The organism is Geobacillus sp. FSL K6-0789, from assembly GCF_038593135.1.
GTDB lineage: Bacteria > Bacillota > Bacilli > Bacillales > Anoxybacillaceae > Geobacillus > Geobacillus stearothermophilus.
Genome location: NZ_CP151966.1, coordinates 916,292 through 973,962 on the forward strand (window position 1 = coordinate 916,292; position 57,671 = coordinate 973,962).

49 protein-coding genes and 10 pseudogenes (2 of these 59 running past the window's edge) are annotated in these 57,671 nt (G+C 51.7%); 40 read left to right on the forward strand and 19 right to left on the reverse strand.

What is annotated here, in order from left to right:
• Positions 1–199 (forward strand): IS630-like element ISBs2 family transposase gene (locus tag NSQ51_RS04840; RefSeq protein ID WP_015374552.1); it begins 846 nt to the left of the window's first position. Within the gene, positions 1–199 belong to an annotated coding region that runs on past the window's edge; the region does not span the whole gene.
• A gap of 9 nt (positions 200–208) precedes the next feature.
• Here the strand turns inward: NSQ51_RS04840 and NSQ51_RS04845 are convergent.
• Complete coding sequence (locus NSQ51_RS04845; protein WP_049625454.1) at positions 209–856, reverse strand: alpha/beta hydrolase; 648 nt, start codon at positions 854–856, stop codon at positions 209–211.
• 162 nt (positions 857–1,018) lie between these two features.
• Here NSQ51_RS04845 and NSQ51_RS04850 point away from each other — a divergent pair, with 162 nt between their 5' ends.
• From NSQ51_RS04850 to ptsP, 4 genes are all read left to right on the forward strand, one after another.
• A complete protein-coding gene (locus NSQ51_RS04850; RefSeq protein WP_121650169.1) occupies positions 1,019–1,876 on the forward strand; it encodes a transcription antiterminator in 858 nt (285 codons plus the stop codon).
• A gap of 232 nt (positions 1,877–2,108) precedes the next feature.
• Positions 2,109–4,133, forward strand: a complete 2,025-nt coding sequence (gene ptsG, locus NSQ51_RS04855) for a glucose-specific PTS transporter subunit IIBC (protein ID WP_033017363.1) — start codon at positions 2,109–2,111, stop codon at positions 4,131–4,133.
• Positions 4,134–4,246: 113 nt separating this feature from the next.
• A complete protein-coding gene (locus NSQ51_RS04860) occupies positions 4,247–4,513 on the forward strand; it encodes a phosphocarrier protein HPr (RefSeq protein WP_033017364.1) in 267 nt (88 codons plus the stop codon).
• Positions 4,513–6,249 (forward strand): phosphoenolpyruvate--protein phosphotransferase, encoded by a 1,737-nt coding sequence (ptsP, locus tag NSQ51_RS04865; RefSeq protein WP_033017366.1) that lies wholly within the window; start codon positions 4,513–4,515, stop codon positions 6,247–6,249. The genes NSQ51_RS04860 and ptsP overlap by 1 nt, the downstream gene beginning before the upstream one ends.
• A gap of 48 nt (positions 6,250–6,297) precedes the next feature.
• On the opposite strand, the pseudogene yyaC reads toward ptsP, so the two are convergent.
• Together yyaC and NSQ51_RS04875 are read right to left on the reverse strand one after the other, a co-directional pair.
• Positions 6,298–6,824 (reverse strand): annotated as a pseudogene (gene yyaC, locus NSQ51_RS04870) (spore protease YyaC).
• Positions 6,825–6,904: 80 nt separating this feature from the next.
• Positions 6,905–7,096: a hypothetical protein gene (locus NSQ51_RS04875; protein WP_033017367.1), complete on the reverse strand. Its 192-nt coding sequence runs from the start codon at positions 7,094–7,096 to the stop codon at positions 6,905–6,907.
• Positions 7,097–7,383: 287 nt separating this feature from the next.
• Between NSQ51_RS04875 and NSQ51_RS04880 the strand changes: the two genes are divergently transcribed.
• Positions 7,384–7,617 carry a hypothetical protein gene (locus NSQ51_RS04880; protein WP_121650170.1) on the forward strand — a complete coding sequence of 78 codons (234 nt, stop codon included), beginning with the start codon at positions 7,384–7,386 and terminating at the stop codon, positions 7,615–7,617.
• A gap of 550 nt (positions 7,618–8,167) precedes the next feature.
• On the opposite strand, the gene NSQ51_RS04885 is transcribed toward NSQ51_RS04880, so the two are convergent.
• The 7 genes and pseudogenes from NSQ51_RS04885 to NSQ51_RS04915 all read right to left on the reverse strand — a co-directional run.
• On the reverse strand, positions 8,168–8,953 hold the full coding sequence (locus NSQ51_RS04885; RefSeq protein WP_033017461.1) for a formate/nitrite transporter family protein: 786 nt from the start codon (positions 8,951–8,953) through the stop codon (positions 8,168–8,170).
• A gap of 123 nt (positions 8,954–9,076) precedes the next feature.
• Positions 9,077–10,264, reverse strand: a complete 1,188-nt coding sequence (locus NSQ51_RS04890) for an IS701 family transposase (protein ID WP_033015014.1) — start codon at positions 10,262–10,264, stop codon at positions 9,077–9,079.
• Between the two features lie 570 nt (positions 10,265–10,834).
• A pseudogene (locus NSQ51_RS04895) lies at positions 10,835–11,335 on the reverse strand (transposase); the annotation flags it as partial.
• Positions 11,336–11,544: 209 nt separating this feature from the next.
• Positions 11,545–12,345, reverse strand: a complete 801-nt coding sequence (locus NSQ51_RS04900; RefSeq protein ID WP_064213564.1) for an AAA family ATPase — start codon at positions 12,343–12,345, stop codon at positions 11,545–11,547.
• Positions 12,338–13,591, reverse strand: a complete 1,254-nt coding sequence (locus NSQ51_RS04905) for an IS481 family transposase (RefSeq protein ID WP_342462740.1) — start codon at positions 13,589–13,591, stop codon at positions 12,338–12,340. Before NSQ51_RS04905 ends, NSQ51_RS04900 begins: the two co-directional genes overlap by 8 nt.
• 152 nt (positions 13,592–13,743) lie before the next feature.
• Entirely contained in the window at positions 13,744–14,289 is a 546-nt protein-coding gene (locus tag NSQ51_RS04910; RefSeq protein WP_033011705.1) for a DUF6431 domain-containing protein, read from the reverse strand.
• Between the two features lie 153 nt (positions 14,290–14,442).
• Positions 14,443–15,393: pseudogene (locus tag NSQ51_RS04915) on the reverse strand (IS66-like element ISGst1 family transposase); the annotation flags it as partial.
• Positions 15,394–15,747: 354 nt separating this feature from the next.
• On the opposite strand from NSQ51_RS04915, the pseudogene NSQ51_RS04920 reads away from it, so the two are divergent.
• From NSQ51_RS04920 to NSQ51_RS04930, 3 pseudogenes are all read left to right on the forward strand, one after another.
• Positions 15,748–16,580 (forward strand): annotated as a pseudogene (locus NSQ51_RS04920) (IS110 family transposase); the annotation flags it as partial.
• A gap of 106 nt (positions 16,581–16,686) precedes the next feature.
• Positions 16,687–17,852: pseudogene (locus tag NSQ51_RS04925) on the forward strand (IS256 family transposase).
• A gap of 166 nt (positions 17,853–18,018) precedes the next feature.
• Positions 18,019–18,892, forward strand: a pseudogene (locus NSQ51_RS04930) (IS982 family transposase).
• Between the two features lie 115 nt (positions 18,893–19,007).
• On the opposite strand, the gene NSQ51_RS04935 reads toward NSQ51_RS04930, so the two are convergent.
• Positions 19,008–19,208: a YbxH family protein gene (locus NSQ51_RS04935; protein WP_049625284.1), complete on the reverse strand. Its 201-nt coding sequence runs from the start codon at positions 19,206–19,208 to the stop codon at positions 19,008–19,010.
• A gap of 151 nt (positions 19,209–19,359) precedes the next feature.
• On the opposite strand from NSQ51_RS04935, the gene NSQ51_RS04940 reads away from it, so the two are divergent.
• The 11 genes and pseudogenes from NSQ51_RS04940 to NSQ51_RS04990 all read left to right on the forward strand — a co-directional run bounded on the left by NSQ51_RS04940 (position 19,360) and on the right by NSQ51_RS04990 (position 32,414).
• Positions 19,360–21,336, forward strand: a complete 1,977-nt coding sequence (locus NSQ51_RS04940) for a methyl-accepting chemotaxis protein (RefSeq protein WP_049625283.1) — start codon at positions 19,360–19,362, stop codon at positions 21,334–21,336.
• 594 nt (positions 21,337–21,930) lie between these two features.
• Positions 21,931–24,783 carry a 2-oxoglutarate dehydrogenase E1 component gene (locus tag NSQ51_RS04945; protein WP_121649924.1) on the forward strand — a complete coding sequence of 951 codons (2,853 nt, stop codon included), beginning with the start codon at positions 21,931–21,933 and terminating at the stop codon, positions 24,781–24,783.
• A gap of 31 nt (positions 24,784–24,814) precedes the next feature.
• Positions 24,815–26,083 (forward strand): 2-oxoglutarate dehydrogenase complex dihydrolipoyllysine-residue succinyltransferase, encoded by a 1,269-nt coding sequence (gene odhB, locus NSQ51_RS04950; RefSeq protein WP_049625286.1) that lies wholly within the window; start codon positions 24,815–24,817, stop codon positions 26,081–26,083.
• Positions 26,084–26,340: 257 nt separating this feature from the next.
• Positions 26,341–26,562 carry a hypothetical protein gene (locus tag NSQ51_RS04955; protein ID WP_121649923.1) on the forward strand — a complete coding sequence of 74 codons (222 nt, stop codon included), beginning with the start codon at positions 26,341–26,343 and terminating at the stop codon, positions 26,560–26,562.
• A 103-nt stretch (positions 26,563–26,665) separates the two neighbouring features.
• Positions 26,666–27,451, forward strand: coding sequence for an SDR family oxidoreductase (locus NSQ51_RS04960; RefSeq protein ID WP_015374318.1), 786 nt, complete (start codon positions 26,666–26,668; stop codon positions 27,449–27,451).
• 77 nt (positions 27,452–27,528) lie between these two features.
• Positions 27,529–28,416: pseudogene (locus tag NSQ51_RS04965) on the forward strand (NAD(P)-dependent oxidoreductase); the annotation flags it as partial.
• Between the two features lie 175 nt (positions 28,417–28,591).
• Positions 28,592–29,776, forward strand: a pseudogene (locus NSQ51_RS04970) (acyl-CoA dehydrogenase); the annotation flags it as partial.
• Positions 29,774–30,088 (forward strand): annotated as a pseudogene (locus tag NSQ51_RS04975) (long-chain fatty acid--CoA ligase); the annotation flags it as partial. The pseudogenes NSQ51_RS04970 and NSQ51_RS04975, both read left to right, overlap by 3 nt.
• Positions 30,089–30,180: 92 nt before the next feature.
• Positions 30,181–30,765, forward strand: a complete 585-nt coding sequence (locus tag NSQ51_RS04980; protein WP_033016252.1) for a TetR/AcrR family transcriptional regulator — start codon at positions 30,181–30,183, stop codon at positions 30,763–30,765.
• A 98-nt stretch (positions 30,766–30,863) separates the two neighbouring features.
• Positions 30,864–31,922, forward strand: a complete 1,059-nt coding sequence (locus NSQ51_RS04985; RefSeq protein ID WP_049624537.1) for a phosphotransferase family protein — start codon at positions 30,864–30,866, stop codon at positions 31,920–31,922.
• 9 nt (positions 31,923–31,931) lie between these two features.
• On the forward strand, positions 31,932–32,414 hold the full coding sequence (locus NSQ51_RS04990; protein WP_080985687.1) for a 2-phosphosulfolactate phosphatase: 483 nt from the start codon (positions 31,932–31,934) through the stop codon (positions 32,412–32,414).
• A 236-nt stretch (positions 32,415–32,650) separates the two neighbouring features.
• On the opposite strand, the gene NSQ51_RS04995 is transcribed toward NSQ51_RS04990, so the two are convergent.
• Positions 32,651–33,808: an aminotransferase A gene (locus NSQ51_RS04995; RefSeq protein ID WP_049624554.1), complete on the reverse strand. Its 1,158-nt coding sequence runs from the start codon at positions 33,806–33,808 to the stop codon at positions 32,651–32,653.
• Positions 33,809–33,961: 153 nt separating this feature from the next.
• Positions 33,962–34,189: an IDEAL domain-containing protein gene (locus NSQ51_RS05000; protein ID WP_033016247.1), complete on the reverse strand. Its 228-nt coding sequence runs from the start codon at positions 34,187–34,189 to the stop codon at positions 33,962–33,964.
• A 190-nt stretch (positions 34,190–34,379) separates the two neighbouring features.
• Between NSQ51_RS05000 and corA the strand changes: the two genes are divergently transcribed.
• The 6 genes from corA (at position 34,380) to NSQ51_RS05030 (ending at position 40,539) form a co-directional block, all read left to right on the forward strand.
• Positions 34,380–35,378 carry a magnesium/cobalt transporter CorA gene (gene corA, locus NSQ51_RS05005; protein WP_033016246.1) on the forward strand — a complete coding sequence of 333 codons (999 nt, stop codon included), beginning with the start codon at positions 34,380–34,382 and terminating at the stop codon, positions 35,376–35,378.
• Between the two features lie 75 nt (positions 35,379–35,453).
• Positions 35,454–36,104 carry a glycoside hydrolase domain-containing protein gene (locus tag NSQ51_RS05010; RefSeq protein WP_049624538.1) on the forward strand — a complete coding sequence of 217 codons (651 nt, stop codon included), beginning with the start codon at positions 35,454–35,456 and terminating at the stop codon, positions 36,102–36,104.
• 171 nt (positions 36,105–36,275) lie between these two features.
• Complete coding sequence (locus tag NSQ51_RS05015; RefSeq protein ID WP_339240690.1) at positions 36,276–36,359, forward strand: hypothetical protein; 84 nt, start codon at positions 36,276–36,278, stop codon at positions 36,357–36,359.
• Between the two features lie 123 nt (positions 36,360–36,482).
• Positions 36,483–38,111, forward strand: coding sequence for a diguanylate cyclase (locus tag NSQ51_RS05020; protein WP_049624539.1), 1,629 nt, complete (start codon positions 36,483–36,485; stop codon positions 38,109–38,111).
• A gap of 119 nt (positions 38,112–38,230) precedes the next feature.
• A complete protein-coding gene (locus tag NSQ51_RS05025; protein WP_233434048.1) occupies positions 38,231–39,133 on the forward strand; it encodes a HEAT repeat domain-containing protein in 903 nt (300 codons plus the stop codon).
• Positions 39,130–40,539, forward strand: a complete 1,410-nt coding sequence (locus tag NSQ51_RS05030) for a glycosyltransferase (RefSeq protein ID WP_121649922.1) — start codon at positions 39,130–39,132, stop codon at positions 40,537–40,539. The genes NSQ51_RS05025 and NSQ51_RS05030 overlap by 4 nt, the downstream gene beginning before the upstream one ends.
• Before the next feature lie 304 nt (positions 40,540–40,843).
• Here NSQ51_RS05030 and NSQ51_RS05035 read toward each other — a convergent pair whose 3' ends face one another.
• Complete coding sequence (locus NSQ51_RS05035; protein WP_121649921.1) at positions 40,844–41,278, reverse strand: YkyB family protein; 435 nt, start codon at positions 41,276–41,278, stop codon at positions 40,844–40,846.
• Between the two features lie 68 nt (positions 41,279–41,346).
• Positions 41,347–42,216 carry a metallophosphoesterase gene (locus NSQ51_RS05040; protein WP_033016235.1) on the reverse strand — a complete coding sequence of 290 codons (870 nt, stop codon included), beginning with the start codon at positions 42,214–42,216 and terminating at the stop codon, positions 41,347–41,349.
• A gap of 149 nt (positions 42,217–42,365) precedes the next feature.
• Between NSQ51_RS05040 and fadH the strand changes: the two are divergent.
• The 9 genes and pseudogenes from fadH to NSQ51_RS05085 all read left to right on the forward strand — a co-directional run bounded on the left by fadH (position 42,366) and on the right by NSQ51_RS05085 (position 48,826).
• Positions 42,366–43,132 (forward strand): annotated as a pseudogene (fadH, locus tag NSQ51_RS05045) (2,4-dienoyl-CoA reductase).
• A gap of 215 nt (positions 43,133–43,347) precedes the next feature.
• Positions 43,348–44,565: an EAL-associated domain-containing protein gene (locus NSQ51_RS05050; RefSeq protein WP_049624555.1), complete on the forward strand. Its 1,218-nt coding sequence runs from the start codon at positions 43,348–43,350 to the stop codon at positions 44,563–44,565.
• Between the two features lie 48 nt (positions 44,566–44,613).
• The gene (locus tag NSQ51_RS05055) at positions 44,614–44,847 is read left to right on the forward strand and encodes a hypothetical protein (protein ID WP_033016232.1); all 234 of its coding nucleotides are present in this window, start codon (positions 44,614–44,616) and stop codon (positions 44,845–44,847) included.
• A 116-nt stretch (positions 44,848–44,963) separates the two neighbouring features.
• Positions 44,964–45,161: an antirepressor AbbA gene (abbA, locus tag NSQ51_RS05060; RefSeq protein WP_033016231.1), complete on the forward strand. Its 198-nt coding sequence runs from the start codon at positions 44,964–44,966 to the stop codon at positions 45,159–45,161.
• Between the two features lie 103 nt (positions 45,162–45,264).
• Positions 45,265–45,723: a cyclic-di-AMP-binding protein CbpB gene (gene cbpB / locus NSQ51_RS05065; protein WP_049624543.1), complete on the forward strand. Its 459-nt coding sequence runs from the start codon at positions 45,265–45,267 to the stop codon at positions 45,721–45,723.
• A gap of 72 nt (positions 45,724–45,795) precedes the next feature.
• Positions 45,796–46,506 carry a 2,3,4,5-tetrahydropyridine-2,6-dicarboxylate N-acetyltransferase gene (gene dapD, locus NSQ51_RS05070; RefSeq protein ID WP_033016226.1) on the forward strand — a complete coding sequence of 237 codons (711 nt, stop codon included), beginning with the start codon at positions 45,796–45,798 and terminating at the stop codon, positions 46,504–46,506.
• A 57-nt stretch (positions 46,507–46,563) separates the two neighbouring features.
• Positions 46,564–47,697: an N-acetyldiaminopimelate deacetylase gene (locus NSQ51_RS05075; RefSeq protein ID WP_033016225.1), complete on the forward strand. Its 1,134-nt coding sequence runs from the start codon at positions 46,564–46,566 to the stop codon at positions 47,695–47,697.
• 54 nt (positions 47,698–47,751) lie between these two features.
• Positions 47,752–47,994 carry a YkuS family protein gene (locus tag NSQ51_RS05080; RefSeq protein WP_033016221.1) on the forward strand — a complete coding sequence of 81 codons (243 nt, stop codon included), beginning with the start codon at positions 47,752–47,754 and terminating at the stop codon, positions 47,992–47,994.
• 169 nt (positions 47,995–48,163) lie between these two features.
• Positions 48,164–48,826, forward strand: a complete 663-nt coding sequence (locus tag NSQ51_RS05085; protein WP_011230552.1) for a TrkA family potassium uptake protein — start codon at positions 48,164–48,166, stop codon at positions 48,824–48,826.
• A gap of 71 nt (positions 48,827–48,897) precedes the next feature.
• Here NSQ51_RS05085 and rnjA read toward each other — a convergent pair whose 3' ends face one another.
• The 3 genes from rnjA to NSQ51_RS05100 form a co-directional block, all read right to left on the reverse strand.
• Positions 48,898–50,565 carry a ribonuclease J1 gene (rnjA, locus tag NSQ51_RS05090; protein ID WP_033016220.1) on the reverse strand — a complete coding sequence of 556 codons (1,668 nt, stop codon included), beginning with the start codon at positions 50,563–50,565 and terminating at the stop codon, positions 48,898–48,900.
• Positions 50,562–50,777, reverse strand: coding sequence for a DNA-dependent RNA polymerase subunit epsilon (locus NSQ51_RS05095; protein ID WP_033008480.1), 216 nt, complete (start codon positions 50,775–50,777; stop codon positions 50,562–50,564). The genes rnjA and NSQ51_RS05095 overlap by 4 nt, the downstream gene beginning before the upstream one ends.
• A gap of 147 nt (positions 50,778–50,924) precedes the next feature.
• Positions 50,925–51,059 carry a hypothetical protein gene (locus NSQ51_RS05100; RefSeq protein ID WP_255350129.1) on the reverse strand — a complete coding sequence of 45 codons (135 nt, stop codon included), beginning with the start codon at positions 51,057–51,059 and terminating at the stop codon, positions 50,925–50,927.
• A gap of 183 nt (positions 51,060–51,242) precedes the next feature.
• Here NSQ51_RS05100 and NSQ51_RS05105 point away from each other — a divergent pair, with 183 nt between their 5' ends.
• Positions 51,243–52,019, forward strand: coding sequence for a Cof-type HAD-IIB family hydrolase (locus tag NSQ51_RS05105; RefSeq protein WP_033016218.1), 777 nt, complete (start codon positions 51,243–51,245; stop codon positions 52,017–52,019).
• 56 nt (positions 52,020–52,075) lie between these two features.
• Here NSQ51_RS05105 and def read toward each other — a convergent pair whose 3' ends face one another.
• Positions 52,076–52,630, reverse strand: coding sequence for a peptide deformylase (def, locus tag NSQ51_RS05110; protein ID WP_033016217.1), 555 nt, complete (start codon positions 52,628–52,630; stop codon positions 52,076–52,078).
• A 529-nt stretch (positions 52,631–53,159) separates the two neighbouring features.
• On the opposite strand from def, the gene pdhA reads away from it, so the two are divergent.
• The 4 genes from pdhA to lpdA all read left to right on the forward strand — a co-directional run.
• Entirely contained in the window at positions 53,160–54,269 is a 1,110-nt protein-coding gene (gene pdhA / locus NSQ51_RS05115; protein ID WP_033016215.1) for a pyruvate dehydrogenase (acetyl-transferring) E1 component subunit alpha, read from the forward strand.
• Between the two features lie 3 nt (positions 54,270–54,272).
• On the forward strand, positions 54,273–55,250 hold the full coding sequence (pdhB, locus tag NSQ51_RS05120) for a pyruvate dehydrogenase complex E1 component subunit beta (protein WP_033016213.1): 978 nt from the start codon (positions 54,273–54,275) through the stop codon (positions 55,248–55,250).
• A gap of 73 nt (positions 55,251–55,323) precedes the next feature.
• Positions 55,324–56,610 (forward strand): dihydrolipoamide acetyltransferase family protein, encoded by a 1,287-nt coding sequence (locus tag NSQ51_RS05125; protein ID WP_033016211.1) that lies wholly within the window; start codon positions 55,324–55,326, stop codon positions 56,608–56,610.
• Between the two features lie 4 nt (positions 56,611–56,614).
• On the forward strand, positions 56,615–57,671 hold the 5' portion of the coding sequence (gene lpdA / locus NSQ51_RS05130) for a dihydrolipoyl dehydrogenase (RefSeq protein ID WP_049624544.1). The gene runs 356 nt beyond the window's last position; 1,057 of the gene's 1,413 nt are visible here — the first part of the coding sequence; it begins with the start codon at positions 56,615–56,617; its stop codon lies beyond the right edge, outside the window.

Here is a 57,671-nt window from a genome sequence, read left to right on the forward strand (position 1 = left end):
GTTAGAGCTCGTCTTTTTGCCACCATACAGTCCGCAATTGAACTTGATTGAAGGGCTATGGAAATGGCTGAAATCAGACGTGATTTACAACGTGTTCTATTCGAGTGTGCAAGAAATTAGAAAGAATGTCCAAGCCTTTATTCAGCGAATCAACCAGAAACCAGAACAAACGATCGATCGTTTGTGTGTTCAGTTGTAAATCTTTAATTCAACTTATATAGAAATGAATGTAACGGTCGCGCGCTCCGTAAATGAGCGACACCGGCAGGCGCAGGGAGGAGAGCTGCTCCGTGCAGCGGTAGACGAGCCCAGCCCGATACGCGGCCTCTAAATCCCGCTTGTTGGCCATCTGGGCGTATCGCCTCAACAGCCGCCGCTCGCGCTGGTTTGTTCCGTGCCCGAGGGCGAGTGCCAAGGAGAGCAGTGGGATGGCTCTGAGTTTGGCGGCGGAAATGCCAAGCCAAAACTCACCCCACAGCAGCGGGGTACACACTTCAGGAAATCCGCCAATCAAAATAAGTTGCTTTACATGCTGTGGATAGCGAAGGGCGAAATCAAGTGCGACCGACCCGCCGCTGGAGTCGCCGCAAATGATCGCGCGCCCGATGCCGAGGGAGCGAAGCAACACCGAGACGTCATCGGCGAGCAGCGGCACCGTAATCGGTCCATCCGACGGACTGCTTCGCCCGTTGCCGCGCATGTCGTATAAAATGAGGCGAAAATCGCGGGCGAGCGGCTTTTGGCGGCAAAAAACGACATGCCCCATCCCAGGGGGATGGATGAACAATAGCGGTGTTCCGTTCCCTTTTTCTTCATAATAGAGACGGACGCGGCTGTTGATGGAAATGTATGGCATGCGAATCCCCCTTCACGGCATCGCCCTCTATAGTATGGAAAGAAGAACAGCCTCCCATCCAAAAAACCTCCATCTTTTTTTCATTGAGAAGGACGGCTTTCCGATTTATAATTAGTCACGTGGATGAACGGCGGACAGGCGGAACGGAAAGGAGGGGGCCCGATGGAGCAGTCGTTCCGTGTGGAAAAGGCGCTCAATAACAACGTTTTAATCGCTTTCCACTCCCAGTATGGTGAAGTCGTCCTGCTTGGCAAGGGGATCGGCTTCGGCAAAAAAAAGGGGGATGAAATTGCGGAAAGTGCCGTGGAAAAATGTTTCGTCCTCAAAAACGAACGCGAACAAGAGCAATACAAAAAGCTGCTTCCGGAATTGAGCGAAGAATTCATCGCCCTCATGAGCGAGGTGGTTCAACATATTCAGCAACGCGTGGGCGCACCGCTCGACGAGCACATCCATGTGGCGCTGACGGACCATATCGCCTTTACATTAAAGCGGCTTGAGCAAGGATTGGACGTCAAAAACCCGTTTTTGGCTGAGACGAAAAGCTTGTATCCGTTGGAATATGAAATTGCCCATGAAGTGGCCCGCACGATTGAACAAAAGCTCGGAGTATCCCTGCCTGAAGGGGAGACAGGCTTTATTGCTCTTCATATTCATAGCGCGATTTCGAAACAAAGCGTGTCGGAAGCGAATCGATATTCCCAGCTCATTGCTGACCTTGTCAAGATCGTCGAGCAACAGCTTGGCGTTGACATCGACCGCGAGAGCGTTCATTATTTGCGTTTCGTCCGCCATTTGCGCTATGCGATTGAGCGGATGAAAAAAGGTGAAAAAGTCGAAGAACCAAAAAAATTGTCGAAAATCTTGAAAGAAGCGTATCCATTGTGCTATAATCTAGCATGGAAGTTGGTTAAGGTCATGCAGCAAACGCTTCATCTGCCGGCAGACGATGCCGAGGCGGTCTATTTGACGTTGCATTTGCAACGGCTGGCGGAGAAAAAGAACAATACAACCGCATAGGTTGTCTCGCTTTACGTGTTACTGACTCGATCAGGCATGAGTAAAGAGGGCAAATAAGGCGGCAACAGTTGCGAATGTATGTGCGCTGTTGTAAGCGTTCTTTTTGCCTTTCTTTAGTCATGCCTTTTTTATTGCGCCGATGCCCCTCGGAAGCGTCCGCCCCATTTTCGATACATGAATCGGCTGTTTGCTGCAAAACTTAAGATAAAGAAATCTAAAGGAGGTTATGAAGATGAAGCGAGCGTTTGGCACGCTGCAAAAAGTCGGGAAAGCGCTCATGTTGCCGGTGGCGATTTTGCCGGCGGCCGGGATTTTGCTGGCGTTTGGCAATGCGTTGAAAAACCCGGCGCTCACGGATAAAATTCCCGCATTAAAAGCCGATTGGATCGTGCTCGTCTCCAACGTGATGGAGCAAGCGGGCGGCATCGTCTTCTCCAACTTGTCGCTCTTGTTTGCGGTCGGCGTAGCGATCGGCCTTGCCGGCGGGGACGGAGTCGCAGGCTTGGCGGCGATCATCGGCTACTTGATTATGAACGTGACGATGAGCGTCATCTTAGGTGTAACGGCCGATATGGTCCGCGCTGACCCGTCGTATGCCAACATTCTCGGCATCCCGACGCTGCAAACCGGCGTTTTTGGCGGGATTATCGTCGGGATTTTGGCCGCGTACATGTACAACAAATACTTCAATATCGAACTGCCTCAATATCTCGGCTTTTTTGCCGGCAAGCGGTTCGTGCCGATCGTGACGGCGGCGTCTGCGGTCGTGCTCGGCATTATCATGACATTCATCTGGCCGCCGATTCAGCACGGGCTCAATGCGTTTTCGCACAATATGATCGAGGCGAACAAAACGTTGGCCGCCTTTATTTTCGGCGTCATCGAACGGGCGTTGATTCCGTTTGGCTTGCATCACATTTTCTATGCACCGTTTTGGTTTGAATTTGGCGAATACGTCAATAAAGCCGGGCAAGTGGTCCGTGGCGACCAAAAAATCTTTTTCGAGCAGCTGAAAGACGGCGTGGAACTGACGGCCGGCACGTTCATGACCGGGAAGTTTCCGTTTATGATGTTCGGCCTTCCGGCAGCGGCGCTTGCGATTTACCATGAAGCGCGGCCGGAAAACAAAAAAGTTGTGGCCGGCATCATGGGGTCGGCCGCGTTGACATCGTTTTTGACCGGGATTACCGAACCGATCGAATTTTCGTTCTTGTTTGTCGCCCCGGCGCTGTTTGCCATTCACTGCGTCTTTGCCGGCTTGTCGTTTATGATCATGCACTTGTTGAACGTCAAAATCGGGATGACGTTCTCCGGCGGGGTCATTGACTTCTTGCTGTTTGGCGTTCTGCCACACCGGACGGCATGGTGGCTTGTCATTCCGGTCGGCTTGGTGTTGGCCGTGATTTATTATTTCGGATTCCGCTTTGCGATCCGCAAATGGGATTTGGCGACGCCAGGCCGGGAAAAAACGGTCGAGGAAGCACCGAAAGCCGAGGCGGCCGCTGATGGCGACCTACCGTATAAAGTGCTCGCTGCTCTTGGCGGAAAGGAAAACATCGAACATTTGGACGCCTGCATTACACGTTTGCGCGTGTCGGTCCATGACATTAGCCAAGTCGATAAAGACCGCCTGAAGGCGCTTGGCGCTGCCGGGGTGCTGGAAGTCGGCAACAACGTGCAAGCGATTTTCGGTCCGAAATCGGATATGTTAAAAGGGCAAATTCAAGACATCATGCAAGGAAAAGCGCCGGCCCGTGCGGCGGAAGAAGAAAAGCCGAAAACAGCGGCTTCGGAAGCCGCGGAGTCTGAAACGATCGCTTCGCCGATGTCCGGAGAAATCGTTCCGCTCGCTGAAGTGCCGGATCAAGTGTTTTCGCAAAAAATGATGGGCGATGGGTTCGCAGTCATGCCGACGGACGGCACGGTCGTCTCTCCGGTTGATGGGAAGATCATCAACGTCTTTCCGACGAAGCACGCCATTGGCATTCAGTCGGCCGGCGGGCATGAAATGTTGATCCACGTCGGCATCGATACGGTGAAGCTGAACGGCCAAGGGTTTGAAGCGCTTGTGAAGGAAGGCGACGAAGTGAAAAAAGGACAGCCGATTTTACGCGTCGACCTTGATTATGTCAAACAGAACGCCCCATCGATCGTCACACCGGTGATTTTCACGAATCTCCAAGCCGGCGAAACGGTTCACGTCAACAAGCAAGGCTCAGTTGCTCGAGGAGAAGACGCTGTTGTGACGATCCGCTAAGCTGCTTATTCGCCGCGGGGCGGGGACAAGCATTTTCCGTTGCCATCCCGCCCCTGCATTTGATATGATGGCAAAGGAAAAATTAAAAATTGAAAAAAAGGGGAATGATGAACATGGCAGAAAAAACGTTTAAAGTCGTTTCGGATTCCGGCATCCACGCTCGTCCGGCGACGATTTTGGTGCAAACGGCGAGCAAATTCAACAGCGAAATCCAGCTTGAGTACAACGGCAAAACAGTGAACTTAAAATCGATCATGGGCGTCATGTCGTTAGGCATTCCGAAAGGGGCAACGATCAAAATCACGGCAGAAGGGGACGATGCGGCGGAAGCAATGGCGGCGTTAACGGATACGTTGGCGAAAGAAGGTCTTGCAGAATAATGGGAAACGCAATCCGCGAAAAAACGATCCATGGGATTGCTGCATCGAGCGGTATTGCCATCGCGAAGGCATACCGCTTAGAAACCCCTGATTTGGCAGCCGAAAAACGGGCTGTTGCCGATGTTGAAGCGGAAGTAGCGCGGTTTGAGGCGGCGGTGGCGAAAGCGAAAGAAGAGCTGGAAGCCATCAAGCAGCATGCCTTGGAAAAGCTTGGCGAAGATAAAGCTGCCATTTTTGCCGCTCACTTGCTTGTGCTTGACGACCCAGAATTGTTGAACCCGATTAAAGAAAAAATCCAAACGGAGCGCGTCAATGCCGAGTACGCTCTCGATGAAACCGCCTCGTTTTTCATCTCGATGTTCGAGGCGATGGACAATGAATATATGAAAGAACGGGCCGCCGACATCCGCGATGTGACAAAGCGCGTCCTCGCCCATCTGCTTGGCGTCACAATCTCGAACCCGAGCCTCATTTCTGAGGAAGTCGTTATTATCGCGGAAGACTTGACGCCATCCGATACGGCGCAGCTGAACCGCCAATATGTGAAAGGATTTGCCACCGACATCGGCGGGCGGACGTCGCATTCAGCAATTATGGCCCGTTCGCTCGAAATCCCTGCCGTCGTCGGCACGAAGACGGTGACGGCGGAAGTAAAAAACGGCGACATCGTCATTGTCGATGGGCTCGACGGCCAAGTAATCATCAATCCATCGCCGGAGTTGCTCGCCCAATATGAACAAAAACGGGCCCGCTACGAGGCGCAAAAGGCAGAATGGGCGAAACTCGTTCACGAGGCGACCGTGACGGCTGACGGCATTCATGTCGAGCTGGCTGCCAACATCGGCACGCCAGACGATGTGAAAGGAGCGTTGGCGAACGGAGCGGAAGGAATCGGATTGTATCGCACAGAATTTCTATACATGGGACGCTCGGAACTGCCGACGGAAGACGAACAGTTTGTGGCTTACAAAACGGTGCTGGAACAAATGAATGGCAAGCCGGTCGTTGTGCGGACGCTTGACATTGGCGGCGACAAAGAGCTGCCGTATTTGCAGCTGCCGAAAGAAATGAATCCGTTCTTAGGGTTCCGGGCGATCCGCCTTTGCCTTGAGATGCAAGACATGTTTCGGACGCAACTGCGCGCCTTGTTGCGGGCGAGTGTGTACGGCAATTTGAAAATCATGTTCCCGATGATTGCGACGCTCGATGAATTCCGCCAAGCGAAAGCCATTTTGCTTGAAGAAAAAGAGGCGCTCCTCCGCCAAGGGGTTGCCGTTGCGGATGGAATTGAAGTCGGCATGATGGTGGAAATCCCGGCAGCTGCCGTCATGGCGGACCAGTTTGCGAAAGAAGTCGATTTCTTCAGCATTGGAACGAACGACCTGATCCAATATACGATGGCGGCCGATCGGATGAATGAGCGGGTTGCGTATTTGTACCAGCCGTACAACCCGGCGATTTTGCGGCTCATCAGCCACGTGATCGATGCCGCCCATCGCGAAGGAAAATGGGTCGGGATGTGCGGGGAAATGGCCGGCGACCCGATCGCGATTCCGATTTTGCTTGCCCTTGGCCTTGATGAGTTCAGCATGAGCGCCACCTCGATTTTGCCGGCGCGCGCTCAGTTGAAACAATTGGCGAAAGAAGAGGCGGCTCGCATCAAAGAGACGGTGTTGTCGCTCGGCACGGCTGAGGAAGTCGTGTCGTTTGTCAAACGAACATTTTCACTTGCCTGAATGAAAGCGTGGCGACGTTTACGTTCGCCGCGCTTTTTTCGTTTTGCGTTATGCCACCAGCGGCGTCGACGATTCATAGCCATACCGCTGCCGGACCGTAAGCGAAAGGCCGATAGCGATGTGCAAATTCGTATACGGAAGCGCGCTTACATCGGCCGTGTCCTCCATCATGACTCCCATGACGCTGATGTCTCCGACCGGTGGCAGTGATTTGCCGAGCGCCGTGCCAGGGGAAAGGGCGCCAGGGCGGATGGCGATCGTATGGACAAACGGCTGCGGGCCGACGATGCTGTCGATTACCACCACATACGCTCCGCGCTCGTGTTGCAGCCGCTCGGAAACACGACGGATGTTCGTTGCATCGACAGGCTTTCTAAGTTACCGATGACGGTCAAATGATCCGGATAAGCGTTTTCCAGCAGCGTGCCGACGAACGACCCTAAGCTGTCGCCGTTAATGCGGTTGCTGCCGATGCAAACGACGGTCAAACGGGAAATGTGCGCTGGCAGCAGGGAAAACAATTCATTGCGAATAAGCAAAGGAGCAAGCGGATCACTATACAAAATCGATTTCATCGGCCGCGATTCCTTTCCGTCGGTCGTTCTCCTTTTCTTAGTTCGCGGCCGATGCGGGTGATTCCTTTTTTTCGTTTCTGTCAATTGTGTCCTTGTTTTTGCTTGAAAGGATTGCGCCATTCCATTAACACGGCATGGTTGAGCGATTCTTCGTCTTCTAAACTTTCTTGCTGCACGCGGATGAGATCAGCAAAGTCGTCTGTCGTATAGTTGCGGATGACCGCTTCGCGCGGGGTGTTGCCGTCAAAGACGTATAAATGTTTATCGTACATGCTGATCCCCCTTTCGTTCGTTTTACCCTCATCATAACCGAAACCTAGAAAAAGCGCCAAGAAAGGTCCATGGACAAGTTTGCCCTCGACCCGGGGATGAAAATCACCGCTTGCCGACGGGATTTTCACGGAAAGCGGGTAGCTTGGTGTTCAAATAAAACGATCGTTTACAGCCTTTCGCTAAGTGATCAAGATCACCATCGCAAGCAACCACTGGCAATCTTCGTTTAGGACTCTTTCTCCATTTCACATACAAATTGGTTTACTCGCAAAAGCTTCCGAAGAAAATGAAAAATCATGTCGAACTTTGTCTGTCGAAAATGATGGATGGCAGGGAGGAGGAAACAGAGAATACCATTTTGGAGACAAACTTTTATAAAAAGATGGTCGATGGAGAATACGCCACGTTCCATTACAATGGATATTCGATTTCCTATTCTATTTTAGAGGCGGCAGGCAATGACGTACAACCGATAAAAGCGAAGGATGTTACCGCCGTCTATCCTGAAAACACCATTTAAGACAAAAAAACGGAACCCGCCTAGCCTTCGGAATTTGATTCCAAAGGAGCGACATTCCGTAGTGAACCAGACTACTGGGGTCCGTCTATATATCGGACTTTTACGTACCATAGATACAACGACCTCATGACCCCAGCTGCAAGGAGACCATTCGACAGAAGGTTGTTTTCATCCTCCCGATGGTGACGAAATTTTTTTGTCATGGGAGTCTATATAGTAATGATTCGTTAATCACATTTCAGAAATAAGTTTCATAAATATAAGTTCGATTAGACTAAATTATTGGTTAATGCAAAAAATTTTTTAGTAAAACATTGATTAAATAGTTTCATTGTAATATAATCTCTAATTGTAAAAAATTGGCTCTTCGCCACAAAGTGTACTTGACAAAGAAAGACGATTATGATAGAGAAAATCAAAACAGCATTTTTCCTTTTTATACCACACGTCTCTTTGAGCAACATTGCTATCACGTTTGTCTTTAAAAGTCAAGTACATCTTTTGGTGATGAACCTAATATTTTCTTTTTATGAAACAAATATCCAATGGGTTATTTGTCTGAAACGTGAACTTCGTTTTGCGATGTCAAATACGTATACAATGCTCCCATAAATAAGGCGCCACCGACAATATTGCCTAGTGTAACAGGAATAATGTTATGTATTACTCCTGCTAGGTCGATCGCCGCTGGATGAGGGAGGGCTAATGCAAGGGAAAACAGGCCTAAATTGGCAATGGAGTGTTCGTATCCAGAGGCAAAAAAGATAAAAACAATAAGAATCATCGAAAAAACTTTTGCCATATCCTCTTTCATTTGCATTGGAATAAAAATCGCTAAACAAACAAGCCAGTTACAGAGAATTCCTTTAAAAAAGAGCTGCATCGTTGTTGCGTGTATTTTTTTCTCCGCCACAAGAAATAATAAGTGATCTTGTGAAATATGATCAAAAACGCCGGATTGCGAAATAAGAAAAGCAAAAAACACAGCTCCTAATAAATTGCCGGTATAACATGCAAGCCAATTTCGCAACATATCTTTGATTGTCGTTTCTTTTTGCAAGGTGCTGATTGTAAAATACATCGTATTGCCAGTAAATAGTTCTGCCTCACCATACATAATTAATACTAAGGCGATTCCGAAAAAAATACCGCTTACTAAATACGTAGCAGGAGAATTCGCTTCACGGAAAAATTCCCCTACACGAAAACAAAGAACAAGCGCAAATCCGATGTACACCCCTGCCAAAGCAGCCCGCATCATATATTGAACAAGAGAGCGATCTAGAATGGCGCGTTTTTTTAAAGCTAACTCTTTACATTTTTGAACTGCTTCCATCTCTCCGACACTTCTCTTTCATTTACTTTGTGATTTTTTTCACATTATTTACGATATATAACTGTAGATGAGCATTTTTCATTACAATAATTCCCATGCCTTAAGAGACAAACAGGGTACCCCTTACGCGATACGGAGCTGTTTTTTGATCACATCAATGGGAATATCTTGCTTCGCAGCGTCATAAATGAACTCGACGACGCTGTGGTCTTTCCGCGACCGAAGAAGCTCCAGCCCGGTGGAGAGGTTTTGTCGGGATTCGGCGATGCTGTACACGCAGGAGAGCAGCACCACCGCCCAATACCGTTTCACCGCCCGAATGTGGCGAACGCGGTATCCATCCAGCTTCAGTTGATCTTTCGCCTGCCGGAAAAAGCACTCGATCGTCCAGCGCTGGGCGTAGTAACGCAAGATGTCTTCGTCCCCGAGTTCCCGGTCGGTGCTCAAGATGCAATGAAGATGTTCCGGCGCCATCGGCTGATCCGCCTTCCAAGCCAGCAGCACCACCGCGTCATCGAGGCCATGGATGGCCCCCTCATAGCGATACACGCGATAACGCTCCTGCCCCACCGTGACGAGGCGGGTGTCTTTGGACTCGATATAGCGGGCGAACTGCTTGGCTTGGATGGCGATGCCTTTCGGGTAGAGAATCCGGTTCGTCTTGAGCATCGCGATGACATGGAATCCCTGTTTCAAGCAGGCTTCAATGAGCTTTTTGGACGGATACCACGAATCCATGAGCACATACACCGGCTGAGCCCGCTTCACCTTGAGCGAGGAAAGCATCTCGATCGCCAGGTCGATCTTGCTTTTTCCCGCTTTCTTGTCATACAGGCGGAACGCAAATGGGAACGCCTGCGTGAAGGTGTGCACCATCAGCCAAACGAGCGAATGCCCCCAGACCGATTGATGATCTTTATGCGAGTAGTGCCAGTCGCACCCTTGAATGGCGTGCACAGCCCGTGACGAAGGCTTTGTTTTTTGGCAAATCGTATCATCAATCGAAACAAAAAGGGGTTGATTCTTCCGTTTGGCCAGTCGTTCGACCTGGGAAAGGATCCACTCTTGAAGCTTCCCAAGCAGCCTTTCCTCGTTCCAAGGGCTTTTCGTGAAAAAGTGACGGAGCGTCGTTCGATGATTCGGATGAAAGCTCCAGTAATGAATATCAGTCAATGTTCCCGAGAATCCCTTGGTGGTCAAGGCATCGACAATATGAATGAGATGCTTGATGACCGGTTTGGAAAGCTGCAGCGTCAACCCCAGCGTGAAGAAAAACTTGTGGATTCCTTGGTGATGTGCTAATCTATTCATGAGACATGAACCTCCTTGTGTGAATGGGTTTTGAACACATCTATTTTACCCAAGGAGTCCGGTTCATGTCTCCTTTTTTGTTTAGTTGTCAATTTATGTCAGTGAATTTGCTCATCTACAGTATATAACATACGCCTTTCCCATCTATTTTTCAACATATCGATGAAAAAGTTAAAATAAATGTCAACATTTTTATTTGTAACCGTTTACTAAAAAAATCACCGTTGCAATTTCAGAAATAGTTGTTCTAATATAAGTCAAATAACGGAACAACTGAAAAACATAATAACAAACAACCGTCAATAACATCGTTTGACGCATTTCTTTCGCCTGCACATGTTTAAAGACGAGGATTTTTTGCTCCCCGCGCTAAAGAAACCTCTATTTCTTTTTCCGGTTCATGCGGCAACAAATCCTCAGCGAATGGTTCCGATGGGGCATCATGGTTTCTTTCACTCATTCGATTTTATATTTTTCAGTCCGCTTGTAAAATTTTTGTAACTATTCACCCCAGTGCTAGTGTATAAAAAAGCCCAGCACAAATAGGGCATTTCGGTCATAGAAAATGCCCTAGGTAGCGGAAAGAACTCGATCGATCGTTTCGCCTGCCAACAGAAGACATAACGAATCCCACACGTTTTTTTCGTGTTTCGTCAGTGTGGAAACGATGCTTCTTGCGATGCAAAACGACTGCGCGAATGTTTCTTCGCGAAACGTACCCGAAATGTTCTCTTTGACTTTGACCATGCGAAGATCGCGTTCGGCTTGGTTGTTGTCAAAGGGAACATGTACTTCACGTAAGAAACGCAGCGCTTCTTCCTTTCGTTTTTGAAGGCGTCGAACAAAAGCGAGTGCTTTTTTCGGAAGAGGCGTCATCGTTTCTAATCGGTGTTGTGCTCTTTCTAGGATGCGATCATACACTCGTTCCCACCGTCTCGCTTCTTCTTCGGAAAGTGCACCGTGATGGGCTTCGACGGCTTGCTTGGCGGCTAACAGAAACGTGGTCATGCGCATCGCCCACGTATGCCCCTGTTCGATGAATCCTTTTAACTCACGCAAATGGTGGGCATGACTGTAAACTAGCACATTATTTCAGAATCCCTTTTTCAAATTATTTCAGGCGGATTCGGAAATAATGTGCAAAATTTTTGCGGATTGTTCCGGATTTTGCACATTCTTTCGGAACGTTTGCACGCTCTTTCAGATGAAGATTTCCAGCGCGCCTGATGGACCTATGGAAAAGAGAAAGCACAAAAGAGGCCGATTCGGCCCCTTTCGTGCTAATACCCCATTTCCTCTGCGGCCATGCGCACCACTTCTTCGTCAATGGCGTCCTTTTTCAGCTGATACCCGTATAACAGGCACGTCGTGGCCAACGTGTTGATCACCCGAGGCCATCCCCGCGACTGCAGGGCAATCGCCTCTAACGCCGATGGGGTGAAGATCGGATGCTTCGCCCCGGCCTGTTTCATCCGATGTTCGATGTAGCCCGCCACCTCTTCCTTCTCCAGCGGCCCCATCCGGTATCGCATGATGATCCGCTGGTCGAGAGGGCGGTGCTGATTGAGCCGCAGCTTCCCCTGTAAATGGGGCAGCCCGGCCAAAATCAAGACAAATGGGTTGGTCGAATCCATCTCAAAGTTGAACAAGATCGCGATGTCCTGTAAAAATGCATCCTTCGCTAAATGCATCTCATCCAAAATGAACACCGGCGTGATCCGCCGTTCATGATACAATCGCTCGATCGCCTGCTGGATTTGGCGGAAGAGGTCTACCTTGCGGTACTTCGGTTCCTCTCCTAATCCCAAGGCCAGTCCACGGTAAAAATCCATCACGCCTCCGGTGGATAACGGAAAGTAGACGACATGATACAATGATGGATTCAATGACTCTTTCAGCGCCCGAAGGGCGAACGTCTTGCCCGCCCCCGGCTCTCCGATCAACAGCCCGATCCCCCGGGTTCGTTTCACGTACTCCAGCGCCCGCAACGCTTCCTGAAATGACGCCCCTTGATACGCCTCGGACGGGTCTGTTTCTTTCGCAAACGGCTCCCGCGAAAGGGAGTAAAACGATTTATACACTGTGTTCTCCCTCCTTCGCCGGAATCGCCGCAAACGGGGACCGATGGCGTTTTACATAGGCATTGTCCTCCAAACGCACCCGAATGGCTTCCGCCACCCGTTTGCCCTCTTCGTACACATAGACGCCTCGTTCGTCATAGCGGAGCTCAATCGATTGCCCAATGAACCGAGGCGGCACTTCGTATAGCTGTTTATTCAGGGTGATTGTGCCATCGGCTTTCACCTTGCGGTGCTCCCGTTTCAGAAAAATCGCATCCAGCCAATCGCCATCTTCGATGAACGACACGAGATGCACTTGCGATTGAAACACCTCATGCGGCGTTTTTCCGTCCAGTGAGGCGTGCGGTTTTCGATGATACTCCTCTTCAAGCCACTTCCAAAAACGCTCGTTCAACTCGTCAAGCGATTTCGGCGGATTCAGCTCCAACAGTGGATAAAACCGTGTCTGTACGGTGCGGAAGAACCGTTCGATTTTTCCCTTGCTTTGCGGGTCATACGGCTGGGTGTGGATGAGTGTAATCCCCATCTCGGCGCACGCATACTGCAGCACCTCGGACCGATAAATTTTCCCGTTGTCCGAGTAAATGCGTTTCGGCTTCCCGCAACGAAGCACCGCTTCCTTCGTGACGATCCGCAGCCCGTCAAACTTCTCCGAAGGGAAAAACTGCGCGTACGGCACAAACCGCGAGCAGTCATCGATATAGGCGATCAAAAACGTTTTCTGGGCTTTCCCATGGACGCGAATCGTGGGTCCATGGGATAAGTCCCCTTGCCATAGCTCATTGATCTGGTCATACGCAAAACGCTTTCGCTCCGGCATCGGCAAGATTTCTTTTCCCACCAGGTTGTGTTTTTTCAACAATCGGTATATAGTAAAGTAAGAGGTATGATTTTCTGGGATTTCCCCCTGCTCGATCAGGTGTTCGTAGAACACCGTCACGGGCATGGTGGGATGTTCTTTTCTTAGGGCTAAAATATGATCCTCATCATCGGGCGACAGACGCCTTGAGTGGCCGCGGTCCGAACGGCGCTTCGGCTTTAAGGCGTCAAAGCCCCCTTTTTTGTATCGGGTGCACCAATCGAGGATCGTCTTGGCTGCGATTCGTTTGTCTCCCTGGTGGGGAACATGGTGCACTCGCTCGCTCACCTCTTTCAGATACGTCTTCGGTTCCACCTGCCCATTCACCAACGGAGCGATTAGCCCGTACCGAAACAGGGCAATGTCGTGTCTCATCGACTCATTCATTCAAATCTCCTCCTTGTCTCACTTGGAATCAGGACCGTTCCGGTCCGTCTGCCCTTATCGTACCGAATTGCTTTTTCTCCGTCGATAGGAAAGGTTTGTGGGAACCGAAACTATTTCCAATTTAGGGTATGTATGTAAAATCAGGATCCCATTTAATTCGCAAAAGGGTGTCGGAATCCGCCCTCCCACATCTCTCTGATGGCCGAATCAAGACCGTGTTCCTCTAACGTCTGGATCCACCAAGAAGCCCGTTCCTTTTCTTTTTTCACGATAGGGCCTATGATCCTCCACCGCCTCGCAAAAAAGCTGTGAAGGCTTGATAGGTTTCGGTAGAACCGTCGGACATAAAAGATGATGCCGTCCTTTGTCGGGAGAAACGGAGCCTGGTTCGTCCTTTCGGTCAATCCCAACTGCTCTTTCACGACTTGCCATATGGCGGACAACGTATACTGAAAATACGGGAGGAGAAAGGAAGGCAGCACACTCACCGTCTTCAAGCATTCCCGACAGCGATACCGGACAATCCAAATGCGATAATCACCATGTGGGGTCAATGCGTTTCGCTCATAGTAACCGTGGCGGTGCAACGGGCGCTTGGCCCGGCAATGCGGACACTTTTTCAGAAGAGGGAAGTCGTTTTCTTTTCCACGCTCTGCATACGTTTGGACGTCAATGCCAAAGTCATGAAATTGGATCACGTCCTCCTCCCCCTCCTATGAACCGATGGATTTTCTCTTCCGAAATAATTCACAAAAAATTTAGCACATTCTTTCAGAAAAGGGGAGAGGGCTTTCTGAAGGAATGTGCAAAAAAATGTCTCTTTTGTTCCGAAATAAAGTGATAATTTACACATGACAAAGGGCATGGGTGGCATGTGTGTATTTCGGATACGTACCGAACGCATCGTGCATCATCGTCCCTTCATATCGGGGAAGAATCCCGATCTCATCGGTCGCTTTTTTTCCACGAGAAGCGTGAGGAGCCAAGTATGTATATCTCGATGTACACGCGACATGCACCCATGCGAGTTTCCCATTGATGCGCAAACTCGTTTCATCGACATGCAGGATGTTGGATTCAAGTAAGGCGTCTTCGATGATGTCCATATTTGATTCCAGCGCTTCGCGTCCTCGTTTCACCATATTGGCAAGGGTTCCTGTACTAATCGAGTGTTGATATAACGCTTCGATTGTATCACTTAAACGCTTGTACGGGATCAATTGGATATGATGTAAATAAACAACGAGTGCCGTGAGCCGTGGACCGTATTGCACATGATTCGTGACATGGGATGGGAATTCGGCTTGTTGCACGCATCGACAATGTGGACACGATTTCACTTCACGTTCATGTTGTGTCACCTCGATCGCCACAGGAGGGACATCAAACACTTGACGGATATCGACTTTGAACGGTTTGACTTCACGCAAAGAAGCTCCACATCCTTGACACGTATGCACACGGTGGACGATGCGATGATGTGGATGTTCCACTTGACGGAGCGTCTTCCCCTCATGTCCCTCTTGCCCACCAGGCTTTTTGCCAGACGGCTCGCGGGAGGAACGCTTTTTCTCAAAACGGTCAGAAGATGGGGGCAAATGGCTATTGGAGCTGTTTTTTTTCGTGCGTGCTTCCAGCTCTTGAACACGGTACTTCAGTTGTTCATTTTCTTTGCGTAGCTGTTTGTTTTCTTTCAACAGTTGCTCAATGACTTGTTGCTGGTGAGTAATGAGCTGCTTTTGTTGTTGGACTTTGCCGATTAAGCTCTCAACTGTAAATACAGCTTGTTGTACCGTCAACATGTGATTCACCTCCTTGTCTATCAGTATTCACATCATAGACAAGGAAAGAAGAAAATATTCAGCTCACTTTATGATGTGGCTGAATAGTTACAAATTTTTTATATAGACTCCCATGACAAAAAAATTTCGTCACCATCGGGAGGATGAAAACAACCTTCTGTCGAATGGTCTCCTTGCAGCTGGGGTCATGAGGTCGTTGTATCTATGGTACGTAAAAGTCCGATATATAGACGGACCCCAGTAGTCTGGTGCACCACGGAATGTCGCTCCCTTGAGGGAAGCACGCAGGATAGAATGCTTGAACAAAGACTGCTGCACCAGCTGTTTTTGAGAACGAAGCAGGGAGGAAGACCGATGCGCGTCTTGTATGAACGCTGTTGCGGATTGGACGTGCATAAGCAATCGATTACGGCTTGCGCCCTTACCCCTGAAGGAAAAGAGATTCGCACGTTTGGTACGCTGACCGACGATCTCGAGGAGTTGGTGGATTGGCTGAAAGAAAAAAGGTGACGCACGTTGCCATGGAGTCGACGGGCGTATATTGGAAGCCAGTGTATAATCTCCTCGAAGCAGAGCCGATCGAAGTGCTTGTCGTCAATGCCCAACACATCAAAGCGGTTCCCGGGCGAAAGACCGATGTCAAAGATGCCGAATGGATAGCGGACTTGCTTCGCCATGGATTGCTAAAAGGGAGTTACATCCCTCATCGAGCTCAGCGGGAGCTCCGGGAACTGGTCCGTTATCGGCGCAGTTTGATCGAGGAACGGGCACGGGAGCTCAACCGCATCCAAAAAGTGCTGGAAGGAGCCAATATCAAGCTTTCTTCGGTCGTATCCGACATCAACGGGATGTCGGCCCGGCTCATCATTCGCGCCCTTATCGAAGGAAAAGACGATCCGGCGGCCCTCGCCCAGCTCGCCAAAGGGCGGCTGAAACAAAAAACGGAAGAGCTCCGGCGCGCGTTGAAAGGAGTGATGGGGCCGCATCAACGCATGATGCTGGCCGAGCAATGGCGTCATGTGGAGTATTTAGATGAAGCGATTGCCCGGTTGGATCGGGAAATCGAGGAACGAACGAGCCCTTTTCATGAAGCGCTGGAGCTCATCGATACGATCCCGGGAGTGGGGCGGCAAAGCGCGGAACAAATTGTAGCGGAAATCGGGACGGACATGAGCCGGTTCCCTACCGGATGATGTATAAAATTTTGTGTAAAGCATTTTGCTAGAACAAAAGAAAAAAGGTAGGGTATTCTCTGATTGGACCAAAAATCTTAGAGAAAGGAGAACCCTACCTATGTCTAAAAGTATACCGAATGTAGACTGGGCAAATCAACTGGAAAATGCCATTCGTCAGTTTGTAAAAGAAAAATTAGAACTGATTATGCGGGAAGAAATCAAACATTTCCTTGAAATCGAACAGGCTGGAACGCCGAATATGAGAAACGGCTACTATCAGCGAAATCTAGATACGCAATATGGCCGGATTGAGGGTCTTTTGGTTCCAAGAGACCGAAACGGGGAATTTCAAACACAGTTGTTTGCTCCTTACCAACGGCACACCGGCTAGCTTGAGGAAGCCATCATCAGGATGTATCAAAGTGGCATGAGTACGCGTGAAATTGGCAAGTTTATTGAACGAATTTTAGGCAATGCCTATTCTCCTGCAACGATCAGCCGTATTACCGATGTAGTGAAGGAAGACATCGAGAAATGGCACACTCGTCCACTGCACAAGCGTTATTCCGTCTTATATTTGGATGGTTTATACGTAAAACTTCGTCGCGAAACCGTGGAGAAAGAAGTCATTTATGTGGTGTTAGGGGTGAACGAAGAAGGATATCGCGAAATTCTTGATTTCTTTGTGGGAGGACAAGAAAGCGCCTATGTATGGCAGGAAATTCTTCAACACCTCTACCAAAGAGGCGTCAAGGAAGTGCTTCTTGGCGTCTTCAATGGCCTTCCGGGGCTGGAGGAAGCCTTTAAGTCGGTGTATCCGAAAGCCGATGTGCAGCGCTGTGTCGTGCACAAAGTCCGCAACACCCTCATCCGTGTTCGGAAAAAAGACCAATTCGAAGTGGCGAGGATCTCAAGCTGATTTATCGCGCGCCGAATAAGGAGATGGCGTTACAAATGTTTCAACAGTTTGAGTCGAAATGGTCCAGCAAATATCCAAGAGAAGTTCAATCTTGGGCCAATGAGTTGGATGTCCTCCTTACATTTATGGATTATCCAAGCAGTATTCGAAGTGTGATTTACACGACGAATGTCATCGAACGAACGATCAAAGAGATTCGGAAACGTCTAAAGCCGATGAACAGTTTGAGCAGTTTAGAAGCCGCGGAAAAAGTCGTGTATTTAACCATTCAAGATTTTAATGAGAAATGGGCAGGGCGAAAGTTAAGAGGATTTGCCGAAGCGCAGGAAGCCCTCGAGCGAATGTTTGAAGAACGTTATCATTAACCAAATACTGTAAATAAACAAAATAGGGGGATTCTCCCTTTCCACACAGGAGACTGAATATTCAGTCTCCTGTGTGGAGAAAATCAGTCCCCTATCAATTCAAATCCATTTCAGAGAAACCCTACCCCATTTACATTACACAAAATTCTTGACGGTACCGATCCCTATGCAAGAGCACTTTCATTTTACTACAGATCAAGCAAAGATTCAAAAGCAATATGCCGCCATTTTCGTTTTTGTTTCTGCTCAACTTTCATGCATTCAGGTGCATCTTCATCGTCGAAATCGCCATTTGGTCAAGCAAGAGGACGCTGTCATCATCGCCATTCATCTTTTAGGAAAGCTGCTCGGTTTTACTTCACGGGCATGGCATCGTTTTGTCACGGGAAATTTGTTCACAAACGGCTCGTTTCTCGAACGTTCCCGGTATAACCGCCGCTGCCGGGCGCTTGGCTTCGCTATCAAATGGATCGCCGTCGTGAGCAAAACGCGGCCAACATCATGCCTATGCCGTCGTGGACAGCTTGCCGCTCCCATTGTGCCATACGGCAAGAATGCATCGCGTCAAACGGTTTCAAGAGATCGCCGACATCGGGTATTGCGCTTCCAAAAAGCAATGGTACTACGGGTTGAAGCTGCACCTTCAAGTGACCGATCAAAGGCTGCCAATGGGATATGTGGTGACGGAAGCATCTTGCCACGATCGAATCGCAGCCGAAAGCGTGATGACCCAAATTCCCCACCCGTATAACTTTGGGGACAAAGGATTCATTAGCCGTGACTTGCAAAAAAGGCTGTACGAAGAATACCAAATGGCGCTTTGGACTCCGTCTCGAAAAAACCAGAAACATCGTGCGTCTGAGACATGGGAGCAGTGGATCCAACAAAAACGCAAAGTGATCGAGACGGTGTTCTCGGTTCTGGTTGACCACTATCGCATCACGGGGATCCGAGCCAATTCGATTATCGGATTTGAAGTGGCACTAGACGGTATATTGTTAGCTTATTCCCTGGTTACACTTGGGCTAGTTGAGCGCTAAAGCTCAACTAGCACCACGGGTGTATAAATGTTTATCGTACATGCTGATCCCCCTTGCTTTTTTACCCTCATCATAACGGAAAACGTGAAAAAATGGCAAGAAAAGCCTCCGACAACTAACAGCGGCCGGAGGTTTTTTGCTCGACATACTCGCTCACAAGCTCTTCAATTTGCTGTTCATCGGGCTTTTCGCCGCAAAATGCAAACTCAATTTCCTCAATCAATTCACCGTCGCGATAAACGTGCAGCGCCCCTTTTTGCAGCAAGACGCTGTATTCGATCTCAAATATATAGCCCTCATGTTCAATCGCGCCCATTGTGGTTCACCTGCCTACGTTTAATGTCCCACAGGCGCGGCTCTCTATGTATGAATAAGAAGCTCATCCTATAGACGCAGGACGATTGTCCTTTTATAATTATAATGGACGTGGTTCGACAAAAAGAGGAAACAGAGGGGAGAAATAGAGAGTGTTCCGGACATTGCGCAGCAAATTGATCGTCTTGATGGCTTTATTGTTAGTGATTTCATTGGCAGCAACACAACTCGTTGGGGTTGTGCAAATGCGGAAGATGGTGGATGCTGACGTGAAACAGCGGGCGCAGACGGCGCTTGACGGACTGCTCGGCGATATTCGCGACAGTTTTCAAAGTGAGGAGAATAGCTTAGTGCAATTCAGTGAATCGCCGTTGGCTTTGCAAATGGTTCAAGATGAAAAAATGTGGCTGCAGCTTGAGAAACAGTTCCGCACGTTTTTGCGCCTGCATGAGAATGTGCAATTCATCTATATTGGCACCGAGCAGAAGAAAATGTATATATCGCCGATGACAGAGCTCCCGGACGGATACGATCCGACGAGCCGCCCGTGGTATAAAGCGGCGATGAAGCGGCCGGATGAAGTGGTGTGGACCGAACCGTACGTCGATGCGATTACCGGCAAGCACGTTGTGACGTTGGCCAAAGCGGTGAGCGAAAACGGCCGCATTGCTGCGGTCATCGGCATCGATATGACGCTCGATGCGGTGACAAGAATCGTCAATGCGAGCGACGTCGGCTATAACGGCTATCCGGTGCTGTTTGACGCGAAGGGGACGGCGGTCGTCCACCCACAATACAAGGGGAAAAACATGGCGAAAAACGCGACGGTCCGCTACATGCTCGAGCATGAAAAAGGAATGCACGAATATGAGCAAGACGGCGAACGGCGGGTGATTTACTTCACTACGATTCCAGAGCTTGGCTGGAAAGTCGGCGCTGTCTATAGAGAAAGCAATTTATCCGCGATGAGCCGCTCGCTCGGAGCAACCATGCTTGTCATTACGGTGATTGCGTTTATCGTCGCTTTGGTCGTCGTTTATTTCTTAGCGCGCTCAATCACCAAGCCGATTGTGGCGCTGCAAGAGCAAGTCGAAAAGGCGGCGGGCGGCGACTTGACGGTGCACGCGCGCATCACTGCCAAAGATGAGATTGGCCGCCTCGCCCGCCATTTTAACGAGATGATCGATCATATGCGCGCGCTGATCGGCGAAGTGAACCGATCGGTCAACGAGCTGGCCGCCTCGGCTGATCATTTAAGCGCCGTCTCAGAGGAAACGATGGCGACAAGCGAACAAGTGGCCAAAGCGATCAGCGAAATCGCCAAAGGAACGACCGATCAAGCAGGAAGCCTTGATACGATCAATGAGCGGACAACAGCGCTGTCGCAGCAAATCGAAGCGGTTGCGAATGCGACGGCTGGCATGGAGTCGCTGTCCGATGAAACGAAAACCGCGAGCTACGACGGCTTGGAGCATTTAAACATTTTGCAGAAAAAATCGGAGGAAGCGAAAAATGAACTCGAGTCTGTAGAAAATGTCATTAGCGACCTTGTGAAAAAGATGGATGAAATTGACGGTGTCATTCAAACGATCACGGCCATTTCCGGACAGACGAATTTGCTGGCGTTAAACGCCAGCATCGAGGCGGCGCGGGCTGGCGAGCATGGGAAAGGGTTTGCCGTTGTCGCTGATGAAGTGCGCAAGCTGGCCGAACAATCCGCGAAAGCGACGGAGATGATCCGCGCGACGATCGCCGCCATCCAGCAGCAAGCCGGGCTGGTGATGGAGGCGGTCCGCCGCTCCAAGCAGGCGTACAACGAACAGCGGGAAGCGGTGCACACGACCGGCGATTCATTTGTCAAAATCACTGGCATGATGGAGCAAGTGGCTGATGCGCTTGCTGGGATTATGGAGGAAGCAAAGCGGATGAACGCGAGCAAAGACGATGTCGTCGGAGCGATGCAAAACATCGCCGCCATCGCCCAACAAGCAGCGGCAGCGGCGGAAGAAGTGGCTGCTTCGGCTGATGATCAGTTGCAGGCGCTTTCGACGGTGACCGAATCGGCGGATGCGTTAAGCGAAATGAGCCGGCAGTTGAAACAACTGGTTGAGAAGTTTAAGATTTCATAAAAAATAGAAGGTGTCCTAGCGGCAACGGGGCGCCTTTTTTATCATCTCTAGCCGAGAAGGCTCCCATTTCCGCGTGCGTAAGTGGGGGATGAAGCATCAAGGATGTTCCCTAACGCCGCCCAAAAAAAGAAGGATTTCGCTTGCTGTCTTCGTAAGACAACGGAACCGTGGGACACACGAGGATGGCTTGGCTGGCAAGCCTGTCGTGGAGCGGTTGTTCCAAAGAATCTCCCACCGCTAAACGTTTGCGCAGGCAAGAGGCGTTCAATCATTTTCGAATAGGAGACTTTCACTTTCGCTTTGTACAGGGTGCAGTCCAAAATAAGCGGGAGATGAATGTCGGTCGGCGTTTACTTAAAATCATGAATGTCCCGCCGTCGTGCAGTCACGATCTTTTTTTTGTATTCATACAATAGTGAAATTTTTTCAGCTTCTTCGTCGATTTTAGTGGGCGATAGTGCTAAAATAAACATTGAAAACGTTTATACTTTTATTTTACTGTACGTTTGGGGATGCTGGCAGCGAAATGAGGACTTTCATGCATAGCTGTTTCCAGCCCGAACGATGCGAAAACAAGGTGGAGGTTTTTTCAAGATGGCAAAACAGACGAACTACGCTCAACCGTGGAGCCAGTTTTACGGGCCGAACCTCGGTTATGTCATCGACATGTATGAACAGTACCTCGATGACCCTAACAGCATCGACCTGGAACTGAAACAATTGTTCGAACAGTGGGGGGCGCCGGTTTTGGAAGAACCGGTTTCTTCTGCGGATGACGAGGCGGCCAAAACGCATCAAACGTTCCGGCTGCCGGAGACGCCGACGATTTTCAGCAAGCTTGTCGCTGCCGTCAAGCTGGCGGACAGCATTCGCCATTACGGCCATCTGGCTGCTGATACGAATCCGCTTGTCAAAAAGGAGAAAGAGCTGCGCCGCTTGGAGCTTGACGAATACGATTTAACGGAAGAGGATTTAAAGCGCATTCCGGTCGCGTTTCTTTGTCCCCACGCTCCGGCGCATGTCAAAAACGGCTGGGACGCCATCTTGCATTTGCGCAAAATTTACACGGACAAAATCGCGTTTGAATTCTCGCAAGTACATAATCTAGAAGAAAGGAACTGGCTCATCCAGCAAATTGAGTCCGGAGCGTACTATCCGAGCCTGGCGAACAAAGAGCGGGTTGCTTTGTTGCGCCGCCTGACGGAAGTGGAAGGGTTTGAAAAGTTCATCCACCAGACGTATGTCGGGCAAAAACGGTTTTCGATCGAAGGGCTTGATTCCATGGTGCCGCTTTTGGATGAGCTCGTCCGCCAAGCGATCGAACATGAAATCGACGCCGTCAACATCGGCATGGCGCACCGCGGCCGGCTGAATGTGCTTGCCCATGTGCTCGGCAAGCCGTACGAAATGATTTTCGCCGAGTTTCAGCATGCAGAGAGCAAAAACTTTATTCCATCTGAAGGAGCGGTGGCCATCACCTACGGATGGACGGGCGACGTGAAATACCATTTGGGGGCGGCGCGCCGCCTTCGCAATAAAAGCGTGCATACGATGCGGATTACGCTCGCTAACAACCCAAGCCATCTCGAAGTGGTCAATCCGGTTGTGCTTGGCTACACGCGCGCCGCGCAAGAAGATCGGACAAAACCAGGCGTGCCGGTGCAAAATACTGATGCGTCGTTTGCCATCTTGATTCACGGCGATGCCGCGTTCCCGGGACAAGGGATCGTCGCGGAAACGCTCAACTTAAGCCAGCTGCGCGGCTATACGACCGGCGGGACGATCCATATCATCGCCAACAACATGATTGGCTTTACGACGGAGAGTTACGATTCACGCTCGACGACGTATGCTTCCGATATGGCGAAAGGGTTTGAGGTGCCGATTGTGCACGTCAATGCCGACGACCCGGAGGCTTGTTTGGCGGCCGCATGCTTGGCGTTTGCCTACCGCCAGCGGTTTAAAAAAGACTTTGTCATTGACCTAATCGGTTACCGCCGTTTCGGTCATAATGAAATGGATGAGCCGATGGCGACGAACCCGACGATGTACGCGATCATCAACCAACATCCGACCGTACGCCGGCTGTATGCGCAAAAATTGATGGAAAAAGGGATCATCACCGAGCGGGAAGTCGACGAAATGGAGCAAGAGGTGGCGGAACGGCTGAAAATCGCCTACGAGCGGGTGCCGAAAAACGAAGACGAGCTTGATTTCATCATGGATCCGCCCAAACCGGTCGTCGATCGGCTGCCGGAAGTGAAAACAAGCGTGGCGAAAGACGTGCTCCATCGGGTGAACGAAGAATTGTTGCAGTTTCCGGACGGATTCAACGTCTTTAACAAGCTTGAGCGCATTTTAAAACGGCGAAGCGGCGTGTTTGCGCAAAACGGCAAAGTCGATTGGGCGCACGCGGAAATTTTGGCGTTCGCCACGATTTTGCAAGACGGCGTGCCGATCCGCTTGACCGGGCAAGATTCGCAGCGCGGCACGTTTGCGCAGCGCCATTTGGTGCTCCATGACGTGAAAACCGGTAAAGAGTATGTGCCGCTTCACCACATCAGCGGCGCCAAAGCGTCGTTTGTCGTGTACAACAGCCCGCTGACGGAAGCCGCCGTGCTCGGCTATGAATACGGATACAACGTTTACGCGCCGGAGACGCTCGTGCTTTGGGAAGCGCAATTTGGCGACTTCGCCAACATGGCGCAAGTGATGTTTGATCAATTCATTTCATCCGGCCGGGCGAAATGGGGGCAAAAATCCGGGCTTGTCATGCTCTTGCCGCACGGCTACGAAGGGCAAGGCCCTGAACATTCAAGCGGCCGCGTCGAGCGCTTTTTGCAGCTGGCGGCGGAAAACAACTGGACGGTTGCCAACTTATCGACGGCCGCGCAATATTTCCATATTTTGCGGCGGCAGGCGGCGCTGTTGACAAGAGAAGAAGTGCGTCCGCTCATCATTATGACGCCAAAAAGCTTGCTCCGCCATCCGCTGGCGGCGTCGGATGCGGAAGCGTTCGTTGACGGCGCGTTCTCGCCGGTGCTCGAACAGCCGGGATTGGGCGCTGACGCTGGCAAAGTGGAACGCATCGTGTTTGGCACCGGAAAATTGATGATCGATTTGGCGGAACAAATCGGCAAAATGGAAGGTCTTGACTGGCTGCATATCGTGCGCATTGAAGAGCTGTATCCGTTCCCGGAAGAAGCGGTGAGAGACATCATCGCCCGCTATCCGAACGTCAAAGAGCTCGTCTGGGTGCAAGAAGAACCGAAAAACATGGGGGCATGGCTGTATATGGAACCGCGCCTGCGGGCGTTGGCTCCAGAGGGTGTCGATGTCAGCTACATTGGGCGGCGCCGGCGGGCCAGCCCGGCGGAAGGCGATCCGGTCGTCCACCGAAAAGAGCAAGAGCGCATCATCCGCTGTGCATTGACGAAGCATGAATGATGACTACGGAACATTTGAGGAGGGCATCAATGTGGCCGAGATCAAAGTCCCAGAGTTAGCAGAATCCATCACGGAGGGAACGATCGCCCAATGGCTGAAAAAACCGGGCGACTACGTGGAAAAAGGAGAATCGATTTGCGAGCTTGAAACGGATAAAGTGAACGTGGAAATTATGGCGGAAGAGTCAGGTGTTTTGCAACAGCTGCTTGCCAATAAAGGCGATACGGTTGCGGTCGGTCAAGCGATCGCCATTATCGGAGAAGGAACGGCGTCGGCACCGCCTGCACCAGAGAAGGCGCTGCAGCTGGCCGAGGAACCAAAACCGGCTGTGCCGGTCGACCGTGCTGAGCAGCCAGCGCCGCAGCCGGTTGCGGTTGCCCAAGCGCCAGGCCAACGACCGATTGCTTCGCCGGCTGCTCGGAAAATGGCACGTGAAAAAGGGATCGACTTGACGCAAGTGCCGACCGTTGATCCGCTTGGACGCGTGCGCAAACAAGACGTCGCCTCGTTTGCCGCCCAGCCAGCCGCCGCTCCGCAGCCGGCTCCACAAGCCGCGCCGACGTCGACGCCGGCCGCCGTTCCAACCGCTGAGGCCGGCAAGCCGGTCATCCGCGAAAAAATGTCGCGCCGTCGGCAAACGATCGCCAAACGGCTGCTGGAAGTGACGCAAACGACCGCGATGTTGACGACATTTAACGAAATTGACATGTCGGCGGTCATCGATTTGCGCAAGCGGAAAAAAGATAAATTTTTCGAAGAGCATGACGTCCGCCTTGGCTTTATGTCGTTTTTCGTCAAAGCGGCTGTCGCGGCGCTGAAAAAATATCCGTACGTCAACGCGGAGATCCAAGGCGATGAGATTTTGCTGAAAAAATATTACGATATCGGCGTTGCCGTATCGACGGATGAAGGGCTTGTCGTTCCGGTTGTGCGCGACTGCGACCGGAAAAACTTCGCCGAAATTGAGCGCGACATTGCCGAATTGGCGGCGAAAGCACGCAGCAATAAGTTGTCGCTTGCGGATTTGCAAGGCGGCACGTTTACGATCACAAACGGCGGCGTCTTCGGCTCGCTTCTGTCGACTCCGCTTCTCAACGGCCCGCAAGTCGGCATTTTAGGGATGCATTCGATCAAACTGCGCCCGGTCGCCATCGACGAAGAGCGGATCGAAAACCGGCCGATGATGTATGTTGCTTTGTCGTACGACCATCGCATTATCGATGGCAAAGAGGCCGTCGGGTTCTTGAAAACGGTGAAAGACTTGATCGAAAATCCGGAAGACTTATTGTTGGAAAGCTAACCAAGGCAGGAACGGGGGATGTCCCAAAAGGATCGGGACACCCTCTTTCGTTTCTATATATACACCGACCGCTTCTTCCGCACTATATTTTGTGTCTATACTGAAGACAGATAGCCTTTTGGGTCAGCCCCTTTTTTGGAAAAGAACAAAAAGAAAAGTGCAGTCACCTGTTTTTGAAGGAAAGCGCGATTCGGAACCGAAAAGGCATGATTGCGCGATGCGGTGGTACACTACAAGCAAAAAGGAGGGAACCATTGATGCCGGAACGCGGACGAAACGACCATCCACATTCCTTTCACCGTGACGGCGCCCGCGAAAGCATCATCAACGATGCAACTGCCGACGGCGCCAAGGCAATCGGTGTACGGATTGACGCCGATCCGATGCGGGCGGCCAACCCTGACCCGTTTCACGTCGACTCCCTTGCTGTCGAGGGAGGAATGAAGCGATTTCGCTCTCTCATGGAAGGAAAAAAGTGATTCGCCCAGCGGATCGCTTTTTTCGTGAACGAAAAAAGAAGGAAAACGGCGAACAAACGCGAATATTGTTTACTTAATATGACTATTTTTCGGGGGGATGGCAATGGAGTACGGATTAGCCGGAAAAACGGCATTGGTCGCCGCCTCAAGCCAAGGGCTCGGCAAAGCGGTCGCCCGGGCGCTTGTGCTCGAAGGAGCAAACGTGATGATCACGAGCCGGAACGAAGAAAAGCTGCAGGAAGCAGCCGAGGAGTTGAATGGGCTGCATAAGGGACGCGTCGCCTACACGCGTGCAGATGTGACGAAGGCGGAAGACATCCGCCAGCTGGTCGCCAAAACGGTCGAAACGTTTGGGACGATCGATTTGCTCGTCAACAACGCCGGCGGCCCTCCGGCGGGAACGTTTGAAACGGTGAGCGACGAAGACTGGCAATATGCGTTTGAGCTCAATTTATTGAGCTACATTCGGCTGATTCGTGAAGCGCTGCCATATTTAAAGAAAAACGGCGGCAAAATTGTCAACATCGCTTCGTCATCGATCAAAGAACCGATTCCGGGCTTGATTTTGTCGAACACGTTTCGCACCGGGATTGTCGGGCTGACGAAAACGTTGGCGACGGAATTCGCGCGGGACAACATTTTGATCAACACCGTCGCTCCCGGGCGGATTGCGACAGAACGCGTCGCCTTTTTAGATAAGGTGAACGCCGAAAAGCTTGGCATTACAAAAGAGGAAATGGAAGCGCGCATGAAAAGCGCCATTCCACTCGGCCGCTACGGGACGCCGGAAGAATTTGCGAACGTCGTCGTCTTTCTATTGTCTGAAGCGAACTCGTACGTCACCGGACAAGCGTTGATCGTCGACGGCGGCATGGTCAAAGCGATTTAACGATTTTCGAAAGAAGCCTCCGCTGCTAAGCGAAGCGCAGGTGGTGACCAGATCGCTGGGCGCTTGCGGCCAAACGGACAAGAAGGGAGAGGACAGCGTTGAAAACGATCGGGTTTATCGGCCTTGGCGTCATGGGGAAAAGCATGGCGCGCCACTTGCTGAAGGCGGGCTATCCGCTTCTCGTCTATACACGCACAAAAGAAAAGGCGGAAGACTTGCTTCAGGAAGGAGCAGTTTGGAAGGAAACGGTCGCTGATTTGGCGCGGGAGGCGGATGTCGTCATGACGATGGTTGGCGATCCTCATGATGTCGAGCAAGTGTATTTCGGCGAGGGCGGCATTTTGGAGAATGCGCGGCCGGGAACATATGTCATCGATATGACGACGTCAACGCCGACGCTCGCGCAATCGATTTACGAGGCGGCCAAGCAAAAGGGCATCCATGCTTTGGACGCCCCGGTGTCCGGCGGCGACATCGGCGCGCGCGAAGGAACGTTGACGATTATGGTCGGCGGTGATGAGGACGTCTTTTTGGCGTGCAAGCCGATTCTCGAGCGGCTTGGCACGAACATCGTGCGGCAAGGAGGAGCTGGAGCCGGCCAGCATACGAAAATGTGCAACCAAATTGCCATCGCCACCAATATGATCGGCGTTTGCGAGGCCATGGCGTATGCGAAGCGGGCTGGTCTTGATCCGTTCAAAGTGTTGGAAAGCATCGCCAAAGGGGCAGCCGGCAGCTGGTCGCTGAGCAACTTGGCGCCGCGCATGTTGTCAGGAGATTTTGCTCCGGGGTTTTACGTCAAGCATTTCATTAAAGATATGAAAATTGCGCTTGAGGAAGCCGAGCGGATGAACTTGCCGCTGCCAGGCCTGGCGCTCGCCAAACAACTGTACGAAGAGTTGGCGCAAGCCGGTGAGGAAAACAGCGGCACGCAAGCGCTATACAAGCGGTATGTTAAGGCGTAATCGGGGCGGTTGTTCGCCCCTTTTTTATCTTCTCTGTCTTCTCAGCGAAGCAGGGGAGATGGGAAGCGCAAATCCGGATGTATTTATCGAAAAATATTGAATATTCCCTCTGGTAGAGATATAGTAAAAATAGAAACAACATACCGACCGGTTAGTATAAAAGGGAGGGGAGCATATGGACTTTTCTTATTCACCAAAAGTGAAAGAGTTGATCAAAAAATTAAGCGCTTTCATGTAGGATTACATTTATCCGAACGAGAGGGTGTATGAGGAGCAGCTGAACGCACAAGAGTCGAGATGGTCGGGCGTGCCGCCGATCATCGAAGAATGAAAGGAAAAGGCGAAAAAAGAAGGGCTTTGGAATTTATTTTTGCCAGACAGCGAATACGGCGCGGGATTAACGAATGTGGAGTACGCGCCGCTTTGCGAAATAATGGGCCGCTCGCTCATCTCCCCGGAAGTGTTCAACTGCAATGCGCCCGATACGGGCAATATGGAAGTGCTCGTCCGCTATGGCACAGAGGAGCAAAAGAAAAAGTGGCTTATCCCGCTCTTGAACGGAGAAATCCGCTCGTGCTTTTCGATGACGGAGCCGGATGTCGCGTCGAGCGATGCGACGAACATTCGCGCTTCCATCGTCCGCGACGGGGACGAATACGTCATCAACGGGCGGAAATGGTGGTCGTCCGGTGCCGGCGACCCGCGCTGCAAAGTCGCCATCGTGATGGGAAAAACGAACCCCGATGCGCCAAAACATGAGCAGCAGTCGATGATCATCGTTCCGCTTGATACGCCGGGGGTGAAAATCGAACGGATGCTGCCGGTGTTCGGCTTTAACCATGCGCCGCACGGGCATGCGGAGATTACGTATGACAACGTGCGAGTGCCGAAAGAGAACATCATTTGGGGAGAAGGGAAAGGGTTTGCCATCGCCCAAGGGCGGCTTGGTCCGGGACGGATCCACCATTGCATGCGCTTGATTGGAGCGGCGGAGCGGGCGCTTGAGTTTATGTGCCGGCGCGTGCAGTCGCGGGTGGCGTTCGGCAAGCGGCTTGCGGACCATGGCGTCATTCGCGATTGGATGGCTCAGTCGCGCATTGAGATCGAGCAGGCGCGCTTGCTGACGCTAAAGGCGGCGTACATGATGGATACGGTCGGCAACAAAGCGGCGCGCAAAGAAATTGCCATGATTAAAGTTGTCGCTCCGAATGTCGCCTTAAAAGTGATCGACCGCGCCATTCAGGCGTTCGGCGCCGCCGGGGTGAGCAACGATTTTCCGCTTGCTGCCATGTGGGCGAACTCGCGCACGCTCCGTCTGGCCGATGGGCCGGATGAGGTGCATAAAGAGCTAGTTGCCAAAGATCTGATCATCGCCGGCGGCTATAACATTTATCCGCGTGAAATCGAAGAAGTGCTGTACGAACATCCAGCGGTGAAAGAGGCGGCGGCAGTTGGTGTGCCTGATCCATACCGAGGTGAAACGGTGAAGGCGATCATCGTCCTGAAAGAGGGGATGCAAGCAAGTGAGGAAGAGATCATCGCCCATTGCCGAAAAAACTTAACGGCGTACAAAGTGCCGCGCATTGTCGAGTTCCGTGCCGAACTGCCGAAGACGAACGTCGGGAAAATTTTGCGCCGCGCCTTGCGTGAAGAGGCGTCCCGCCCGCAATAACAGAGGGCTTTCGGACAAGTCCGAAGCAGGCTTGGCCGTTTTATGGTACAATAGCTGGAAGCGACTACATTTTAGGCAAGAGGTGTAAAAACATGAAGGAGAAAATTATGGCTGCCAGCATTGAGCTGTTTGAACAAAATGGGTTCAGCGAAACATCGATCCAAGACATCGTTGACGCCCTCGGGGTGACAAAAGGGACGTTTTATTACTATTTTACAAGCAAAGAAGAACTGTTGATGGATATTCACCTTCGCTACATTGAAAGGCTGCTTGACGAAGAGGAGCGCATTATAAGCGATAAACGGCGCTCGGTGCGGGAAAAGCTGTATGATATTATCTTCATGCTCATTCATAATGTCGAACGGCAAGGAAGGGAAGCTCGCATTTTTTTTCGTGAAATGAAGCATTTGAATGAGGAGCATTTACAGAAAGTAAAAGAAAAGCGCGATTTGTTCCGCTATCGGCTGCAGTCGTTGATTGAGGAAGGAATGAAAAGCGGTGAACTGCGCTGCGATTTGTCGCCATCGATCGCCACGCTTACCGTTCTTGGGGCGGCCAATTGGAGCTACCAATGGTTTCGTCCGGACGTAGAGCTGACCGATGCCGAGGTGGCGAAGCAGATGGTGGAGATCCTGCTTGATGGCATGAGCGCGCCGTCTGTCTCGAAAGCCGAGTGAAAAGAGAGACAAACAAGTTTGATCCGAGGTGTGTCGATGGATGCTGTTCGTGCGGCGGCAATGGCGCGTTTGAATTGTTGACCAAGGGGGAGAGGGAGATGACAGCGATTATTCTAGTGCGCAAGGGGGAAGAACTGCCGGCAGGGAAGCTGGCCAAGTTTTTGCGCACGGTGCTGCCGGACATGCCGGATAGGGAGCTCGAGATCCAGCAATTTTCCGCCGGCCGGTCGAATTTGACGTATTTGCTCCGCTGTGGGGAGTGGGAGGCGGTGCTGCGCCGGCCGCTGTTTGGCCCGGTGCCGCCGAAAGCGCATGATATGAAGCGGGAGAGCACGTGGCTTTCTGAAATCCATCCGCTGTTCCCGCTCGCCCCGAAACCATTCTATTTTTGTGAAGACGAATCGGTGATCGGCAGTCCGTTTTTCGTCATGGAGCGGCGCCATGGTGTTGTGTTTGACAGTGATTTTCCAGATGACATTCATCCGACGGAAGACGTCTGCCGCGGCATTTCCGAGACGATGGTCGAAACGCTTGTACAAATTCATCAAATTGACTATACGAAAACACGGCTCGTGCAGATGGTGAAGCCGGATGGATTTATGGAACGGCAAGTGCACGGATGGATCCAGCGCTATGAGCGGGCCAAGACGGATGATATTCCGGAAGCCGAGGCGCTGATGAAGTGGCTCGCTTCTCATATTCCACCGCAGCACGAAGCAACCGTAATCCATTACGATTTTAAGCTGAATAACGCTTTGTTTGCCAAAGACGACATCACCAAAATGGTTGGGCTGTTTGATTGGGAGATGTCGACGGTCGGGGATCCGCTTGCCGATTTGGCGGTGGCCATGAGTTATTGGATTGAGGAAGACGATCCTCCACTCATTAAAAGTGGGTTTGGCCGCGCGCCGGTCACCGTCCGTCCCGGTTTTTATACGCGCGAACAGTTTATTGAGGCATATGACAAAAAAAGTAGACGTGATGTGTCCGATATACACGTTTATTTAACGTTTGCCTACTTTAAATTAGCGGTCATTTGCCAGCAAATTTATTACCGCTACCGCCGCGGCCAGACGAACGATGAGCGGTTTCGCCATTTTGGCCAGTTTGTCGAAGCGCTCATTGAGCATGCATGGCAGCTGGCGACAGGACGGTGAGGCGGCGTGATGACAAAAGTGCATGTCGTGCTGCGCAAAGAAGACATTGATGAGATGGCGCTTGCTGATCGAAAGGTGGCTGTCGTGTTCGATGTTTTGCTTGCCACCTCGTCGATTACAGCAGTTCTCGCTGCCGGCGCTCGTTCGGTGATCCCGGTGCGCGATGCCGAGGAGGCCAAGGAGATCGCGCTTCGCTTGCCAGAGGGCAGCTGTGAGCTCGTCGGCGAATACGAAGGGCGGACGATCGTCGGCTTTCATCCGCCCGCGCCGCTGTTTTTGCAGACGGTATGCCCGGAGAAAACGGTCGTTTTGTCGACGACAAACGAAAAGCGGGCGTTGTACGAACAAAGTTTGCGGGAATTGCTCGCGTGGGTGCAGGAAGGAAGCCTGAAGCTGATGATCGGCGGCGTCTACCCGCTTGAGCAGGCTTCTGAAGTGCATCGGCTGTTGCAGGGGCGGAAAACGCATGGCAAGCTATTGCTTGTGCCATAAGTAAAGAAGAAGGGGCTGACCCAAAAGGCTGTCTGCTTTCAGGGTAGACACAAAATATAGTGCGGAAGAATCGGTCAGTGCGTATATATAGAGACGAAAGAGGGTGTCCCGATCCTTTTGGGACCCCCTTTTCTTGTATATTCCCCTAAAGCCAATGGTGAACAAAAGTCGAAAGAAAAGCAGCCTTTTTCTTATGGGGGCATGGCGGTCTAAGCCAATATGATTTTTGAAAACCATTACGGTCTGCGGCGCTTCGTTTGGATATACCGCTCGAGCCGGTCGAGCCCTTCTTTGAGCACATCGAGCGAATAAGCGTACGACAGGCGGACATGGCCTTCACCGTATTCGGAAAAGGCGCTGCCGGGAACGAGGGCGACGCCGGCGTTTTCGACGACATCGAGGGCAAAATCAAACGAAGACATGCCAAAGGCGGCGATTGACGGAAACAAGTAAAAGGCTCCATCCGGCTTCTCAACCGGCAACCCCATGGCGGTGAGACGATGATAGGCATACTCAAGCCGTTCGGCGTAAGCGGCGCGCATCGCCTCGGCGTCGTGTTTGCCGGCGGTCAGCGCCTCCACCGCTGCTTTTTGGCTGATCGATGACGTGCACGAGACGCTGTATTGGTGCACTTTCACCATTTGTTCAACGGCGAACGCTGGAGCGAAGACAAACCCGATGCGCCAACCGGTCATGGAGTGCGATTTGCTTAAACCGTTGATGACGATCGTCTGCTCCGGCAGCCACTCGGCGATCGAGTGATGGCGGCCGCGATAGACGAGCTCGCTGTAAATTTCATCGGAAACGATCCAAATCGGCCGTCCTTTCAAAAGGGAAGCGATGTTCTCAAGTTCTTCGGCTGACAGCGCCGTCCCGGTTGGATTGGATGGGTATGGAAGAACGAGGCAGCGCGTCTTTTCCGTCAAATAAGGCGCAATGAGCTCAGCCGACAGACGGAAACCGTTTGGCCTTGTGTCGATGTATACCGGTTTCGCCCCGCACAGGCGAATGAGTGGTTCATAGCCGGGATAGACTGGTGCGGGAAGAAGCACTTCTGTCCCTTCTTCTAAAATGGTGCGAAACGTAATATCAAGCGCCTGGCTGGCGCCGACGGTGGCGATGACTTCATCCGGCGTGTAGCGAAGGCCGTACTTGTCAGCGACGAATTGGCAAGCCGCCTGGCGCAGTTCCAGCAGGCCGGCGTTCACTGTATACGTCGTGAAATCGGCGGCGATCGCCTCCTGAGCGGCTGCTTTGACATGATCGGGTGTTGGGAAATCAGGCTGGCCGATCGTCAAGGAAACAAGTCCCGGCCGGTCAGCGACAAGGTTGAAAAATTGGCGGATGCCTGATAACTGAATGGCTTGAACACGTGGTTGAATGAGGTGTTTCACGGTTGTCCACCTTTCTTTTTTGTTTTTATTGTACCATTGGCGAGGAAAACGAAAAAACAAAAACGAGCCCCTTTCCGTCCGGATTGTTCCCACAAACGGAAATGGGGCTCACTTGGTCATCGACGATTCACTTTCCAACTTCGTTCGCTCCTTTTACGCGCCGTATTTTTTCAACAGGTCGTTATATTGGGTGGAAAGCTTGAAAAACAACGGCTTGTTGCCGGCCGCGAGCGCTTCATCAATTTGTTCCATCAGTTTTTTTCTTTGAAACTGGAAGATCGCTTCTTTCAGCACTTGTTCGGCCATCGGCCCGTAGCTGCTTTTTTCTTCCGGCTGGTTGAACAAAACGGCGCCTTCATTCGGGTATTGTTTTTCGTACATGATTCAGTCCCTCCCATATGGGAACGAAACAGTTCCCTTTCTTAATATTATCGTCGTTTTTGATGCTAATGTAAAGAAAATTTAGATAAATATTTTTTGTCAATTTTTTCTCTACATGATTTTTATACCCGTTTTTTGTTGGGACTTAACAGTTTTTCGGTTATGATAAGAGGAGAACAAGGCAAAGGTGATGGCGATGATTCGCACGTGTGTCGTGACAAAAGAATTTGAGATTTTGTATGATGTTGACGTAACGCTTGTCAACAGCCCGGACGTCTCATGGTATTGGGTTGACTTTCATGAGCCGACGGATGAGGAATCGGCGCTGCTCGCCTCCTTTTTCCGTTTTCACCCACTGGCGATTGAAGACTGTCTTGAATATGTGCAGCGGCCGAAGCTCGATTTTTATGACCGCTACTTGTTTGTTGTGCTTCATGCCATTGCCGGGATGACGCTGGAGGCTGAGGAAGTCGATTTGTTTGTCGGGCAAAATTTCATCGTTTCGTTTCATAAGTCGGCCATTCACGCGGTCGATGAGGTGTGGGAGCGATTGAAGCATGAAGAAGATGTTCAGCAGGGGCCGTTTCACGTCATGTACCGGCTGATCGACAAGCTTGTGGATGATTATTTTCCACCGCTTTACCATATTGAAGACGTGCTGAACGATTTAGAGGAGAATACGAACAATGAACCGATTCACGACATTATTGAAAAAGTGTTTGACATCCGTGGCGATTTATCGAAGCTGCGCCGAACGATCGTGCCGATGCGCGACTTGTTGTACCGCATCATCCATTCCGACCGGCTGCAGCGCATGAAAGAACGGCAGCTGTACTTTCATGACATTTATGATCATTTGCTGAAGCTGTCGGAAATGATTGAGACAAACCGAGAAATTACCGCGGATATCCGCGACAGCTATTTATCGCTCAACTCGAATCGAATGAACAATATTATGATGACATTTACAGCCATTACGACCATTTTCATGCCGCTCTCCTTTATTGCCGGCATTTATGGGATGAACTTTGATTATATGCCTGAATTGCACTGGAAGTACGGATACTTTGTTGTATTGGCTGCCATGGCGGTGATCGGCATGACGATGTTCGTCTGGTTTAAGCGCAACGGCTGGTTTCAGTTGTTGAAAGGCGACTGGGCGAAGGAGGAGCGGGAGCGCCGCCAGTAGCCGTATAAAACGGGCTGTTCCCCTCATATATATAATACATAATGACGGCAGTGTAAGCGCGAAGGAGGGGAACCGATGGCAAGAGGAGTGTGGGGCGTCGACTCGGCGCAAGCCGTAACGGATCAGCTGTTTCAATGCGTGCGGACGGAGCTTGGCTATCCGAAATTTTGGGGCCGTTATTTGTCGGAAGTGCCGAACGTGTCCGAAGGGTTGACACGCGACGAGATCGCCCGCATCCGCAGCTATGGCGTGAAGGTGCTGCCGATTTATAACGCCTTCCGCGAAGCGGTCGGCTATGCGAACGGTCAGGTGGCGGCGCGCAACGCGGTGTTCCATGCGCGGCGGCTCGGCATTCCGAAAAATAAACTGCTGTTTGCCAACATCGAAGACTTTTTCGCTGTGGATGCCGTTTGGATCGCTGCTTGGGTGGAAACGCTCTATCCGACCGGATACCGGCCGGGGCTGTACGCGGACCCGACGAAAGGGGATTTCGCCGTTGCCTATTGCGAGGCGGTCAGCCGGAACAACCAAGTGGCGGTGCAGGCGGTCATTTGGAGCGCCGCACCAAGGCCGGGAACGACGAAAGAGCAGAAAGCGCCGCGCTATCAGCCGGCTGCCCCGCCTTGCAGCGCGAATGTCTGGGTGTGGCAGTACGGGCGTGATGCAGAAGTCTGTCCGGTTGACACGAATTTAGCTGACCGACGCCTATTGGACTTTTTGTATTGAACAAAGCCGTTGCAAAAAGGCAGCGGCTTTTTTATGCGGCTGGGAAATTGTTGGCTGTTGCGCGTCTTTTCTTTTAATTTTTTTTGCGGCTCTTCACCACAAGTTGTACTTGAGATTTTAAGATAGGTATGCATAGGGAAAATAGAGGGGACAAATAACAAGATCAAGCTGATGAAACGTGGGGGATACGGATACAGAAATATCCAGCGTTTTGCATGGCGGGTCCGGCTAGAAACAGCTAACATACTTTCATGACAGGTACAAGTACAACTTTTGGTGATGAACCTTTTTTGCTTGGATCGATTATATTAGTAATAGAAAAAAGGAGGATGTCAGTCGGTTGGGGAAAACGGAACGATGATCGAAAGGAGAGGGAATATGGATCGATCTGTCGCCTCACTGTTGGACCGCATCCATGAACAATACGAACGATGGAGGACGGGATCGCCGCTTGACGGTGTGGAATTGGCCCGATTTTTCAATGCTGTCGGCCGGACGGCGGCGGTGATTGGCCTTAGCGACATCGCTGCTGAAGCAGAGCGGCTCATTCACCGGTTGAACGGCCAAACGGAACGGCAATGGACAGCGGAGGAGGCGCTGATGGAGATGGTTCCTCTCCTTCGCTGCTTCTATGAAGCCGGGGAAGCGTCTTCTGCCACCATTCCCTCTTCGCACCGCCAAGGGCCGGAAGCAGCTATTCTCCTCTGTGGAAATGATCCCCTGTTTTTTGCTTACGTCCGCGGCGCCCTGCAAACCGTGCCATGGCGTTTCACGACGATTCCCTCCCTTGAGCAGGCGGCCGCGTCGATGTTTCGTCTCAGCCCGGATTGCATCATCGTCAGCGTGAAGGAGGGAGAGTGGGAGAATCCGGACTTGACGGTTTTGCTTGAGCGCGCCGGACAGCGCCCCTATCTTCCTGTTGTCATTGTGAGGAGAGACGAGGGCAAAGAGGGGCGGTTGAAAGGTTATGAGCTTGGCGCGGATGATGTCATCACCACCCCAGCGGCAGATGAGCTGTTCGTTCGCGTTCGCCGGCTCATTGAAAAAAAACGAAAAATCGATGACCTTGTGCTCATTGACGAATTGACAGGTGTGTATAACCGGAAGTATTTGCCGCGGGTATACGCCCGCCTTCGGAGCGACCTCGAGCGTTACGGAGCGTCAAGCTGTTTGGCGTTGCTTGATTTGGACCATTTCAAACAAGTCAATGACCGTTTCGGCCACCTTGCAGGCGATGCGGTATTGCAAAAGCTGGCTGCCTTTTTGCGCCAACATACACGTGGAGTGGATACCGTCGTTCGCTTTGGGGGCGAAGAGTTTGTCGTTTGGCTGGCCAAAACGTCCAAAAGCGAGGCTCGTGCAGTGCTTGAGCGGCTGCAACGCCAGTTCGCCGCCGAAAAAATCGCGGCGGATGGCGCACTTCTATCATGTACGTTTTCCGCCGGCCTGGTTGAGTGTGATGAACCGGATCGGCCGCTTGACTATTGGCTGCGTCTGGCCGACAAGGCGCTGTATGCGGCGAAACGAGGCGGTGGCAATCGGATCGAAGAGGCGGCGCGTGAGAAAAGCGGTTCTTCGGATGAGGCCCCAAGCCAAGCATCAACGGATCGGCGGCGATGGGCGATTGCCATCGTAGACGACGATGAACTCGTGCGGATGATGATTGCTGATCTTGTCCGCAAGCTCGTCAATGAGCAGGGGAGGAAAGCGGACATTTACGAGTTTGGCGACGGCCTTTCGTTTCTCGAATCTCCGTTTTATCAAAGCGGGCGGCAATCTGTCGTCATTTTGGATCGGGTGATGCCAAAAATGGACGGCCTTGAGGTGTTGAACCGCCTCCGTCAAGAGCGAAAGCCATACAAGGTGATGATGCTGACGTCGCGCCAAGATGAGCGGGATATTGCCCATGCGCTGAACCGAGGAGCGGACGAATATGTGACAAAGCCGTTTAAATGGCTTGAGCTTGAGGCGCGGCTGCGCCGGTTGTTGAAGGAGTTGGAGGAGTGATGGCGCTTTTTTCTGCCTTATCCGCAACGATTGTTTTCCTTGCACTGTTAGTAAACTTATTTCTCTATTTGGTGGTGCGAAAAGGGAGGGAAAATAGACGCCAGGCAGAGATCAGGGCTTTGAAAAAGCGGCTCCATCTTCCGCTGTTTCGTCATGTGATCGGCGAAGAGGAAGAGCTGCCGTTGCCGTCTTCGCCGCTTGAGCGTGAGGCGATGATGGAGCTCCTTGACCATTTCGCTTCGCTCTTGAAAGGCGAACAGGTGCAGGAGAGAATCCGAACATTGGCGGAAAAGCATTTTCAAGGATGGCTGCGCCGCTGGTTGTCAAGTCGGGATTGGAGCGAGCGGATGAACGCACTGTTTTTGATAGAGGATTTGCAGATGAAGGCGATGTTGCTGGAGATGGAGCGATTGTACCGCTCCGACCGGGTGACGAGAGGAGAAGAAGAAAAACTGTTGACAATTTTTGCCCGATTTGACTATAGCCCAGTGGTGACCTACGTGCTTGAGCCGAAATACGAATTGACCGAGTTTGCGTACCGAGTTATTTTTGGCCATATGAGCGAGCGGCTGCTTCGACAGGTGGAACAGCGATTTGATGAACTGACGCGGGCGGGGAAGTGCGCGTTCGTGGATATGATCGGCATCCGCCGGCGCGAGGAGCGGTCGTTTTTGCTGGAGCTGTTGGCATCCGATGAGTCGGAACTTCGCGTTCGCGCGCTCAAGGCGATGGCGGAAATCGGCATGCCGCTTGAAGCGGAGAGGCTCAAGCAGCATTTGTGCTCCTCCCATTGGCAAGAGCGGCTGATGGCTGCCCGCCTGGCGGGAAAATGCCGCGAAGAGCGGCTTCTTCCGTTGCTGTATGAGCGGCTTAGCGACCGTTCATTTGTTGTTCGTTCCGAAGCCGCCGCGGCCATCGCGCGTCTGCCGGGAGGCCGAACGGCGTTGCGCGCCGCGGCGCGCACAGCATCGGATCGTTATGCTCGTGATATGGCGAGGCAGTGGCTTGGAGGAGGAGAATGATAGTGGAAGCGTGGCGTTCGTTTCTTTGGGTCGCAGGACATATTGTACTGATTTACATGGTCATCGTTCTTCTTTTTTATGCCTTTTTGCTTGTTGTCTCGTTCATCCATTTGCGCCGCATTCATCGTCTTGATGACTGGGAGCCGTATGAAGAGCTGCTCGATGCGAGCTATGCCAAACCGGTGTCCATTCTTGTTCCCGCTTATAATGAGGAAGCGGGCATCGTCGGCTCGGTGCGGTCGCTGCTGGCTATTGAATATCCTGAGTACGAGGTCATTGTCATTAACGATGGATCGACTGACAAAACGCTTGAACGGCTGATTGAGCATTTTCATTTGCAGCTGGTCTATCGCGTCATTCGCCACCAGCTGGACGCAAAGGAAATTAAGGCGGTTTATCAGTCGCTTAATTATCCCCATTTGTTTGTGCTGGATAAAGAAAACGGTGGGAAAGCGGATGCGTTGAACGCGGGAATCAACGCTTCTCGCTATCCATACATTTGCACGATTGACGGCGATTCGGTTTTGGAGCGGCGCGCGTTTTTGAAAGTGATGAAACCAATGCTTGAGTCCGACGGGGAGATCATCGCTTCTGGAGGAAGCGTCCACATCGCCAATGGCTGCCGGATTGAACGCGGTGAAATCGTCAAGGTCGGTTTGTCGCGGCGGCCGCTCGTCATTATGCAAACGATTGAATATTTGCGTGCGTTTTTGCTCGGCCGTCTCGGCTTAAGCCGCCATAACTTGCTGCTCATCGTTTCTGGGGCATTCGGCGTTTTTTTCAAGCCGTGGGTGATCGAAGCAGGCGGGTATGCGGATACGGCCGGCGAGGATATGGAACTTGTCGTGCGTCTGCACCGGCTGGCGCGTGAAAAAAACGAGGAGAAAAAAATCATCTATATCCCCGACCCGGTTTGCTGGACGGAAGCACCGGAAACGTATGGCGATTTGCGGAGGCAGCGGCGACGCTGGCATCGCGGGCTTTTGGAAAGCTTATGGATGCATCGATCGATGCTGTTCAATCCAAAATATGGCTCAATCGGCCTTCTTTCGCTGCCGTATTTTTGGTTCATTGAGCTTCTTGGTCCGATCGTTGAATTGATGGGCTATATTGTCGTTGTTTTCTCCTTATTTCTCGGAAACTTGTACGTCGAATTCGCTCTTTTGTTGCTGACGGTTTCGGTTTTGTACGGTTCGCTGTTATCAGCAGTAGCCGTCTTGCTTGAAGAGTGGACTGAGCGGAAGTTCCCGAGCATCTCTGATTTCGTGAAGCTGTTTTTCTTCGCGTTGACCGAGACGTTTTGGTACCGTCCGCTTACCGCTTGGTGGCGGTGCGAAGGGGTGATCGATGCCATTCGTCGAAAAAAACAATGGGGAAGCATAAAGAGGAAAGGGGTCTCAGCGTAGCCGACAGAACAGCGGCTGGCTTATTTGTTTTAGAAGGCCGGTGATTGAACAGGAAAGGCGGCCCAATCATGTTTCTCCTCAAATGGAGAAGCCTTACGGATATTGTTCTCCTCTTCATTCGAGAATCATCAATTTAGGGAAAATGGTTGCTTTTCACCGCCTCTTAGTGCAGCGAAAACGAGAGGGGACTTTCATTGCAAGACAGGGTGGGCGAAAAAGCAGGTTGAAGCAAAAGAGACATCGATGCCCCTGTTGCCGACCCGGCGCTAAGATGTGCCCACTGTTGAAAAAAACCGGCGTCCGCTTAATAGCGGTCGCCGAGCCGTTTAAATACGGGTCTTGTCAGCCGTTTCGGCTTTTGTTCCGGTTTTTCCTTCAGTCCGGTGTAGGCGATGAGAATGGCTTTTGCCTCTGACAGCGGCATCCGAGCTGGAGGGTTGCGGTATGAATCGTTGAGAGAGCCAAGGTGCGGAAGGACGGCGAAATCTTGTTTTGTCGGTGGGATGTGGAAGTAGTAGTCGCCGACGGCGACAAGCACGTCGGATTGCTGTTGGCTGTATCTCGGATTGCGGGAAAAATGGAGGCCCACTTTTTTCGCCTTGCCCTCCTCAAGCAGCTTCTCGATCGCTTTTTTCTTCAGAAGATAAAGAAACGAAGGGTTCAATGCTGTTTTGGCATGGCGGTTGACGGTAAAAATCGCTTTGGCAATATTGTCGACCGTCAATTGCACCGGTTTCATCGGCATGTCTCCTTTTTTCTTTCTATTATAACATAGGAAGCGGTGTTGTTGCCCGTTTTGTCCTACTTCTATCCGGGGGTAAGCGAAAAAACGGTCAACTCCGGCGGAGCGAAGAAGCGAAGCGGCACCCTTGTTGTGCCAAGGCCGCGGTTGACGTACAACAAGAGTCCGCCGACGTGGTAAAACCCTTCATAATACCGCTCAGACAACGGCGGCGTGATGAGCGGTCCGATAAACGGCAACTGAATTTGCCCACCATGGCTATGGCCGGACAGCTGCACGTGAATCGGGAGGCGGGATGTTTCCAAGGCGCCGTCCGGTTCATGGACGAGGGCGATCGTATATGTCGCCCGAGGAATGCCGTTCGTCATTTTCGACCAGTCCGGGCGTCCGAGCATCATATCGTCGCTGCCAGCGATGGCGATCGCGTGTTGGCCGCGGCGGATAAGCGCATGCTCGTTGACGAGGACGCGAAACCCAGCCCGCTCCATCAACCGGCGGTAAATGTCTGTTCCGTAACCGCCATGATCATGGTTGCCGTAGACACTGAATTTTCCAAGCGGGGCCCGAAGGCGGGCGAGCGCTTCGGCGACCGCTTCTGTGTGCGGGTATCGGTTCGCCTCATGGAGCAGATCGCCGGTGAAGACGATCAAATCCGGCTCTAGCTTGTTAATTTGATCGATCACCTGGTCAAAGCGCTTTAATCCATAGTAATGACCGAGATGAAGGTCGCTGAATTGCAGCATCGTTGCGCCGGCAAACGACTTCGGGATGAGCGGGTGCGACAATGTATGGCGCGTTACAGACACGCAGGCCGGCTCGATCCAGCGGGCATAGCTGTACGCGGCCGTTGTGGCCAATGCGGCGGCTAGGCCGGTGCGCGCCAGCTTTTTTAAAAATGTGCGTCGGCTCATTTTTGCTGTCTCAATATGGTGCATCGTTCCGTCTGTCCTTTCATAAGCAGAATTATTATAACAAAAAACGGAAGATGAGGACAAGTAGAGAAAAAATAATGTTCGAATATTCAACCTTTTTATGATATGATGAAAAATGAATGAATCATCAGTCATGTTAGGGGGGAGAGAAAATGAATGGAAAAGTTGTGATCATGACAGGCGGATCAAGCGGCATGGGCAAATATATGGCCAAGCGTTTTGTTTCCGAAGGGGCGAACGTTGTCATTACCGGAAGGAGAGCCGATGTGCTGGAAGAGGCAAAGCGAGAAATTGCTGCGCCTGATGGGGGGCGCGTGCTCACCGTGCCGATGGATGTGCGCAATCCGGATCAAGTCGCCGAGATGGTGGGACAGGCCGATGCGGAGTTTGGCCGCATCGATGCTTTGGTGAACAATGCGGCCGGCAACTTTATTTGCCCGGCGGAAAAGTTGTCGATCAACGGCTGGAACAGCGTCATTAACATTGTGTTAAACGGCACGTTCTACTGCAGCCGGGAAGTCGGCAACTATTGGATTCAGCGCGGCCTGAAAGGAAATATCCTCAACATTATTGCGACGTACGCCTGGCACGCTGGCGCCGGGGTCATTCATTCAGCGAGCGCCAAGGCTGGAGTGCTGGCAATGACGCGCACGCTTGCTGTGGAATGAGGAAAAAGTACGGCTTCCGCGTCAATGCGATCGCTCCCGGGCCGATTGAGCGGACCGGCGGGGCAGAGCGGCTTTGGGAATCAGAGGAAGCAGAGCGGATGACGTTGGAAAGCGTGCCGCTCGGGCGGCTCGGGACGCCGGAAGAAATCGTGGCGGTCGCTTCGTTTTTGCTTTCAGATGAAGCCGCTTACATTAACGGCGCTTGCATCACAGTTGACGGCGGCCAATGGCTGAACCGGCGGCCGTTTTAATCAAATTTGCCATAAAGCAAGATGGTCCTCACCCAAAAGGGATTGCAGGCGGTATTTCTTCATTTATCGCAGGCAACCGGCTCATTGCACGCAACGGCCTTTGTCACAAGTGGATTCCCTGCTGCTAGGGGAGCCGCTTTTTTACGAGTCAGGAACGATTGGGCAATTATGCTATAATAAAGGCAAAGATGGTCGATGGGGATGAGGTGAACACGATGGATGCATTAGACGTGGTGGCCAACTTGCCGCAAGTGATTCCGCACTATCAACCGATTTTCAGCGCCGATGAGCATGGGGTCGTCGGCTATGAAGTGCTCGGTCGGTTTCAAACGGAAACAGGGCCGGTCAGCCTTGGGCCGTTTTTTCACGATGAAACCATTCCAGAAGAATTTCGCATCGAAGTGGATGATGTAATCACGAAAAAAGCGCTCGATTATTTTTTGGCGCTTGCGGATCAGACGCCGCTCATTTTTTTTAACCGCGACGCCAATTTGTTGATGCTCGATCGCGGCGAGTCGTTTTTGCAGCTGCTTCTTGCCTATGAGGCGAAAGGACTGGCGCTTGGCCGCATCGTATTAGAAATTAACGAGCAACATTTTAAAGGGGATGTTGATCAGCTCAACCATTTATTGACATACATCCGTACGTACGGTGTGAAAGTGGCGGTCGACAACATCGCTGAACATAGCATCAACTTGGAGCGGATCGGGGTGTTGTCGCCTGACATTTTAAAAATCGATTTGCATGAATTGCGAAAAGCGTCCGTTCATCAGGCATACCAAGGAATCGTCCATTCCATCTCGCTGTTGGCCCGCAAAATCGGGGCGACGCTTTTGTACGAAGATATTGAAACATCCTTTCAACTTCAGTACGCTTGGCGGCATGGCGGCCGCTACTACCAAGGGTATTATTTGGCGAAGCCCGGACCGGAAGCCGTGCCGCGCGATTTGTTGAAAGACTTGCTGCGCCAGGAATGCCATCGCTTCATCCAGCAAGAAAAGAAAAAACTTGAAACGCTGTACCATATTTCTGAACAGTTTCAGCAGCGAATCACGGCGTTGCTTGGCAAATACAAAAAAGCAGGCAATTTCAACGAACTCATTTCATCGCTGGCGGCCGAGCTCGATGACGTTTGTTTCCGCATTTACGTTTGCGATGAGGACGGCTTCCAGCAGTCGGGCAACATGTTCAAGCGCGGCGGCCGCTGGGAGCTCGAACACGAATATTACATGAAAAACTGGAGCTGGCGGCCATATTTTTTGGAAAACATCATTCGCATGCGCTCGCGTCGGCGGGGGATTTTATCGGATTTGTACACAGACATTGAAACCGGGGAGACGATCCGGACGTATTCGTATCCGATCGATGAGCGCCACTATTTGTTTATCGACTTGTCCTACAGCTATTTGTTTGAACATGACGCCCATTATTGACCGTATAAAATCGCCGCGTTGCGGCAAAGTAAGCATGAGGTGAAACTTATGGCACAGCTCACTTTTGTGTTATCTGCCCTCTCTGTACTGATCGCAGTCATCGGCTTCGTCTATACAGTCCGCCTCGGCCGCCAGCAGCGCTGGCAAGGAGAGCTTGACGGACCAGTTCCGAAAACGGTGCAAGAGCATGCGTATATGCGCAACCCGATGCTGCTCGCTTACGTATTGGCTACTTTGCTCGCTATTTTTGCGATCGGTTATTTGGCGCTGCGCTATTATTGAAAAGGCCATCCGTCTGGACGGCCTTTTTGATTGTCCGGAAATGGCGCTTTTTTTCGCGACTTTTTCCCGCCGCCGATGAATATATATGAAGCGGAAAGGGCAAAGGGGGAATGAAGATGGGGAAGCGGCTGCCGCTTCAGCTGTCGGGCGAGGAAGCGACACTGTTGCTCGAGGTGATGTTTAGCCAGCAGTACGCGCTGGAACTCGTCCGTTCTGAGCTGGAGGATATTGAAAACGGAGATAAAGAGGCCGATGAACAGAGATACCGGCAGCTGCTGCGTTTGTATGACCGGCTGCTGACCGAGGAAGGATAAAAACAAAGCTGATGCTATCGCTTGTAAGGAAGCGATAGTCTTTTTTATGGTATCATACAGGTGGAGAGGAGAAGATGCATACAGAGAAAGGCGGAACGGATGTATGAGCTTATTTGCAAATGAGGAATGGGCGAACATGACTGTCAAGTCATTTTTGATTCCAGCTGACAAAGTAGCGCACGTTCAAGTGGGCAATTATTTGGATCATGCGATGCTCGTCCTGACGAAAACCGGCTACTCGGCGATTCCGGTGCTTGATACGTCGTACAAGCTGCATGGGCTGATTGGCATGACGATGATTATGGATGCGATTTTAGGGGTGGAGCGCATCGAGTTTGAACGGATCGAGACGATGAAGGTCGAAGAAGTGATGAACCGAAACATTCCGCGCCTGCGGCTTGACGACCGGCTTTGGAAAGCGGTAGGGCTCATCGTTAACCATCCGTTTGTGTGCGTTGAGAACGAGGATGGCTATTTTGAAGGGATTTTTACCCGCCGCGAAATATTGAAGCAATTGAATAAACAGCTGAGGCGGTCGAATCAGGGCCGAAAACTTTTATGAATTGATGCTTGTCACCAACATCTTTGTTTTGCTAAAGTAAAAAAGAATACAGCATGAAGGAGGAAATCGCCGATGAAGATGATGGACGCCAATGAGATCATTTCGTTTATTCAAAACAGCAAAAAATCGACACCGGTTAAAGTATACATAAAAGGGGAACTCGAAGGCATCGATTTCGGCCCGAGCGCGAAACCGTTCATCACCGGAAACACCGGGGTCGTGTTTGGCGAATGGCAAGACATTCAAGCCACAATCGCGGCGAATCAAGACAAAATCGAGGACTACGTCGTCGAGAACGACCGTCGCAACTCGGCCATTCCGCTGTTGGACTTAAAAGGAATCAAGGCGCGCATCGAGCCGGGCGCCATTATCCGCGACCATGTGGAAATCGGCGACAACGCCGTGATCATGATGGGAGCGGTCATCAACATCGGTGCGGTTGTCGGTGAAGGAACGATGATCGACATGAATGCGGTGCTCGGCGGCCGGGCGACGGTCGGAAAAAACTGCCATATTGGCGCCGGAGCGGTGTTGGCCGGAGTCATTGAGCCGCCATCGGCGAAGCCGGTGATCGTTGAAGACGATGTCCTTGTCGGTGCGAATGCTGTCATTTTGGAAGGCGTCACCGTCGGCAAAGGGGCGGTCGTCGCCGCCGGGGCGGTCGTCGTCGAGGATGTGCCGCCGTATACCGTTGTCGCCGGCGTGCCGGCGCGCGTTATTAAGCAAATCGACGAACAAACGAGAGCGAAAACGGAAATTAAACAAGAGCTTCGCCAGTTATAATGACGGGAAAAAAGCTGTCCGCTCACGGGGCAGCTTTTTTCCAATGGAGGAGAGAGGATGGAAGCGATCAGCCCATTTGTCGCCATTCGACGCGACTTGCATAAAATTCCCGAGCTCGGGTTTCAAGAGTTTAAAACACAGCAATATTTGCTTCACTATATTCGGTCGCTGCCGCAAGAGCGGCTTCAAGTCCGGACATGGAAAACCGGGATTTTTGTCAAAGTCAACGGAACATCGCCGCAAAAAACGATTGGCTACCGCGCCGATATAGACGGGCTGCCGATCCGCGAGGAGACCGGTTTGCCGTACCGCTCTGAACATGAAGGGTGCATGCATGCGTGCGGCCACGATGTGCATATGAGCATCGCTCTTGGCGTGCTCACCCATTTCGCACATCATCCGATTCAAGATGACTTGCTGTTTATTTTCCAGCCGGCCGAGGAAGGGCCGGGCGGGGCGAAGCCGATGATGGAAAGCGACATCATGCAGGAATGGAGGCCGGATATGATCGTCGCCTTGCATATCGCCCCGGAATATCCGGTCGGCACTATCGCGACGAAAGAAGGACTGTTGTTTGCCAATACATCGGAGCTGTTTATCGATTTAAAAGGAAAAGGCGGACATGCAGCCTTTCCCCATTTGGCGAACGATATGGTCGTCGCTGCCTGCACACTCGTCGTTCAGCTGCAGTCGATCGTCGCCCGCAACGTTGATCCGCTCGACAGCGCCGTCATTACGATCGGGAAAATTGCCGGGGGGACAGTGCAAAACGTCATCGCCGAACATGCCCGGCTCGAGGGAACGATCCGGACGCTGTCGCCTGCGGCTATGGAAGTTGTCAAGCGGCGGATTGAGGCGATTGTGCGCGGAATCGAAGTGGCCTACGAATGCGAGGCGGCGATCGATTACGGCGCCATGTACTACCAAGTGTACAACGATCCGGCGCTGACAGCGGAATTTATGCGGTTTGCCGAAGCGCATCCCGGTATGAACGTCATTCGCTGCAAAGAGGCGATGACCGGTGAAGATTTTGGCTATATGCTGGCGGAAATCCCGGGATTGATGTTTTGGCTCGGCGTGGATTCGCCCCATGGGTTGCACCATGCAAAGCTCACCCCAAATGAAGAGGCCATTGACCGGGCGATCGCCTTTTTAATTGATTATTTTTCATGGAAAGGGAACGCCGAATGAAGTATAGTTCCACCTCCATCAAGACACATTATGTATATGAGGAGGTGGAGTGTGATGGCGAAAATCGGTGTTGAGCAATCGCTGACCGACGTGCAGGAGGCATTGAGAGAAAGAGGGTATGAGGTTGTTCCGCTTGGCGGGGAACAAGATGCCCGGGGCTGCGACTGCTGCGTCATTACCGGCCTGGACGCCAATATCGTCGGCATTCACAACATCGTCACGTCCGGTCCGGTCATTGAAGCGAGCGGGCTTACCGCAGAAGAGATTTGCCAAAAAGTCGAAGAAAAACTTCGCTGATGACGAACGTTCGGGCTGTGTGCGCTGGCAGCCCGCTTTTGGGTGAAATGGCAAAATCGCATAGCGTAAAGGAATGGTGGAAAAGGAACGAAGAACGTTTTCGTTTCTTTTTCTTTTTTTGCTAAAATAAGGGGAGAAACAATGCTTGATCAACGATGGAGGAGTGTCAATGAAAAAGAAACAGTTTGCCGTCATCGGCCTCGGGCGCTTTGGCGGCAGCATCTGCCGGACGCTGAGCGAACAAGGGATGGAAGTATTGGCCATCGATATTGATGAAGACCGGGTAAACGAATTTGCGTCGATCGCTTCACACGCCGTCGTCGGCGACACGACCGATGAAAACGTGCTGAAAAGTTTAGGCATCCGCAACTTCGACCATGTCATTGTCGCGATCGGCGACAACATCCAGGCGAGCATTTTGACGACCCTGATTTTAAAAGAGCTCGGCGTCAACCATATTACGGTCAAGGCAACGAACGATTACCATGAGAAAGTGCTGAAAAAAATCGGCGCTGACCAAATCGTGCATCCAGAACGGGACATGGGCGAGCGGATCGCCCACAACTTGATTTCCAACAACGTCCTAGATTATCTGGAGCTGTCGGACAAATACAGCATTGTCGAAATCGTGGCAAGCGAGCGGCTTGACGGCCATTCGCTTTTGGAGCTTGACATCCGCGCCCGCTATGGCATCAACATCGTCGCCATCAAGCGTGGAACAAGCGTCATCGTCTCCCCGCTCGCCTCGGAAATCATCCGCAAAGGCGACGTGTTGGTCGTCATCGGCGCTGACAGCGACATTGACCGGTTTGAGGAAAAAGTGGTCGGTTGACGGCTGGCAGGCGGCCTGTGCATGATGATGACGGAAAAAGGGCATCCTTTTGCAAGGACGCCCTTTTTTCTTTAGATTTCCATGATGATCGGCAAAATCATTGGCCGCCGTTTCGTCCGCTCGTACAAGAACGGAGCGAGCGTTTCCGTAATTTCGTTTTTGATCTCCGACCATTGGTTCGTTTTCCGTTCCAGCACTTTTTCGAGATGCTTGGAGATCAACACTTGCGCTTCGCTGATTAAGTCACCTGACTCACGCATATAGACGAAGCCGCGAGAAATAATGTCCGGGCCGGCGGCGATTTTGAATTCTTTCATGTTGATGCTGACGACAACGATGACGAGTCCTTCCTCTGACAAAATGCGGCGGTCGCGCAAGACGATGTTGCCGATGTCGCCGACGCCGCTACCGTCAATATAAACGGAGCCGGACGGAATTTTGCCGACGATGCGCGCCTCGTGTTCACTGATGCCGAGCACCTCGCCATTGTCCATAATAAAGCAGTTTTCCTCCGGCACGCCGCAGTCAATGGCGAGCTTGGCGTGCATTTTTTGCATCCGGTATTCGCCGTGGATCGGCATGAAATATTTTGGCTTCATGAGCCGGATCATCAGTTTTTGCTCTTCTTGCCCGCCGTGGCCGGACGTATGGATGTCGTTAAGCGGGCCGTGGATCACTTCCGCACCGGCTCTGCACAGCATGTTGATCGTCCGGTTGACGCTCACGGTGTTGCCCGGAATTGGCGATGAGGAGAAAACAACCGTGTCGCCTGGGATGATTTGAATTTGCCGGTGCGTGCCGTTGGCGATGCGCGACAACGCCGCCATCGGCTCGCCTTGGCTGCCGGTGCACAAAATCGTCACCCGATTGGCCGGCAGGCGGTTGATTTCGTTAGCGTCAACAAACGTGCCTTTTGGGCATTTGATGTAACCGAGTTCTTGGCCGATTTCAATCGCCGCTTCCATGCTACGGCCGAAGACAGCGATTTTCCGGTTGTTGGCGACCGCCGCTTCGGTCACTTGTTGAAGCCGATGGATGTTGGACGCAAACGTTGCAAAAATAATCCGGCCGTTCACTTTGCGGAAAATGTCGTGGATGCTCTCGCCGACGCGCCGCTCGGACATCGTGAAATGCGGAATTTCACTGTTCGTGCTGTCCGAGAGCAAGCAAAGCACGCCTTCCTTCCCTATTTCTGCCATTTTTGTCAAATTTGCCGGTTCGCCGACCGGTGTAAAGTCGAATTTAAAGTCTCCTGTGTGGACGATTTGGCCAACCGGCGTTTTAACGACGATGCCGTAGCTGTCCGGAATGCTGTGCGTCGTCCGGAAAAAAGTGACCGCTGTTTTTTGGAAGCGAATGACATCCTCTTCGCGAATTTCAATGAGTTTTGCCTGACGCAGCAACCCGTGCTCTTCGAGTTTATTGCGGATGAGCCCGAGCGCCAGCTTGCCGCCGTAAATCGGGATGTTCACCTGCCGGAGCAAATACGGAATGCCGCCGATATGGTCTTCATGCCCATGGGTAATGAACAGCCCTTTCACTTTTTCCGCGTGCTTGACTAAATACGAATAGTCCGGGATGACGTAGTCGATGCCGAGCAATTCGTCTTCTGGAAACTTGATGCCCGCGTCAATCACAATAATTTCGTCTTGAAATTGTACGCCATATGTATTTTTCCCGATTTCACCCAGTCCGCCGAGGGCAAACACACCGACTTGCTGATCCGTTAATAGTTTCATGATGAGATCTCCAATACTTGAAAATTAGCGCTTTTCTTTTCGTACTCCAAATGCGCCCCCTCTAACGGCTGAATATACTCGATATTGATCGGACGGTTTTGCAACTTTTGGCGTACTTCCCGCTCTGATTCTGCTTCAATGTAGAGCGTTTTCGTTTTTTCTCTCACGGGCACCTCTTCCGCGTTGTCTTGGTAAAACACTTTGAAAATCATGACCGAATCTCTCCTTATCGTACAATGATTGCTTTTCCATTATATAAAAATGCAACCCCGTTTTCATGTTTTTTGTCGTTCAAAAGCAAAAAAACAGGCGGGAGGTGTGCCGACGGTACGTATCATCTTTGACGGATTTTGGCCGTTTCATTCGCCAAAGTGGGAAAGAAGCCCTTCCGTCCGAAGGGCTGTTGTTGGAACAGTTAGGCGATCAATTTTTTCCGGAGCAAATCTTTCCACTGTTGAAGCAGCTTTTTTTTCAGCTTTTTCAACATTTTTCATCACTCCTTACTTTTTATTGTACTCAATTTGCGACGAAAGTAAATGTTTCTATTATATATGTTATGTAGGTAGAGGCTTGTTTTTCATGGGGAAAAATGGAACGAACCGTGTATTTCGGTTGACATTCCAATTGTTTTTCAGTACGGTAAACAGTGAATACATTTTCGGCAAGGAGAAGATAACGTGGGCAGAAAAATCGTGTTTTTCGACATTGACGGCACGTTGCTTGATGAACAAAAACAGCTGCCGCCATCAACCGTTGAGGCGGTCCGCCAGCTAAAACAGGCCGGCGTCTATGTCGCCATCGCCACCGGCCGGGCGCCGTTTATGTTTGCGGATGTACGCCGCCAGCTTGGGATCGACTCGTTCGTCAGCTTCAACGGGCAATACGTCGTTTTTGAAGGAACTGTCCTGCATAAGCGTCCGCTCCGCCGCGAGAAAGTGCGGACGTTGGCTGAGGACGCCCACCGCAACGGTCATCCGCTCGTCTTTATGGACGCGGAGGAAATGAGGGCGAGCGTCGGCGACCATCCGCACATCCATGTCAGCATGGGAAGCTTGAAGTTTTCCCACCCGCCTGTCGATCCCCTTTATTACGAAAACAATGACATTTACCAAGCGCTGCTGTTTTGCCGCGCCGCAGAAGAAGAACCGTACGTGCGCAATTATCCAGAATTCCGTTTTGTCCGTTGGCACGATGTGTCGACCGATGTGCTGCCGGCAGGGGGATCGAAAGCGGAGGGGATCCGCCTGATGATTGAGAAGCTCGGGATTGACAAAGGCGATGTGTATGCGTTCGGCGATGGGCTGAACGACATTGAAATGTTGTCGTTCGTCGGAACAGGAGTGGCGATGGGAAATGCCCATGAGGAAGTGAAACGGGTCGCCGATTTTGTAACGAAACCGGTCAGTGAAGAAGGCATATGGCACGGATTGAAACAATTGCAATTGATTCCATAAACAGCTGCCCCGCCGCTCATTCGGCGGGGCAGCTGTTTGGCATGGCCGGCCACGGTTCAGCGCCCGATCGGGATCGCCCCGTCTGGCACTTGGAACGGGTCGGCTGGATTGATGCGGTCATAAAACATAATGCCGTTTAAATGGTCGATTTCATGCTGGAAGACGATGGCCGGCAATCCTTTGAGGCGCAAGGTGACTTCCTCGCCGTCGAGCGTCGTGCCGGTGACCGTGATGCGGGCATAGCGCAGTACGTATCCGGGCACATCACGGTCGACCGACAGGCAGCCTTCCCCCGTCGTCAAATAACATTGCTGCACAGAGTGGCTGACGATTTTCGGATTGAACAAGGCATAGCTGTACAGCGTTCCGTTTTCATCAGTGACATGAACGGCAATCATCCGTTTGGAGACGTTGATTTGCGGAGCGGCGAGGCCGATGCCGGGCCGCAGGCCGTATTTGGCCGCCAGTTCCGGATCTTGGCTCATTTTCACATAGTCAAGCAAGCTTTGCAAAATGCGTTTGTCTTCCTCTGAAGGCGGCAGCGGAACGGGCTCAGCCACTTTCCGCAGCGTCGGATGCCCTTCTTTAATGATATCTTTCATGGTGATCATTCGCCTTTTCACTCCTGTCTCTCGCATCGCGGTCTACAGTGTTAGTCTAACAAAAATGCCTGTGCGCCGTAAATGAAAATGCGGCCGTCTGGAGATATTATCGGCGTATAAGGAATAAATTGGAAAATAAACTTAAGAAAGCGCTGTCAATAACATGAACGGACATTGCGTTTTGCATTTCCCGAAAAATATAATACAGAATTAATACAGTGTTGTTTCGATGTGGTATAACAGATGGTTTCAGGAATGTTCCTGATTCCAAATACAACCAGGAGACAAAAGGGAAAGCAACGGAAAATCAAAGTCGTTGACGGCGTGAAAAATAAAGTGTAAACTAAAACTTGAGAACAGACGCTGTGTTAATGAGGATATAAAAAATAGTAATACAGATGTCGGCGCCGTTTTCGGTTTCCGTTGCGCCAAGCGGCGGCTGCTTTTTATTTCTTCTTTACTTTTGGGTACATTAATAGTATATGGATGAAGACAGCCTGATTTCCAAATTTCTTGATGAAAGGCAGAGGTGAACAAGATGGGTGTAAAGACCTTCCAATTCCCATTTGCGGAGCAGCTCGAGAAAGTGGCCGAGCAGTTCCCGACATTTCAAATTTTGAATGAGGAAGGAGAAGTCGTCAATGAAGAGGCGATGCCGGAGCTGAGCGATGAGCAGCTGAAAGAGCTGATGCGTCGCATGGTGTATACGCGCATTCTTGACCAGCGCTCCATTTCGTTGAACCGCCAAGGGAGACTCGGGTTTTATGCGCCGACCGCCGGGCAGGAAGCGAGCCAAATTGCCAGCCATTTTGCATTGGAAAAAGAAGATTTTATTTTGCCGGGATACCGCGACGTTCCGCAAATCATTTGGCATGGGCTTCCGCTGTATCAGGCGTTTTTGTTCTCGCGCGGCCATTTCCATGGTAACCAAATTCCAGAAGGCGTAAACGTCCTGCCGCCGCAAATCATTATCGGCGCCCAATACATCCAAGCAGCTGGTGTGGCGCTCGGCTTGAAAATGCGGGGCAAAAAAGCAGTGGCGATTACATATACGGGCGACGGCGGCACGTCGCAAGGCGATTTCTACGAAGGGATCAACTTTGCGGGGGCGTTTAAGGCGCCGGCCATCTTTGTCGTGCAAAACAACCGCTTTGCCATCTCGACGCCGGTCGAAAAGCAAACCGTTGCCAAAACATTGGCGCAAAAAGCAGTCGCCGCCGGCATTCCGGGCATTCAAGTTGACGGCATGGACCCGCTTGCGGTCTACGCAGCGGTCAAAGCTGCTCGCGAGCGCGCCATTAACGGCGAAGGGCCGACGCTCATTGAAACGCTCTGCTTCCGCTATGGCCCGCATACGATGTCCGGTGACGATCCAACGCGCTATCGTTCGAAAGAGTTGGAAAACGAATGGGCGAAGAAAGACCCACTCGTGCGTTTCCGCAAGTTTTTAGAGGCGAAAGGCTTGTGGAGCGAAGAAGAAGAAAACAACGTTATTGAACAGGCAAAAGAAGAGATTAAAGAAGCGATCAAGAAAGCGGACGAAACGCCGAAGCAAAAAGTAACCGACTTGATCAGCATCATGTTTGAAGAGCTGCCGTTCAATTTGAAGGAGCAGTATGAAATTTACAAAGAGAAGGAGTCGAAGTAAGCCATGGCGCAAATGACAATGGTTCAGGCGATCACCGATGCGCTGCGTATCGAGTTGAAAAATGATCCGAACGTGCTCATTTTCGGGGAAGACGTTGGGGTCAACGGCGGCGTATTCCGAGCGACGGAAGGGCTGCAGGCCGAATTTGGCGAAGATCGCGTTTTTGACACGCCGCTCGCCGAATCAGGAATCGGCGGCTTGGCGATCGGTTTGGCGCTGCAAGGGTTTCGCCCGGTGCCGGAAATCCAGTTTTTCGGCTTCGTGTATGAAGTGATGGATTCGATTTGCGGGCAAATGGCGCGAATCCGCTATCGTACGGGCGGACGCTACCATATGCCGATTACGATCCGTTCTCCGTTTGGCGGCGGCGTCCATACGCCGGAGTTGCACTCAGACAGCTTGGAAGGGCTTGTCGCCCAACAGCCAGGCTTGAAGGTTGTCATTCCGTCGACGCCGTATGATGCGAAAGGGCTGCTCATCTCGGCGATTCGCGACAACGACCCGGTCATTTTCCTTGAACATTTGAAGCTGTACCGTTCGTTCCGTCAGGAAGTGCCGGAAGGGGAATACACGATTCCGATCGGCAAGGCGGACATTAAGCGGGAAGGAAAAGACATCACGATCATCGCGTACGGCGCCATGGTGCATGAATCGTTAAAAGCGGCGGCAGAATTAGAGAAGGAAGGCATTTCTGCCGAAGTCGTCGACTTGCGTACCGTGCAGCCGCTCGATATTGAAACGATCATCGGTTCGGTCGAAAAAACGGGCCGCGCCATTGTCGTTCAAGAAGCGCAACGGCAGGCTGGCATCGCCGCCAACGTCGTGGCGGAGATTAACGAACGCGCCATCTTAAGCCTTGAGGCGCCGGTGTTGCGCGTGGCCGCTCCGGACACGGTCTATCCGTTTGCTCAGGCGGAATCGGTATGGCTGCCAAACTTTAAAGATGTAATCGAAACGGCGAAAAAAGTGATGAACTTCTAACAGCGGACAAATTCGGGGGAGCGGAACGCCTTCCCCCGCCCATTTTCGGCAAACGATAGGAGGTAGACAGACAGTGGCTTTTGAATTTAAGCTGCCGGACATTGGCGAAGGCATCCACGAAGGTGAAATTGTCAAATGGTTTGTGAAACCGGGCGATGAAGTGAACGAAGACGATGTATTGTGCGAAGTGCAAAATGACAAGGCGGTTGTCGAAATTCCCTCCCCGGTCAAAGGGAAAGTGCTTGAAATCCTCGTCCCGGAGGGAACAGTGGCAACGGTCGGGCAAACGCTCATCACGCTCGATGCGCCGGGTTATGAAAACATGACGTTTAAAGGACAAGAGCAAGAAGAAGCGAAAAAAGAGGAAAAAACGGAAACGGTGTCGAAAGAGGAAAAGGTTGACGCTGTCGCTCCCAATGCACCGGCAGCTGAAGCGGAGGCTGGCCCGAACCGCCGCGTCATCGCCATGCCGTCCGTGCGCAAGTATGCGCGCGAAAAAGGCGTCGATATTCGGCTTGTCCAAGGAACGGGCAAAAACGGCCGCGTCCTGAAAGAAGATATTGACGCTTTCCTTGCCGGCGGCGCAAAACCGGCACCGGCCGCAGCGGAGGAAAAAGCGGCGCCGGCCGCAGCGAAACCGGCGACGACAGAAGGCGAATTCCCGGAAACGCGCGAGAAAATGAGCGGCATCCGTCGGGCGATTGCCAAAGCGATGGTGCATTCCAAACATACCGCTCCGCACGTGACGCTGATGGACGAAGCCGATGTGACGAAGCTTGTTGCTCACCGAAAAAAATTCAAGGCTATTGCCGCGGAAAAAGGCATCAAGCTGACGTTTTTGCCGTACGTCGTCAAAGCGCTCGTTTCCGCGCTGCGTGAATACCCAGTGTTGAATACGTCCATTGATGATGAGACGGAAGAAATCATCCAGAAGCATTATTACAATATCGGCATCGCCGCTGATACGGACCGCGGCTTGCTTGTGCCGGTCATTAAACATGCCGATCGCAAGCCGATTTTCGCCTTGGCGCAAGAAATCAATGAGCTCGCCGAGAAAGCGCGCGACGGCAAACTGACGCCGGGAGAAATGAAAGGCGCTTCATGCACGATTACAAACATCGGTTCGGCTGGCGGGCAATGGTTTACCCCGGTCATCAACCATCCGGAAGTGGCGATTCTTGGCATCGGCCGCATTGCGGAAAAGCCGATCGTCCGTGACGGTGAAATTGTCGCTGCCCCGATGCTGGCGCTCTCGCTCAGCTTTGACCACCGGATGATCGACGGGGCGACAGCGCAAAAAGCGCTCAACCATATCAAACGGCTGTTGAGTGACCCGGAATTATTACTAATGGAGGCGTAAAACGATGGTAGTTGGCGATTTTGCAATTGAAACGGAAACGCTTGTCGTCGGCGCCGGTCCTGGCGGGTATGTCGCCGCCATCCGCGCCGCGCAGCTCGGACAAAAAGTGACGATTGTGGAAAAGGGCAATTTAGGCGGCGTCTGCTTAAATGTTGGCTGCATCCCGTCAAAGGCGCTGATCTCCGCAAGCCACCGCTATGAGCAGGCGAAGCATTCCGAAGAAATGGGCATTAAGGCGGAGAACGTCACCATCGATTTTGCCAAAGTGCAAGAATGGAAAGCAAGCGTCGTGAAAAAATTAACGGGCGGCGTCGAAGGGCTGTTAAAAGGAAACAAAGTAGAGATCGTCAAAGGGGAAGCGTATTTTGTCGACGCCAATACGGTGCGTGTCGTCAACGGCGACAGCGCGCAGACGTATACGTTCAAAAACGCGATTATCGCCACCGGCTCGCGCCCGATTGAGCTGCCGAACTTCAAGTTTTCCAACCGCATTCTTGACTCGACGGGAGCTCTCAACCTTGGGGAAGTGCCGAAATCGCTCGTGGTCATCGGCGGCGGCTATATTGGCATCGAACTCGGTACGGCTTACGCCAACTTTGGGACGAAAGTGACCATTTTAGAAGGAGCCGGCGAAATTTTGTCCGGTTTTGAGAAGCAAATGGCTGCCATCATCAAGAAGCGCCTGAAGAAAAAAGGCGTTGAAGTCGTGACGAACGCATTGGCGAAAGGGGCCGAAGAACGCGAAGACGGCGTCACGGTCACGTATGAGGCGAACGGCGAAACGAAAACGATTGACGCCGACTATGTGTTGGTGACGGTCGGCCGCCGACCGAATACAGATGAACTTGGTCTTGAACAAATCGGCATCAAAATGACGAACCGCGGCTTGATTGAAGTGGACCAACAATGCCGGACAAGCGTGCCGAACATTTTTGCGATCGGCGACATCGTTCCAGGCCCGGCGCTTGCTCATAAAGCGTCGTATGAAGGGAAAGTGGCGGCGGAAGCCATCGCCGGCCATCCGTCGGTAGTGGATTACATCGCCATTCCGGCTGTGGTCT

Excerpts from the sequence above, each read along its gene's own strand:
- pdhA (WP_033016215.1), top strand. The coding sequence starts at position 53,160 with ATGGGTGTAAAGACCTTCCAATTCCCATTTGCGGAGCAGCTCGAGAAA.
- NSQ51_RS04985 (WP_049624537.1), top strand. The coding sequence starts at position 30,864 with ATGACAGCGATTATTCTAGTGCGCAAGGGGGAAGAACTGCCGGCAGGG.
- ptsP (WP_033017366.1), top strand. The coding sequence starts at position 4,513 with ATGGGAAACGCAATCCGCGAAAAAACGATCCATGGGATTGCTGCATCG.
- NSQ51_RS04955 (WP_121649923.1), top strand. The coding sequence starts at position 26,341 with ATGCCGGAACGCGGACGAAACGACCATCCACATTCCTTTCACCGTGAC.
- NSQ51_RS05040 (WP_033016235.1), bottom strand. The coding sequence starts at position 42,216 with ATGCACCATATTGAGACAGCAAAAATGAGCCGACGCACATTTTTAAAA.
- NSQ51_RS05075 (WP_033016225.1), top strand. The coding sequence starts at position 46,564 with ATGGAAGCGATCAGCCCATTTGTCGCCATTCGACGCGACTTGCATAAA.
- NSQ51_RS05035 (WP_121649921.1), bottom strand. The coding sequence starts at position 41,278 with ATGAAACCGGTGCAATTGACGGTCGACAATATTGCCAAAGCGATTTTT.
- NSQ51_RS04875 (WP_033017367.1), bottom strand. The coding sequence starts at position 7,096 with ATGTACGATAAACATTTATACGTCTTTGACGGCAACACCCCGCGCGAA.
- NSQ51_RS04960 (WP_015374318.1), top strand. The coding sequence starts at position 26,666 with ATGGAGTACGGATTAGCCGGAAAAACGGCATTGGTCGCCGCCTCAAGC.
- NSQ51_RS05080 (WP_033016221.1), top strand. The coding sequence starts at position 47,752 with ATGGCGAAAATCGGTGTTGAGCAATCGCTGACCGACGTGCAGGAGGCA.
- NSQ51_RS04935 (WP_049625284.1), bottom strand. The coding sequence starts at position 19,208 with ATGGGCGCGATTGAACATGAGGGCTATATATTTGAGATCGAATACAGC.
- NSQ51_RS05030 (WP_121649922.1), top strand. The coding sequence starts at position 39,130 with ATGATAGTGGAAGCGTGGCGTTCGTTTCTTTGGGTCGCAGGACATATT.
- NSQ51_RS05100 (WP_255350129.1), bottom strand. The coding sequence starts at position 51,059 with ATGAAAAATGTTGAAAAAGCTGAAAAAAAAGCTGCTTCAACAGTGGAA.
- NSQ51_RS04905 (WP_342462740.1), bottom strand. The coding sequence starts at position 13,591 with ATGAATGAGTCGATGAGACACGACATTGCCCTGTTTCGGTACGGGCTA.
- NSQ51_RS05015 (WP_339240690.1), top strand. The coding sequence starts at position 36,276 with ATGAAACGTGGGGGATACGGATACAGAAATATCCAGCGTTTTGCATGG.
- NSQ51_RS04880 (WP_121650170.1), top strand. The coding sequence starts at position 7,384 with ATGAAAAATCATGTCGAACTTTGTCTGTCGAAAATGATGGATGGCAGG.
- NSQ51_RS04945 (WP_121649924.1), top strand. The coding sequence starts at position 21,931 with ATGGCAAAACAGACGAACTACGCTCAACCGTGGAGCCAGTTTTACGGG.
- NSQ51_RS04845 (WP_049625454.1), bottom strand. The coding sequence starts at position 856 with ATGCCATACATTTCCATCAACAGCCGCGTCCGTCTCTATTATGAAGAA.
- def (WP_033016217.1), bottom strand. The coding sequence starts at position 52,630 with ATGATCACCATGAAAGATATCATTAAAGAAGGGCATCCGACGCTGCGG.
- NSQ51_RS05000 (WP_033016247.1), bottom strand. The coding sequence starts at position 34,189 with ATGTACGAAAAACAATACCCGAATGAAGGCGCCGTTTTGTTCAACCAG.
- NSQ51_RS04890 (WP_033015014.1), bottom strand. The coding sequence starts at position 10,264 with ATGAATAGATTAGCACATCACCAAGGAATCCACAAGTTTTTCTTCACG.
- corA (WP_033016246.1), top strand. The coding sequence starts at position 34,380 with ATGGCGATGATTCGCACGTGTGTCGTGACAAAAGAATTTGAGATTTTG.
- dapD (WP_033016226.1), top strand. The coding sequence starts at position 45,796 with ATGAAGATGATGGACGCCAATGAGATCATTTCGTTTATTCAAAACAGC.
- NSQ51_RS05095 (WP_033008480.1), bottom strand. The coding sequence starts at position 50,777 with ATGATTTTCAAAGTGTTTTACCAAGACAACGCGGAAGAGGTGCCCGTG.
- NSQ51_RS04850 (WP_121650169.1), top strand. The coding sequence starts at position 1,019 with ATGGAGCAGTCGTTCCGTGTGGAAAAGGCGCTCAATAACAACGTTTTA.
- abbA (WP_033016231.1), top strand. The coding sequence starts at position 44,964 with ATGGGGAAGCGGCTGCCGCTTCAGCTGTCGGGCGAGGAAGCGACACTG.
- NSQ51_RS04980 (WP_033016252.1), top strand. The coding sequence starts at position 30,181 with ATGAAGGAGAAAATTATGGCTGCCAGCATTGAGCTGTTTGAACAAAAT.
- ptsG (WP_033017363.1), top strand. The coding sequence starts at position 2,109 with ATGAAGCGAGCGTTTGGCACGCTGCAAAAAGTCGGGAAAGCGCTCATG.
- NSQ51_RS05085 (WP_011230552.1), top strand. The coding sequence starts at position 48,164 with ATGAAAAAGAAACAGTTTGCCGTCATCGGCCTCGGGCGCTTTGGCGGC.
- NSQ51_RS04860 (WP_033017364.1), top strand. The coding sequence starts at position 4,247 with ATGGCAGAAAAAACGTTTAAAGTCGTTTCGGATTCCGGCATCCACGCT.
- NSQ51_RS05020 (WP_049624539.1), top strand. The coding sequence starts at position 36,483 with ATGGATCGATCTGTCGCCTCACTGTTGGACCGCATCCATGAACAATAC.
- NSQ51_RS04885 (WP_033017461.1), bottom strand. The coding sequence starts at position 8,953 with ATGGAAGCAGTTCAAAAATGTAAAGAGTTAGCTTTAAAAAAACGCGCC.
- NSQ51_RS05055 (WP_033016232.1), top strand. The coding sequence starts at position 44,614 with ATGGCACAGCTCACTTTTGTGTTATCTGCCCTCTCTGTACTGATCGCA.
- NSQ51_RS05010 (WP_049624538.1), top strand. The coding sequence starts at position 35,454 with ATGGCAAGAGGAGTGTGGGGCGTCGACTCGGCGCAAGCCGTAACGGAT.
- NSQ51_RS05050 (WP_049624555.1), top strand. The coding sequence starts at position 43,348 with ATGGATGCATTAGACGTGGTGGCCAACTTGCCGCAAGTGATTCCGCAC.
- rnjA (WP_033016220.1), bottom strand. The coding sequence starts at position 50,565 with ATGAAACTATTAACGGATCAGCAAGTCGGTGTGTTTGCCCTCGGCGGA.
- pdhB (WP_033016213.1), top strand. The coding sequence starts at position 54,273 with ATGGCGCAAATGACAATGGTTCAGGCGATCACCGATGCGCTGCGTATC.
- NSQ51_RS04990 (WP_080985687.1), top strand. The coding sequence starts at position 31,932 with ATGACAAAAGTGCATGTCGTGCTGCGCAAAGAAGACATTGATGAGATG.
- cbpB (WP_049624543.1), top strand. The coding sequence starts at position 45,265 with ATGAGCTTATTTGCAAATGAGGAATGGGCGAACATGACTGTCAAGTCA.